At 50.8% G+C, this 57671-nt stretch carries 54 protein-coding genes (1 of these 54 running past the window's edge); 7 read left to right on the top strand and 47 right to left on the bottom strand.

The annotated features are described in order from the left end of the window. Nucleotides 1-485: 485 nt before the first annotated feature. Together JUF10_RS08185 and JUF10_RS08190 are read right to left on the bottom strand one after the other, a co-directional pair. Nucleotides 486-872: a CvfD/Ygs/GSP13 family RNA-binding post-transcriptional regulator gene (locus JUF10_RS08185; RefSeq protein WP_203641716.1), complete on the bottom strand. Its 387-nt coding sequence runs from the start codon at nt 870-872 to the stop codon at nt 486-488. A gap of 31 nt (nt 873-903) precedes the next feature. Then, nucleotides 904-1491, bottom strand: a complete 588-nt coding sequence (locus JUF10_RS08190) for a peptidylprolyl isomerase (RefSeq protein ID WP_203641717.1) — start codon at nt 1489-1491, stop codon at nt 904-906. Nucleotides 1492-1619: 128 nt separating this feature from the next. On the opposite strand from JUF10_RS08190, the gene JUF10_RS08195 reads away from it, so the two are divergent. Together JUF10_RS08195 and JUF10_RS08200 are read left to right on the top strand one after the other, a co-directional pair. Beyond that, nucleotides 1620-2129, top strand: coding sequence for a phosphatidylglycerophosphatase A family protein (locus tag JUF10_RS08195; RefSeq protein WP_203641718.1), 510 nt, complete (start codon nt 1620-1622; stop codon nt 2127-2129). A gap of 114 nt (nt 2130-2243) precedes the next feature. Then, entirely contained in the window at nt 2244-2912 is a 669-nt protein-coding gene (locus JUF10_RS08200; RefSeq protein WP_203641719.1) for a VTT domain-containing protein, read from the top strand. 62 nt (nt 2913-2974) lie between these two features. Here the strand turns inward: JUF10_RS08200 and JUF10_RS08205 are convergent, their stop codons facing one another. The 16 genes from JUF10_RS08205 to JUF10_RS08280 form a co-directional block, all read right to left on the bottom strand. Continuing rightward, nucleotides 2975-3604, bottom strand: coding sequence for a TIGR01906 family membrane protein (locus tag JUF10_RS08205; RefSeq protein ID WP_203641720.1), 630 nt, complete (start codon nt 3602-3604; stop codon nt 2975-2977). Continuing rightward, nucleotides 3597-4388, bottom strand: a complete 792-nt coding sequence (locus JUF10_RS08210; protein ID WP_203641721.1) for a TIGR01457 family HAD-type hydrolase — start codon at nt 4386-4388, stop codon at nt 3597-3599. Before JUF10_RS08210 ends, JUF10_RS08205 begins: the two co-directional genes overlap by 8 nt. Before the next feature lie 12 nt (nt 4389-4400). Beyond that, nucleotides 4401-5153 (bottom strand): YutD family protein, encoded by a 753-nt coding sequence (locus JUF10_RS08215; RefSeq protein WP_203641722.1) that lies wholly within the window; start codon nt 5151-5153, stop codon nt 4401-4403. A 5-nt stretch (nt 5154-5158) separates the two neighbouring features. Next, nucleotides 5159-6547 carry a bifunctional metallophosphatase/5'-nucleotidase gene (locus JUF10_RS08220; RefSeq protein WP_203641723.1) on the bottom strand — a complete coding sequence of 463 codons (1389 nt, stop codon included), beginning with the start codon at nt 6545-6547 and terminating at the stop codon, nt 5159-5161. 62 nt (nt 6548-6609) lie between these two features. After that, nucleotides 6610-7218, bottom strand: coding sequence for a metallophosphoesterase family protein (locus JUF10_RS08225; RefSeq protein WP_203641724.1), 609 nt, complete (start codon nt 7216-7218; stop codon nt 6610-6612). A gap of 12 nt (nt 7219-7230) precedes the next feature. Beyond that, nucleotides 7231-8079 carry an aldo/keto reductase gene (locus JUF10_RS08230; RefSeq protein ID WP_203641725.1) on the bottom strand — a complete coding sequence of 283 codons (849 nt, stop codon included), beginning with the start codon at nt 8077-8079 and terminating at the stop codon, nt 7231-7233. A gap of 454 nt (nt 8080-8533) precedes the next feature. Further along, nucleotides 8534-9937, bottom strand: coding sequence for an amino acid permease (locus tag JUF10_RS08235; RefSeq protein WP_203641726.1), 1404 nt, complete (start codon nt 9935-9937; stop codon nt 8534-8536). Between the two features lie 227 nt (nt 9938-10164). Further along, nucleotides 10165-11361: an acetate/propionate family kinase gene (locus JUF10_RS08240; RefSeq protein WP_203641727.1), complete on the bottom strand. Its 1197-nt coding sequence runs from the start codon at nt 11359-11361 to the stop codon at nt 10165-10167. 17 nt (nt 11362-11378) lie between these two features. Next, nucleotides 11379-12398: a class I SAM-dependent methyltransferase gene (locus JUF10_RS08245; RefSeq protein WP_203641818.1), complete on the bottom strand. Its 1020-nt coding sequence runs from the start codon at nt 12396-12398 to the stop codon at nt 11379-11381. Nucleotides 12399-12684: 286 nt separating this feature from the next. Further along, nucleotides 12685-13155: a type II secretion system protein gene (locus tag JUF10_RS08250; RefSeq protein ID WP_203641728.1), complete on the bottom strand. Its 471-nt coding sequence runs from the start codon at nt 13153-13155 to the stop codon at nt 12685-12687. After that, a complete protein-coding gene (locus tag JUF10_RS08255) occupies nt 13152-13358 on the bottom strand; it encodes a hypothetical protein (RefSeq protein ID WP_203641729.1) in 207 nt (68 codons plus the stop codon). Before JUF10_RS08255 ends, JUF10_RS08250 begins: the two co-directional genes overlap by 4 nt. After that, nucleotides 13309-13749, bottom strand: a complete 441-nt coding sequence (locus JUF10_RS08260; protein ID WP_236008193.1) for a type II secretion system protein — start codon at nt 13747-13749, stop codon at nt 13309-13311. The genes JUF10_RS08255 and JUF10_RS08260 overlap by 50 nt, the downstream gene beginning before the upstream one ends. 13 nt (nt 13750-13762) lie before the next feature. Continuing rightward, nucleotides 13763-14086 carry a prepilin-type N-terminal cleavage/methylation domain-containing protein gene (locus JUF10_RS08265; RefSeq protein WP_203641731.1) on the bottom strand — a complete coding sequence of 108 codons (324 nt, stop codon included), beginning with the start codon at nt 14084-14086 and terminating at the stop codon, nt 13763-13765. Further along, on the bottom strand, nt 14086-15135 hold the full coding sequence (locus JUF10_RS08270) for a type II secretion system F family protein (RefSeq protein WP_236008194.1): 1050 nt from the start codon (nt 15133-15135) through the stop codon (nt 14086-14088). The genes JUF10_RS08265 and JUF10_RS08270 overlap by 1 nt, the downstream gene beginning before the upstream one ends. Beyond that, nucleotides 15071-16039, bottom strand: coding sequence for a competence type IV pilus ATPase ComGA (gene comGA, locus JUF10_RS08275; RefSeq protein ID WP_203641732.1), 969 nt, complete (start codon nt 16037-16039; stop codon nt 15071-15073). Before comGA ends, JUF10_RS08270 begins: the two co-directional genes overlap by 65 nt. 120 nt (nt 16040-16159) lie before the next feature. Continuing rightward, nucleotides 16160-16897, bottom strand: a complete 738-nt coding sequence (locus JUF10_RS08280; protein WP_048732049.1) for a YebC/PmpR family DNA-binding transcriptional regulator — start codon at nt 16895-16897, stop codon at nt 16160-16162. 282 nt (nt 16898-17179) lie between these two features. Here JUF10_RS08280 and JUF10_RS08285 point away from each other — a divergent pair, with 282 nt between their 5' ends. Together JUF10_RS08285 and JUF10_RS08290 are read left to right on the top strand one after the other, a co-directional pair. After that, complete coding sequence (locus JUF10_RS08285; RefSeq protein ID WP_203641733.1) at nt 17180-18658, top strand: ABC transporter substrate-binding protein/permease; 1479 nt, start codon at nt 17180-17182, stop codon at nt 18656-18658. Beyond that, nucleotides 18651-19391, top strand: a complete 741-nt coding sequence (locus JUF10_RS08290) for an amino acid ABC transporter ATP-binding protein (protein WP_308440212.1) — start codon at nt 18651-18653, stop codon at nt 19389-19391. The genes JUF10_RS08285 and JUF10_RS08290 overlap by 8 nt, the downstream gene beginning before the upstream one ends. Nucleotides 19392-19487: 96 nt before the next feature. Here the strand turns inward: JUF10_RS08290 and JUF10_RS08295 are convergent, their stop codons facing one another. The 3 genes from JUF10_RS08295 to ccpA all read right to left on the bottom strand — a co-directional run bounded on the left by JUF10_RS08295 (nt 19488) and on the right by ccpA (nt 26017). Next, a complete protein-coding gene (locus JUF10_RS08295) occupies nt 19488-23417 on the bottom strand; it encodes a leucine-rich repeat protein (RefSeq protein WP_203641734.1) in 3930 nt (1309 codons plus the stop codon). A gap of 442 nt (nt 23418-23859) precedes the next feature. Continuing rightward, on the bottom strand, nt 23860-24681 hold the full coding sequence (locus JUF10_RS08300; protein ID WP_203641735.1) for a hypothetical protein: 822 nt from the start codon (nt 24679-24681) through the stop codon (nt 23860-23862). A gap of 334 nt (nt 24682-25015) precedes the next feature. Then, nucleotides 25016-26017 (bottom strand): catabolite control protein A, encoded by a 1002-nt coding sequence (gene ccpA, locus JUF10_RS08305; protein ID WP_048732055.1) that lies wholly within the window; start codon nt 26015-26017, stop codon nt 25016-25018. A gap of 430 nt (nt 26018-26447) precedes the next feature. Between ccpA and JUF10_RS08310 the strand changes: the two genes are divergently transcribed. After that, the gene (locus JUF10_RS08310) at nt 26448-27545 is read left to right on the top strand and encodes a M24 family metallopeptidase (RefSeq protein WP_203641736.1); all 1098 of its coding nucleotides are present in this window, start codon (nt 26448-26450) and stop codon (nt 27543-27545) included. Between the two features lie 361 nt (nt 27546-27906). Here JUF10_RS08310 and JUF10_RS08315 read toward each other — a convergent pair whose 3' ends face one another. After that, a complete protein-coding gene (locus tag JUF10_RS08315; protein WP_203641737.1) occupies nt 27907-28323 on the bottom strand; it encodes a hypothetical protein in 417 nt (138 codons plus the stop codon). Nucleotides 28324-28345: 22 nt separating this feature from the next. Continuing rightward, nucleotides 28346-28750, bottom strand: coding sequence for a DUF948 domain-containing protein (locus JUF10_RS08320; protein ID WP_048732058.1), 405 nt, complete (start codon nt 28748-28750; stop codon nt 28346-28348). Nucleotides 28751-28884: 134 nt separating this feature from the next. On the opposite strand from JUF10_RS08320, the gene JUF10_RS08325 reads away from it, so the two are divergent. Further along, on the top strand, nt 28885-29754 hold the full coding sequence (locus JUF10_RS08325; protein ID WP_203641738.1) for a mechanosensitive ion channel family protein: 870 nt from the start codon (nt 28885-28887) through the stop codon (nt 29752-29754). Nucleotides 29755-30398: 644 nt separating this feature from the next. Here JUF10_RS08325 and JUF10_RS08330 read toward each other — a convergent pair. From JUF10_RS08330 to murI, 5 genes are read right to left on the bottom strand one after another with little or no spacing between them, the layout of a single operon-like run. Beyond that, nucleotides 30399-30551 (bottom strand): hypothetical protein, encoded by a 153-nt coding sequence (locus tag JUF10_RS08330; RefSeq protein WP_158727579.1) that lies wholly within the window; start codon nt 30549-30551, stop codon nt 30399-30401. A gap of 45 nt (nt 30552-30596) precedes the next feature. Beyond that, nucleotides 30597-31088: a cyclic-di-AMP-binding protein CbpB gene (cbpB, locus tag JUF10_RS08335; protein ID WP_143463278.1), complete on the bottom strand. Its 492-nt coding sequence runs from the start codon at nt 31086-31088 to the stop codon at nt 30597-30599. Between the two features lie 23 nt (nt 31089-31111). Further along, nucleotides 31112-31627 carry a YfcE family phosphodiesterase gene (locus tag JUF10_RS08340; RefSeq protein ID WP_203641739.1) on the bottom strand — a complete coding sequence of 172 codons (516 nt, stop codon included), beginning with the start codon at nt 31625-31627 and terminating at the stop codon, nt 31112-31114. Nucleotides 31628-31630: 3 nt separating this feature from the next. Beyond that, the gene (locus tag JUF10_RS08345) at nt 31631-32230 is read right to left on the bottom strand and encodes an XTP/dITP diphosphatase (RefSeq protein WP_203641740.1); all 600 of its coding nucleotides are present in this window, start codon (nt 32228-32230) and stop codon (nt 31631-31633) included. Between the two features lie 2 nt (nt 32231-32232). Next, nucleotides 32233-33063, bottom strand: coding sequence for a glutamate racemase (murI, locus tag JUF10_RS08350; protein WP_203641741.1), 831 nt, complete (start codon nt 33061-33063; stop codon nt 32233-32235). Between the two features lie 188 nt (nt 33064-33251). Here murI and JUF10_RS08355 point away from each other — a divergent pair, with 188 nt between their 5' ends. After that, complete coding sequence (locus JUF10_RS08355) at nt 33252-33761, top strand: YslB family protein (protein WP_203641742.1); 510 nt, start codon at nt 33252-33254, stop codon at nt 33759-33761. 70 nt (nt 33762-33831) lie between these two features. Here JUF10_RS08355 and trxA read toward each other — a convergent pair whose 3' ends face one another. The 19 genes from trxA to rny form a co-directional block, all read right to left on the bottom strand. After that, complete coding sequence (gene trxA, locus JUF10_RS08360; RefSeq protein ID WP_048732071.1) at nt 33832-34152, bottom strand: thioredoxin; 321 nt, start codon at nt 34150-34152, stop codon at nt 33832-33834. 691 nt (nt 34153-34843) lie between these two features. After that, nucleotides 34844-37207 carry an endonuclease MutS2 gene (locus tag JUF10_RS08365; RefSeq protein ID WP_203641743.1) on the bottom strand — a complete coding sequence of 788 codons (2364 nt, stop codon included), beginning with the start codon at nt 37205-37207 and terminating at the stop codon, nt 34844-34846. Beyond that, nucleotides 37204-37779 carry a CvpA family protein gene (locus JUF10_RS08370; RefSeq protein ID WP_203641744.1) on the bottom strand — a complete coding sequence of 192 codons (576 nt, stop codon included), beginning with the start codon at nt 37777-37779 and terminating at the stop codon, nt 37204-37206. The genes JUF10_RS08365 and JUF10_RS08370 overlap by 4 nt, the downstream gene beginning before the upstream one ends. Nucleotide 37780: 1 nt before the next feature. After that, nucleotides 37781-38056 carry a cell division protein ZapA gene (locus JUF10_RS08375; RefSeq protein ID WP_203641745.1) on the bottom strand — a complete coding sequence of 92 codons (276 nt, stop codon included), beginning with the start codon at nt 38054-38056 and terminating at the stop codon, nt 37781-37783. 140 nt (nt 38057-38196) lie between these two features. Next, nucleotides 38197-38508: a DUF1292 domain-containing protein gene (locus JUF10_RS08380; protein ID WP_048732080.1), complete on the bottom strand. Its 312-nt coding sequence runs from the start codon at nt 38506-38508 to the stop codon at nt 38197-38199. 8 nt (nt 38509-38516) lie between these two features. Next, nucleotides 38517-38954, bottom strand: coding sequence for a Holliday junction resolvase RuvX (gene ruvX / locus JUF10_RS08385; RefSeq protein WP_203641746.1), 438 nt, complete (start codon nt 38952-38954; stop codon nt 38517-38519). Further along, nucleotides 38951-39223 carry an IreB family regulatory phosphoprotein gene (locus tag JUF10_RS08390; RefSeq protein ID WP_020088343.1) on the bottom strand — a complete coding sequence of 91 codons (273 nt, stop codon included), beginning with the start codon at nt 39221-39223 and terminating at the stop codon, nt 38951-38953. The genes ruvX and JUF10_RS08390 overlap by 4 nt, the downstream gene beginning before the upstream one ends. 751 nt (nt 39224-39974) lie before the next feature. After that, nucleotides 39975-42614, bottom strand: a complete 2640-nt coding sequence (gene alaS, locus JUF10_RS08395; RefSeq protein WP_203641747.1) for an alanine--tRNA ligase — start codon at nt 42612-42614, stop codon at nt 39975-39977. A 304-nt stretch (nt 42615-42918) separates the two neighbouring features. Beyond that, nucleotides 42919-44277: a DEAD/DEAH box helicase gene (locus tag JUF10_RS08400; protein WP_203641748.1), complete on the bottom strand. Its 1359-nt coding sequence runs from the start codon at nt 44275-44277 to the stop codon at nt 42919-42921. Next, nucleotides 44274-45239, bottom strand: coding sequence for a DHH family phosphoesterase (locus JUF10_RS08405; RefSeq protein ID WP_203641749.1), 966 nt, complete (start codon nt 45237-45239; stop codon nt 44274-44276). Before JUF10_RS08405 ends, JUF10_RS08400 begins: the two co-directional genes overlap by 4 nt. Nucleotides 45240-45610: 371 nt before the next feature. Then, the gene (locus JUF10_RS08410; protein WP_203641750.1) at nt 45611-46141 is read right to left on the bottom strand and encodes a hypothetical protein; all 531 of its coding nucleotides are present in this window, start codon (nt 46139-46141) and stop codon (nt 45611-45613) included. A gap of 192 nt (nt 46142-46333) precedes the next feature. Continuing rightward, nucleotides 46334-47437 (bottom strand): DNA polymerase IV, encoded by a 1104-nt coding sequence (gene dinB / locus JUF10_RS08415; RefSeq protein WP_203641751.1) that lies wholly within the window; start codon nt 47435-47437, stop codon nt 46334-46336. Nucleotides 47438-47733: 296 nt separating this feature from the next. Next, entirely contained in the window at nt 47734-48147 is a 414-nt protein-coding gene (gene yajC, locus JUF10_RS08420; protein ID WP_203641752.1) for a preprotein translocase subunit YajC, read from the bottom strand. 130 nt (nt 48148-48277) lie between these two features. Next, nucleotides 48278-49300 (bottom strand): Holliday junction branch migration DNA helicase RuvB, encoded by a 1023-nt coding sequence (ruvB, locus tag JUF10_RS08425; protein WP_048732094.1) that lies wholly within the window; start codon nt 49298-49300, stop codon nt 48278-48280. Between the two features lie 19 nt (nt 49301-49319). Continuing rightward, nucleotides 49320-49925 carry a Holliday junction branch migration protein RuvA gene (gene ruvA / locus JUF10_RS08430; RefSeq protein WP_203641753.1) on the bottom strand — a complete coding sequence of 202 codons (606 nt, stop codon included), beginning with the start codon at nt 49923-49925 and terminating at the stop codon, nt 49320-49322. A gap of 459 nt (nt 49926-50384) precedes the next feature. After that, a complete protein-coding gene (mutL, locus tag JUF10_RS08435; RefSeq protein ID WP_203641754.1) occupies nt 50385-52406 on the bottom strand; it encodes a DNA mismatch repair endonuclease MutL in 2022 nt (673 codons plus the stop codon). Between the two features lie 20 nt (nt 52407-52426). Further along, on the bottom strand, nt 52427-55135 hold the full coding sequence (gene mutS, locus JUF10_RS08440; protein ID WP_203641755.1) for a DNA mismatch repair protein MutS: 2709 nt from the start codon (nt 55133-55135) through the stop codon (nt 52427-52429). A 28-nt stretch (nt 55136-55163) separates the two neighbouring features. Continuing rightward, nucleotides 55164-55958 carry a TIGR00282 family metallophosphoesterase gene (locus tag JUF10_RS08445; RefSeq protein WP_203641756.1) on the bottom strand — a complete coding sequence of 265 codons (795 nt, stop codon included), beginning with the start codon at nt 55956-55958 and terminating at the stop codon, nt 55164-55166. Nucleotides 55959-56610: 652 nt separating this feature from the next. Next, nucleotides 56611-57671, bottom strand: partial view of a ribonuclease Y gene (gene rny / locus JUF10_RS08450; RefSeq protein ID WP_048732102.1) — the 3' portion only. The gene runs 499 nt beyond the window's last position; 1061 of the gene's 1560 nt are visible here — the last part of the coding sequence; its start codon lies off the right edge, out of view — the gene reads right to left on this strand; the stop codon is at nt 56611-56613.

Raw genomic sequence — 57671 nt, forward strand, 5'->3', positions numbered from 1 at the left:
GGTTTGATACCAAGTATCAAACCGCCCTACACATATTTGGTTTGTCGAAACAATGTTCAGTTTTCAAAGGTCTACCAAGTTGTCAGAGAAGCAATTGCTCCGTGACAACTTTTAAAGTATATCATGTCGTCAAAACCTTGTCAACAACTTTTTTAATTTCTTTTGAATATATATTCAATATTCAGGAAGCAATCAATTTCGTCGATGTCGGTAACAGACAACATAAATCATTGTATCAGTTGCTGTTTAGCTCGTCAAGCACAAATTTCAATTTGTATGGCTATCCATAAATCTAATTTTTATGCATTCGAGTTGTCGTAACGGCAACAGAGAATATCTTATCAATATTCCATGAACAGGTCAAGCAAAATCTGCAATAAAATTCACTAAAAATCAAAACTTGGTGTCACTGCTTATTAAAACGCCAATTTAACAGTATCCAGCCTCCCCTACCCGCGGCCATGACAAACAAAAAAGACACCCCATTAGGATGTCTCTGATTGCTCTAACTGTCGTAGTGCTTCAGCCTTCCAGCCTTCCAAGCGATCAGCAATTGGTTTGAACCCAATGTTGACCCGATGATTGGTCCAGTAATGCCGATGTTGATGTTCGCTCAACTCAGTGCCATGTTCCACGTGCTCTAAGCACCGAATCGACAAACTAATTTTCCCTGTATACTCATCAACGTCTAAAACAACGACATTGACCTCTTGATTAACCTTAAGGTAGTCATGAATATCTTTAACATAACCACAATGGCACTCTGAAATATGAATGAGACCTTGCCGGTGACCGCCTAAGCTCACAAATGCGCCGTATGGTTGAATCCCGGTAATACGTCCCGTGACCCGCTGGCCGATTGCAAATGCCATGCGTTCACCTTCCTTCTATAAAGAATCGTTCTTATTCAGTAACCGTAACTTTATCCATTGTAACTGGTGTTGCTGGTTGGTCGCTAGCATCAGTCTTCACCTTGGCAATGGCATCAACAATGTCCATCCCCTTGATGACTTGACCAAATACCGTGTGCCGGAAGTCCAGCCATGGTGTACCACCATCTTTGTAAGCATCAACGATTTCTTCGGGGAACCCGGCGTCCTTCATTTGTGCCTGCATTTGGTCGGTCATATCTTTGTCTTGGACGATAAAGAATTGACTACCATTTGTGTTAGGACCAGCGTTAGCCATCGAAACGGCCCCCCGCAGGTTGTATAACTCTTGCGAAAATTCATCCTCAAACGGTTGACCCCAGATGCTCTCGCCACCCATACCGGTACCGGTAGGATCGCCACCCTGAATCATAAAGTTTGGAATGACCCGGTGAAAGGTCAGGCCATCGTAGTAGCCTGCCTTTGCATGAGTCACAAAGTTTTCAACTGTCTTTGGTGCTTGCTCGGGGAAGAGCTGCAGCTGAATGGTTCCCATGGACGTTTCAATCGTTACTTGCGGACCCCTGGCGTTAGCCAAATCAATTTGTGGAAACTTTGTCATAATTATCCTCCATATCTTTTAAACACTTTCTGTCTCTACTATTATCACCGCCATTAAGAAAAAATGCAACTCACGGCATCGGTGCTATACTAGTAGATAACACTTATTTTTGATGGAGGAACCTATTTATGACTAAACCAACTACCGCCTTAAACGAACGGACCGTTGACCTGCTTAAGCAACGGGGCGTTTCCTTAGACGCCATCGCCGAACTCGTCATCTTCTTACAAAAAGACTATATTCACGACCTCACGTTAGCCGAGGCCGAAGACAGCGTCCAAAACGTCCTTCGGAAACGAGAAGTTCAGAATGCCATTATTACTGGTATTCAACTCGACATTGCCGCCGAAAGACACGAGCTACTTGAGCCACTGCAAACCATCGTCGAACGTGATGAAGGCCTCTATGGCGTAGATGAGACCATGGCGCTTTCCATCGTCGACATCTACGGTTCGATCGGTTTTACCAACTACGGCTACATCGACCGCGTCAAACCCGGCATCTTAGCCCACCTTAATGCCCATGAGCCTGGTATCATCCACACCTTCCTCGATGACCTAGTTGGTGCCGTGGCAGCCGCAGCAGCTGCCCGTCTCGCCCACGATGACCGCGGTGAACAGGACACGCCTTTCCAATAAACGTCATGTTTTTCTTAAGTTTCACTGTACCTGCTGACGGCGGGATAAAAACTTACTACAATGTGGGTACAGTCAGATTCGCTTAATTCAGTTTAATTTATAAGGAGTAACTTAATGGGATACCTAATCGATTTCGTCTTACACATCGATGATCACCTGGTCAACATCGTCAACACCTTTGGCAATTCGACCTACCTGATTCTCTTTGCCATCGTCTTCGTTGAGACGGGTGCTGTGATTCTACCGTTTCTACCCGGTGACTCACTACTGTTCGCTGCGGCCGCATTAGCCGCCAACCCGGCATACGGGCTGAACATTTGGATTTTTAGTGGTCTCTTCTTGTTTGCAGCCATTGCCGGCGACTCCTTGAACTTCTATTTGGGAGGAAAGGCTGGCGCGGCGTTATCTAACCATTCTTGGTTTGGTCGACTGATCAATAAGGATAAACTCGCCCAGTCCGAAAAATTCTTCCGTAAACACGGACCATTAGCCATCTTCTTAGGTCGTTTCATGCCCATCATTCGGACATTCGTTCCCTTTACCGCTGCGGGATCACAATTCCCCTACCGGCGTTTCATCGCTTACAACGCCAGCGCCGCGATCACTTGGGTCTTCATCTGCAGTGGCGGGGGCTACTTCTTCGGTAACATCCCCTTTGTCAAAGCCCACTTTTCCGCCGTTGTGCTGGGAATCATCGTCATTTCCTTGATTCCAGCCATCGTTGGTTGGTTAAAGGGCCGTCGTCATCCGCAAGCGCCTAACCGCGTCCCAGAAGATGACTAACTTCACCTCAGACATGTAAACAGGCAGCATCGTCAGTAATTTGCGACGATGCTGCCTATTTTTTATGCATTTTTAATGGCACGTTTGCCCCGCCAATACAGGATACCCACACCGATTTCAAATAGCGCAAAGGCTAAAATGAAACAGTGAAGGAAAAAGACGTCCGGTAATGCCGTAATGATCGGGTCTAAGTCCGGATCAAATAACCAATCGTTGTTCCGGAAAAGGACCTTGTGAAAGGCCACAAAGAAGCCGTTGAAGTTGACCGCCATCATCGCTGCCAGCACCAGCGGGACCACCGCAGCAATCTGTGCCGAGCGCATCAGGCGCCACTGCTCCGCACGCTGGTGGAGTTGACGCAGATACAGTCCAGCCGGAATCACCGTCACCAGTAAAACGACATTATTTAGTAGGAATAGGCGTTTCACGTCCGCAAAATGAATCATCCCCGTATATGACGTGGGAAAATCACTCATATTGAGGTTGGTGATCCATGGTAATTCGAGATAGCCCAACATCTGGTAATAATTATGCATGATGCGGTTGGGCGTCATCTGCACCAGATGCGTGATTCCTAGCCAATGGATGTCTAGCCGGTATAGCCAAACGGCATTGATGGTCAACGTGATACTCACGGTAATCAACGCTAACATCAGGACGGTCACCCCGCCCCAGCGATTTAACCTACTCACGCGGCCCCACCTCTAAGTCCCATTGATCCAGCGAAGGAATCGTATACGTTGGCTGAATCTTCTCTTGGGCGACCTGTTCGGGGGTGGAGACCCCGGTATAAACCAGCAAAGTATCCACACCAGCGTGAATTCCCGCAAGAATGTCCGTCTGGTAGTTATCCCCCACCATCAGCGCATTCTCTGGGGCAATTCCCAATTGGGTCAACGAGTTCTGTAAGATGATCGGTTCTGGCTTACCCACAAAGATCGGTGCGGTCTGTGTCGCGTAACGGACAAGGTCCACTAAGGCCCCGGCCCCCGGCATCAGTCCCCGGGCCTTCGGAATATTTGAATCCGAATTCGTCCCAATAAACGTTGACCCACTACGAATCGCCAGAATGGCCTTGGCAAACTTCTCATAGGTCACATCGCTATCCAAGCCCACGACCACGTAACGCGGATGTTCTTCGTCGACCGTAAATCCCTTGGCCGTCAACGCTTGTCGCAAGCCGATTTCACCGACAACGTAGACGGTGCGTTCGCCATCACCCGCGTGCTGGTCCAAGAAGTCGGCCGTCGCGAGCCCCGCCGTGTAGACATTATCGGTCGTCACATGAATGTCGTGATTATTCGCTAGATTAGCGACCACGTCTACGGGCAGCTTCGTCGTATTATTCGTCACAAATTTAAACGCCGTACCGGTTGCCTGGAGGCGTTCAATGAACCGTTTCGCTGCCGGGTAACGCTTCGATCCCGCGTAAACCGTTCCGTCCAAGTCAATCAAATAGGCCTGATAATCTTTCACCGCAAACTCTCCCTAATCTTCTTTTTTCTGCCGAATGGTAAAGTGACGCCGACCCTGACCACCGGAAGCAACCGTCACGGTCTTCGTGGTCTGTTGCGCTGGCTTCACCGTTGTTCGCCGTTCTTCGGTATACGGATGGCTCGTATTCCGGTGACGGGAACGCCGCCGACGTCGATGTTGACTGTTATTGTTATTATTGCTGTTGTTATTATTGCTGTTGTTAGTCGCATGCTGCGCTGTCTGTGGCGATTTTTCATGCGTAGCGGCGACTGGTGCTTTAGCGGTCGACTTGGCCCCTGTCGCCTTAGCGGTAACCGGTTGGGTCGTTGCCGCGTGTGACGCCACATTTTCTGCTGGCTTGCGCCGACGTCGACTCCGCCGAGGTTTCGGCGCCGTTTTGACGTCTAAATTGTGCAGGATAAAATAAGCACAACCAAAGTTACACGATTCATACAGATAATCCTGCACCGAATCAATCTGGTTTTGCTTAGCTCCCGCCCGGTCCTCCGCGTAAAATCCCTTGAGACGTAACTGTTCGAATCCCCAGTCACCCACAATGTAATCAAATTTACTTAAAATCGTACTGAAGCGCCGCGAAAATTCGGCAAAATCAAAGCCATCACGGACGTTCGTGACCACCTCATAGGGATGGCCATTGATGGTCAGATGCGTTTCATCCACCCGAACTACTTCGGCGGCTGGTTCTCGGTTTTCTCGTTGTTCAGCAACTAAGGCTTCTAAATCTTTGCGATCCACCGTCGTCATCCTTTCTACTTGTCAGCTAACGGATAGTGGCGTGCCAAATACTTGGCAAACACTTCCCGCAAGAGGTCTTGATATAAAATATGATTTTCTCCCACGATGGAGATGGTCGGGAAGAAGGGAATGAACAAATAATGGTCCAACACGGCCAACTTATACTGCCGGTTAGGTGAAAGTGGCTCACCCCGCCAAGTGACTTGATGCGTCTGGGCATCATAGGCAATGCCCAGATAGTTCAATTCCCCAAAGATCTTTCCCCGGAAGCCCATCCCCTTTTGCGGAAAGCGCCGCAAGAAGAGCCGCATGAGTTCGAACTCCTGGACCAACCGCCACAGGTCATAGCCGTTTAGGGTGACCGTCATGACGTGCATGTTGTGGGGTAAAAGGTCGTGTAATTGCCGCTGATTGACCACGCCACGAGGCAGGTCTTCGAGAAACAAGCCGGCGTTTAACACCGCGGCCTGGGTTCCCGCATACTCCGCAATGGCGTGCAAGCCCTCGCGTACCAACCGGGGTTGGCCGATGGGGTCCGCCTCCATTGCCACGGGAAGATCCGCTACCCGTTGTTCGGATAAGATGGATTCACCAAGTGTTTGCAGGCCATCGATTTCGGCCTGGTCTTCGGGTTGTTCCGGCAAGGTCGCCGTTTCCACAACACCAGCCGTGGCCGATTCGACAGTATGGTCCGCCGTCACGGTCAGTTCAATTTTTCCCACGTAACGCCCAAATTTTCCAGCGGCGGCCAGCAGACTGTGCTGGTCCTGCTCACCGTGGGGCAATAAATGGTGGGTGTGACTACCAATGATGACTGTCACCTGCGGAAACCGCTTAGCAATCTGCCGGTCAACGTCCAATCCCAAATGAGACAGCAGAACACAGGCGTCGGCTTCCTCGGCATACTTCGCTAGCAGGTCACTGAGCGCCTGATTCACGCCGATCGGTTCCCACCCTGCTAACGGATAGGTCAACTTGTACGGCGCGGTCAATCCTAGCACGAGCAATTTCGTCCCGGCCTTGGTCGTGAACAACTCGTGATCAAGTGCCCACTTAGGCTGCTCGCGAGTATCCTCGGTAAGAATATTCCCGACAATCACCGGAAAGTTGGCGTGGTCATACAGATGATCCAACTGGGCCCGCATAAAACCGAGGCCTTCATTATTACCGATAGTGACCGCATCATAACCGATCTGGTTCATCAACTCCACGTTTTTCTGCCCGTTCGTCGCTTCACTCACGGGATGGACCCGATCCACGTGGTCACCGAGGTCAAAGGTGAACACCGTGTGGCCCGCCGCCTGCGCTTGGGCCTTACTCGTCGCCAAATAACGCCGAATGCGCGGCCAATTCTCAAAGTGTGAGTGCAGGTCGTTCGTATGCAAGATGGTAATCCGTTCCATGTTCTCATTCTCCTCTTAACACTGATTTTAATCCTACGGCATCGGGGAGAAACGGTCAAGCGCTATTGCTTGTCGCGGAACTCTTGCGCCTTGCCGGTCACCATTTGTTCGATCTCACTGGTAGAAAATGGCGTACCAAATGGGACTTGTTCGTCCAAATACCGTTGTTCGGGCGTGTCGACACCGACATTAATATTTTCTTTGACCGGCACTGCATAGTGGTGAATATGACCGTGTAAGTTGATGATCTGGTTCACAATTCCCATCATCATTGGGTAATGCGTCATGTAATACTGCCGATGGTCGTACTTGATCAGCACGCCCACATCATGAAAGGCAAACTTCGGCTGACCGTGATCGATGGGGTTGTGGGCGGCTAGGTACTTAAAGAGTGCCCGACTGTCATGGTTACCTTTGATCAACTCCAAATGGCCGTTTAACTGGGACAAGACGTCGGCGACCGCCTCATCGGATTTCACGGCGGGCTTCGTAAAGTACAGTGCGATGTCACCCAGGTGATAGACGGTGTCGGTTGGCGCCACGCGAGCATTCCAGTTATCAATAATTGTTTGGTTCATTTCTTCCACATTAGCAAAGGGCCTTGGGGCAAAATCATTGTCCCCTAATAGGTCGGCGTGGAAAAAGTGTGTATCCGAGGTAAAGTATTGCATGTGAACTCCCCCTTAAAGGATATCGAGTGGTTGTTTACTTGTGGGGGCCGGGAACTCGGCGTCTAAGGCGGCCAACTCGGCAGCGCTCAACGTCAGGTCCGCAGCGGCCACATTTTGCTCCATGTGCGTCACGGAACTCGTCTGGGGAATCGCCAAGACTTGCGGGTTACGGATGACCCATGCCAGTAAGACTTGGTAGATGGTGGCATGATGCGCCTGCGCAATCTGCTGAACAATGGGGGTCGTGGTCAAATGATGGCCCCAGGAATCTCCCTGAGCAATTGGCGAGTACGCAATCAGTGGCAAGTCATGTTCCCGCTGCCAAGGTAAGACGGCATAATCTAAGCCCCGGCTACCCAAGTGGTAAAGGTCTTCGTTGGCAACGGCTTGGTCACCACCGGGTAAGGCCCAGAGTTCTTCTAAATCGGCAATGTCAAAATTAGAGATTCCCCAAGACCGAATCTTACCGGTCTTCTGTAAGCGCTGGAGCTCGGTGACCGTTTCGGCTAGTGGCACATTGCCCCGCCAGTGGTAGAGGTAAAGGTCGAGGTAGTCCGTTCGTAAGCGCTGGAGACTAGCATCCAGACTGGCTTCCATGCGCCGTTGCGAGGCATTTTCCGGTAAAACTTTAGAAATCAGAAAAATGTCGTCTCGCTTAAAGGGGGTCAACGCCTCGCCCACTAGGTTTTCGGATTTTCCGGAACCGTACATTTCGGCCGTATCCACGACCCGGGCACCAGCGGAAATGCCAGCTTGAATCGCGGCAATTTCGGTTTCTCTCTGGGCCGCCCGCTCGCCCATGTGCCAGGTGCCGATGCCCATAGCAGGGACCTGTTGACCAGCAATTTTAACTTGTTTCATCACTTAACACCCCGTTTGAATTAGTTACCTTTATCGTAGCACTTCCGCCCCGCTTTCGCTGTTATCACGTCATTTAGATCAAAGACAGTGAAAAATGGTCGCACTGCGACTGTGCTTTCTTTATAGCAAAGTGTGAAAACTAGTCTCACTCCCCAAATCTAGTCAGGCCTTTTGTAAATTCACTACGCATAACCCACTAAAACAATTTTGGGAAGTTTCACCCTTCCAGTAAGTTTTTGACTTAGCTAGCTGTAACTATCGCATACCGTTCAACCGACTAAAAAATAGACTGCCCAACTATACGTTCCACAATCAATACTAACGAATGGTCCCATAGAAAGCCCACCTGCCAACCTGGAACTATCGCTCAACTTCAAATTAGGGTCAAAAAAGAGGTGCCCATCAATAACTCATGTTACGTCACTGACCGACACCTCATTATTTTCAATTTAGACTAGCGCTGATTCTCGGAGCCGATGGCAGCTGCCGTGCGACGATCCTTCAAGTACTTGCCAGTGCTTAAAGCGATTAGCCATAGCACTGACCCAATCAAGGCAATCAGTGTGTCCACTCTAAACAGCAAGACTGCAGCCACCATGATCAAGAACAGTAGGATGGTGTAGTCACTCAGCGGGAAGAACGGCATGTGGAACCCGTGATCCGTGGCATCTGGTAACGTGGCCTGTTGGCGCTTGTATTTCAGGTGAGCAACCACAATCAAGCCCCAGATGAAAAGGAAGCAGGTCGTGGCCACACTGGAAACGAACGCGAACACATGACCCGGAATGATAAAGTTTAAGAAGACCGATACGGCAATGACCACCGTCGAGAAGCGCAATGCCGGAACGGGAACTTGAGCCCGGGATAATTTACCCATGTGCTTGGCGAATCGCCCTTCGCCCCCATAAGTTAGGGAGAACAGCATCCGTCCTGTGGTGAAAAGTGAGCTATTGCAGGCCGAGGCTGCCGCCGTCAAGACGACGAAATTGATCACAGCCGCCGCAGATTGAATGCCGACGTTCTTGAAGACCTGAACGAAGGGACTGCTGGTTGGTGAAATGGCCTGCCACGGGTAAATGCACATTAAGGCGAGCAAGGACCCCAGGTAAAATAGAATGATTCGCATAGGAATTTCGTTGATGGCCTTAGGAATCACCTTGTTAGGATCGGCCGTTTCGGATGCGGTCATCCCCACCATTTCGATCCCCACGAAACTAAAGAGAACCATCTGGAAGGACAGGAAGAACCCCTTGGCGCCGTTCGCAAAGAAACCACCACTTGCTAAGTTGGTCACGCTGGCATGTCCAGCCGGCGTTGGGAAGTGCACGACCACCATGTAGGCCCCCGCTAAAATCAAGGCAATGATGGCCAAAATTTTAATAATAGCAAACCAGAATTCGGTTTCCCCGAAGGCCTTGACCGTCACGGAGTTCAGTGTGAGCAGAATACCCAGCAGGACTAGTGCCGTGACCCATTGTGGCAACTGGGGGAACCAGAACTGCATGTATTGACCAGCCGCCGTGACTTCCGCCATGGCAATCGTGATCCAGCAGACCCAGTAGGTCCAGCCGGCAACGAAGCTCATGTTGTCGCCCAAGTACCGTTGAATAAACTCAATGTAAGAGTGAGCATTCAGGTCGGACAGTAATAGTTCGCCCAGTGCTCGCATAAGCAGGAAACACATGATGCCCGTAATTAGGTAAGCCAGTAAAATAGATGGGCCCGCTAAATGAATCGATTGGCCGGCACCTAAGAAGAGACCCGTCCCGATTGTACCCCCAAGCGCAATCAGCTGGACGTGGCGACTCTTCAACCCACGGGATAATTCTTGGTTGTTATTTGGTTGACTTTCTTTCATGTTAATCTCCCCTTTGTTGAAATTCATTATACTCGGCGTGTCCCGGAATGCTAGTTCCAACGCTGGTTAGTTCGCCAAACTAAGCAGCTTGAATCAGCGCGGTTGTCACATCTAATTCACCTATTAAAAAATAAGATGAAATATATTCAACTAAAGAATGCTCATAGTGACCGCAAAAAAGCAGTCCCCCGCTACTCGCGGCAGAGACTGCTTCAGCAAACGAATTTTTACTTGTCTTGACGTAACCGTTCGATGTCCCGAACAATCATTAACTCTTCGTCGGTAGGAATCAACAAGGTCTTGATCTTTGAGCCTTCAACACTCAAATCACGTTCAACCCCACGAATGTCGTTCTTTTCAGGATCGACACCGATACCGAAGTAAGACAGCTTGTCAGCAACTTCTTGACGAATCATAATGTCGTTTTCACCAACACCGGCAGTGAAGACGATGGCGTCAGCGCCACCCAATTCAGCCAGGTAAGAACCAACGTAACGAACGATCCGGTTGATGAACATGTCTCGTGCTAACTTAGCCCGTGGGTTCTTAGCTTGGACCTTTTCCAAGTCACGCATGTCAGCAGACACACCAGAAACCCCAATCAAACCGGACTTCTTGTTCAAGATGTTGATCATGTCATTAGGCTTGTCGATGTTAAGTTTTTCCATCAGGTAAGCGACCAATGACGCATCGATATCCCCAGAACGAGTGGCCATTTCGATACCAGCCAGTGGCGTGAAGCCCATTGACGTGTCAAATGATTTGCCGTCCTTGATAGCAGTAATCGACCCACCAGCACCCAAGTGCATCGTGATCAGCTTCAAGTCTTTCAATGGCTTGCCCAGCATAGCTGCGGCACGGCCAGCGACGTAACGGTGGCTGGTCCCATGGGCACCATACTTACGAGCACCATACTTTTCGTAGTATTCGTAAGGGATCGCGTACATGTAGTTTTCTTGTGGCATGGACGTGTGGAAGGAGGTGTCAAAGACCGCCACGCTCAACACGTTAGGCAAAATCTTCTTGAATGCTTCGATACCCAATGCAGCGGCTGGGTTGTGTAATGGCGCGTATTCGGATAAGTCCTTGATTTTTTGGAGAACTTCATCGTCAATGATAGCGGAGTCCTTAAATTCTTGACCCCCGGCAACGACCCGGTGACCGATACCAGTGATTTCATTGAAGTCCGTGATGATCTTCAACTCAGTCAATTGGTTCAACATCAATTGGATAGCGGCACTGTGATCATTAACGTCTTCATGCGTTTCGTACTTTTGGCCATTGTTATACTTGATTTCGACCAATGAGTTACCCAAACCGATTCGGTCAATGGCCCCTTCGGCGATAACCTCTTCTGCAGGCATTTGGAATAACTTGAACTTTAACGTAGAACTACCGGCGTTAATTGCTAATGATTTTCCCATGTGGTTTTTTTCTCCTTTTATGCACGGTCCGTCAGCAGGTTCTGTTCTTCCCACTGGACGATTTCCGCAACAAACTTTTGAAACGCTGATTGATTCTTAAATGAAGGGAACTCTCCCAACATCACTTGTTCAACTTGCTTAGCTCCCGCACCCGGCTTCTGTAAGATCAGAATGGCCTTTTGAGCGTTGGCATTCATGAAAAGCTCACTCGGTAAGTTCAACAAGCCCTGGAAATAGGCGTTGGTGGGCAACCACTTCAACAGGCCCTTCGCTTCTTCCGTTTGAAAGAGTTGTGAAGGTACCAAGAACACCCCAACACCACCGGGCGTCAGTTGGTTCATGGCTTGTTCCAGCAATAAGTGATGGACAAATGAATGACCACTAGCCGCACGAGTTTGATAGTTGGCCGCATTCTCGTCAACCGGGTAATACCCAATTGGCAGGTCCGCCACGATCAAATCACTCGCTGGCACCAATAACTGTTCCAAAGCATCTTGATGAATTAGCTCGATGGGGAGCCGCTGCAGATCACTTGACGTCTGGGCGATGGCTAACATCGTATCATCGTTATCCACCCCATACGCATCAATCTTACCAGCAACGACTTCCTTTAGTTGTGATAACACCGCCGTTAGCAAGTTCCCTGTCCCTACCGTGAGATCCAATAAGGTCAAATGGGACTTGCCCTTTTCCAGCCGCGTTACCAAGTAGCCCATGATGTAAGCAATCGTATCCGGTGTCAGCTGATGGTTCGCTTGAATCTCGTCGACCCGAATCGCTTTGAGCATCACTAATTGAACTGCTCGTCGCACCGTCTCGGCATCGAAACTTTGCCAATCGACTTGCGCATACAAATCGGTCAGTTGGGCCACGACCTTGTCGTCGGGACGACCATCTTCCACCTGGACCTGACCATTGAGCAAGTTATCTCCAGTCTCAATAAACGCATCTAGGTAAGATGTACTTAGCGCTGCTTGTAAGGTCGTTGTTGACTCATCTAAGACCTTAAATAGCGCTTCAGTCTGTTCTTGTGACAGCGCGCTTCGCCTCCTTGTGAAATTCCATGGTACTTGTATCCGCTATCTATACTACCGATTTTTATGGACTTATTCAAGCAACTTTATGGTTAATCCCCGGCCAATTCTAAGGGTAATCACCAACTAGACCATTTGTATCGCCCACGAATTTCTCTTTTGATCTGTCGCGTTGTGGCCCGATATTCGGTGGTCAATGCCGCTGTGGTCTCTTGTTGCCCGGCTTGTCCCACCAAAATCAAGGTCAATAAAAGACTCACGCTCGTCAGAAATAAAAGGGCCCATAAGGTCAAGAACCCTTGACGCCGCGTAAGTCGACTAGCGTTTCTCGCCATGGCAAATCCCCTTGTTTGAGCCTGAGTTTGACGACACCGTGACCCAGATTTCGCCAATGAATCGCGGTCACCTGCCTGAGTAGTGGGTAATAGCCCCGAATGTCAGCAGCCTCCTGTTCCGCATGGCTTCCTGGTATCGTCGCCGTCAATTTTAAAACGCCTTTCTTATCCAGTAGTACTTTCATTTCCCGCTGCTTTCCTTGCCGATCATGATCCTTAACAACTAAAACATCCCTCGCAGTCCTGACCAATTGATACTTGCCCGGCCGTTCCAATACCTGGACCGCCTGGAGCCACGCCAAAGAATCTTGCTGCACACCACGAATCAACGTTCGACTGGTCCCCGTTACCAGTAAAAACATCCCCGCTGTGATCATCAGCGCGAACAACGTCTCAATGAGCGTAAATCCTTGCCGCCTGGTCATTGCTGCTCTAACCAGCGTTCTAGTAGTCGGTCATGTTGTCGACGAGCGACCATTAGCGCGTGAGTTTGGCGCTGCGTTTGCGTCTGGGCTGTCATCACGACCTGCTGCACCATGATCACGGTCAGCGCCACAATGCTTAGGGCGATGAGTGCATCAGGGAGCGTCCACCCAGACCGGTCGTTGAAACGGTTCATCCTCAACATTGAAGATCACTCCCCCCATTTGAAATGTCTGATAGGTCCACCGCTTACTAATATGGCTATACCATTCCAGCGTTCGCCCCTGAGCGACACCCGCAGCATCAATATCACCACCCGTGCCGTTCATGCTAATTAGCTCCAATGACTGCGGAATCTCTAGGTATTTCAGCCGCTGATGCTTGTGGTATAGCGCCACAAAGTGTTGCTGAGCGTTAAGACTGACGTTGACCGTTGTATGATGGCTCATCGCCCACTGACGGCCAGCCGTCCACATCTGCTGCCAGACTGGCCAAAAGGTCCGTTCGGCAGTCAATCGCTGTTGCTGCGTCGATTTAAATCCCACTAGAACGGTCAATCCGGTCACCATCACTAGGACGAGCAGTGTCTCGTACAACGTAAATCCTCGCCTACTTCCCATCTTTGACCTGTCTCACCTCATTCTTATCGATGACTAGTCCCTCTGCTTTAGCGCTCTTGACCTGATCAGCGGTCAGATACTTCCCCGTCAACTTGGCGTAGGTCACCTCTGGCGTCTTGTGATTTTCAGCAACGTAATCGTCGATATACGCCGTGACCTGTCCCTGAACGACCGTGGTCATCGCCCCCCGATGAATCCCTTGGGCCCGTTGGCGTTGCCCATTCAAATTCGGCAAAATGATGAGCACGAGTAGTGAAATAATGAATAGAACGATTGTCATTTCGATCAACGTGAATCCCTGGCGTATACGCATTATGTGACCCCCTGTAGGTTTTGATACATCGGTAATAACAGACTTAAATAAGCCCCTACGATCAGTAGGGCAACGACCCCCAACAACACGGGCTGAACGATCGCCAGTCCCTGCTCACTGCGGCGGACCAACTCCCGATACTGCAAGTGACTATACGCCGTTAGTTCCCTGGCCAATTGCGTTGTGGTACTCCCCTTTTGCAAGAAAACAATGACCTGTGGGGGAATGTACGGTTGTCCTTGTAACCAACCAATTGGTGAATCACCCGCCGACAAGCGCTGAGTCAGCACCACCGCTAACTGATGCAGCAGCGCTTGCTCCGGCAACTGACCCAGCACCTGCAGCATCTGTTTTACGCTGAGCCCACTGTGGACCATCTGACTTAAATTGAGTGTTAGATAATACGCGTAGTAGGCCCGAAAAAGGTGCCCCACCACCGGCCAATGCAAGACCCATTTGGCGCGTAATAAACTCGATTGACGGTGCCACCAGCGCCATCCCAACGTGCCAATCAGCCCCATTAGTAGAGCGCCGCCGACCATGAGATAGGTCCGCCAGCCACTGGTCAGGCCGCCACCATGGCCCAGTTCTCGCTGTAGCTGTGGCAAGATCACCACCCGCAACGTCACAAATACCAACGCCATGCTGGCAAGCAGGCCCACCGGATACACTAGCAATTGGTGAAGGCGGCGCCGCTGGGTAGCCATCAACTGTAACAATGTCGCCGCTTGGTCGAGGGCCGGTGTTAATTCACCATATTTGGTCATCAGTTTCAGTTGAAAGTAGACGTTAGCCTGGAGATATGGTGCCATTAAGCCGACAAAGTCCGCCCCCGCAGCCAAATGGCGTTCCAAATCAACCACCTCATTTGGCAAACTGTTGCCTACGACACAAATAAAATGCACCGCCTGTTTCAACGAAAAACCGCTCTGGAGTTGATCCGCTAAGAGGCGGCAGAACTGGGCCTGTTGCGCCAAGGACCACCTATCCCGCCCGAAAAGACTGTCGCGTTGCTGCTGTAATCGTTCCCGCATGAACTGCTTGATCAAGAGTTTGTCGCCACCCTTCCGTTGTCTGACTGGCCGCGTCCCAAATCGTTTCTTCGGTTAAAATATCCAATAAGACGGCCGGTGGCTGCGCGACTCGTGGAATCAGTCGCTGATAGCAGGCCGCCGTGAGCACCTGCTGGAGCTGCTGCAGGGAAACGCCCAATTCTAGCAATCGTGCAACCGTTCCGGCGGCACTCCGCGCATGAACGGTCGTCAAGACTAAATGACCACTTAACGCCGCACGAATAGCCGCCTGAGCCGTCACCTGGTCGCGAATCTCGCCAATAATAAAGACGTCCGGCCGATGGCGTAACCCTACCTTGATCAAGTCGGCGTAAGTCATCCCCGCCGCCGGATTGACCTGCAGTTGAATGAACCGCGATTCTTTAATTTCGACCGGGTCTTCAATCGCCAAAACCAGAGCGGTTGTACTTAAGCGACTCGCCGTGGCGTACATGGTCGTGGTCTTGCCTGCTCCAGTGGGTCCCGCGAACACCATGAGGCCTCGTTGTCCTGCTAATTGGGTCAAGGTCACTGCCTGTTGTGGCACCAAATAGGCCGCCTGGGTCGCCGTATACGGATAGATCAGTCGAATCACCAAGGATTCTTGCCCGGCATAGTCGCCCACCGTGGAGAATCGTAGCTCCACTGGCAACTGCTCATGTGTCCAAGTCAATGCCCCCACCTGTGGCCGTCGGTTCTCACTAACGGCCATGTCCGCATGAAATTTAAAGTAGGTCATCACTTGCAGCCCCGTTGCCAGCGGGATTGTTTGCCAAACGGATACCACCTGCAATCGCCGAAAACGAATCTGATACCCCGCTTGGTGCGGAATCACATAAATGTCACTGACTTGCTGACCAATCGCCTGTGCTAATAATTTTTCAATAAATGGTTTAATCACCTTCGCTACCTCCCTCGTCGCTTTAAGTTAACTCCGTAAAAGAACGCCGGATATTTTATTTTTTCGAAAAAAATTGGCAAAAAAAAAGAAGACCCCCGGAGGAATCTTCTTTCGGAACTACTATTCAACGTTTTCAGGTAAAACGGCAGCTTCATAAATATCGGAAACGTCATCGTTGTCTTCAAGTTCTTCAATCAGACCTTGGTATTGAGAAGCCTTGGCTTCTGGCACCTCAGTCGTGTTTTGTGGGAACATCCGAACTTCAGCAGTATCTAACTTGTAACCCTTAGCTTGTAAGGCATCACGCGTACTGATCTCACTGGTTGAGTCCGTGTAGATTTTGAATTCGTCGTCCGTGGTTTCCATGTCGTCCGCCCCGGCGTCTAAAGCATCCATCAACATCGTATCTTCATCCGTATCCAAGCCATCACGTAAGATTACAATGTAACCCTTCCGATCAAACATGTAGGAAACGGAACCTGCTGCACCTAATGCGCCACCATGATGCGTGAAGGCAGAACGAACAGCCGCAGCCGTCCGGTTCTTGTTATCCGTTAAGGCAGCAACCATGATTGCTGTCCCGGCTGGACCGTAGCCTTCGTAGGTAATTTCTTCGAACTTGGCGCCACCAAGACCAGAAGCTTTATCTAAAGCCCGCTTGATGTTGTCTTTAGGCATGTTAGCTGCCCGCGCCTTGTCCATTTCCAAACGAAGTTGAGGGTTACCGTCGGGATCAGGACCACCTGCTTTTGCAGCTTGGTACAAATCACGTGAGATTTTTTGGAAGATTTTTCCACGTTTTGCATCCTGAGCATTTTTCCGGCCCTGGATGTTATGCCATTTAGAATGTCCTGACATCGTAACTCCTCTTTTCTAAAATTTTTTTAGATATCCGTATAAAACAGACACTATACATGTTAGCACTTACTTTCAATTCATTCAATTGGCTAGCTTGAAAATTCTGATATTCAGCATAAAATGTATATTAATTCTGTCGATTACCGGATACCAAGGGATTTAGCCATTGTTTAATCGAATATTTCATGTATAAAAGTCGTATTTTTAAAATAATCCTTGTATAAAAACACAATTGCCACTATAATCAAGGGCAACAACTTATATAGATAGAGGAGTCAGGATATGAAAAAGAGATTGGTATTATTCTTCGCGCTTGTGTTAGCGCTGGTCACCGGCTTTACCGCCATGACCGCCACGACGGCCAACGCCGCCACTGACACATCACTGTCGAAGGTTCAGAAGAAAGGGACGTTGGTCATGGGGACCTCGCCCGATTACCCCCCTTACGAATTCCAAGCGACGGTCCACGGCAAGACGAAGATCGTCGGCATGGACGTGGCCGTTGGGGAAAAAATCGCTAAGGACATGGGCGTTAAATTAGTCGTTAAATCCATGTCTTTTGATTCCCTGCTGGTTGCCCTGCAAACGGGTAAGGTCGACATGGTCATCTCCGGAATGAACCCAACGCCGGCCCGGAGAAAGAACGTTGATTTCACCCATACCTACTATCAAGGTGGGTACAGCATTGTCATCAACAAGAGTGACAAGGGTATTTATAAGAACAAAGATTCCTTCGTGAACAAGACCATCGGGGCACAGACCGGGTCGACGATGTACAACGAATCCAAGAAACAGACGAGTGGCACAACCGTTAAGGGCATGACCTCCGTGTCCGACCTGATTCTGGCCCTCCAGAGTCACAAGATTCAAGGGGTCGCCATGGAAAAGCCTTCCGCCCAAGCCTACGTGGCCAACAATAAGGAATTGGCTGCCATCCCTAGTGACTTTAACCTGAGTGCTTCCGACACTAGTGCTTCTGTGGCCTTCAAGAAGGGTTCCACTGCTCTGGTTGCCGCAGCTAACAAGTCCGTTGACCAAATCAAAAAGCAAAACTTGGTCAACAAGACCTACCTCCCCGCTGCTGGGAAATACCTTAAGACCAACACGGTCAACACCAGCATGTTCCACTACTGGAAAGCCTTCCTGACTGGGATTGAATACACGTTGATCATTACCGTTTGCTCCGTCTTCTTCGGGTTCATCATCGGGGTCATCCTGGCCCTCGCGCGGATGGGCCAGGGCGGTGCCATCAAGACTGGTTTCCGTTGGTTAGCCACCGCCTACGTTGAATTTATCCGGGGCACGCCAATGATGGTTCAAGTCATGTTCGTCTACTTCGGTTTAGGCTTGATCGTCAACCTCCCCGCATTAACATCCGGGATCATTGCGATTTCGCTGAACTCTGGGGCCTACGTTGCCGAATACATCCGTGGTGGGATCAACTCCGTGGATGATGGTCAAACAGAAGCTGCTAGAAGTTTGGGGATGTCCAGTGGGAAGACCATGCGTTTCGTTGTTTTACCACAAGCCCTCAAGAACATCTGGCCATCACTTGGGAATGAATTTATTACCTTAATTAAGGACAGTTCCATCGTCTCCATCATTGGGGTCTCCGAATTGATCTTCCAAAGCAACATCGTTCGTTCCGACACTTACCGAGGCGTGGCTCCTATCGCCGTCATCATGGTGCTCTACTTCATCTTGACGTTTACCGCTTCTCGGATCCTGAACTACTTCGAAAGGAGAATGCAACATGACTAAACCAATCATCGAGGTTAAAAATCTCGCGAAAAGCTTCGGCAAAAATGAAGTGTTAAAAGATATCACCGAACAAGTCGACCCTGGGCAAGTCATCGTTGTCATTGGCCCTTCCGGTGGTGGGAAAAGTACATTCTTACGTTGCCTCAACCTCCTAGAAACCCCAACGAGCGGCGAGGTTGACTTTGACGGTGAAAATTTGACCACTCTAGACACTAAGCGGGTCAACGAACTTAGAGAAGAAATGGGCATGGTGTTCCAAGGCTTCAACCTCTTCCCGAACATGACCGTGCTGGAAAACATCAAATTGGCGCCAATGAAGGTCAAGGGGATCGACGATGCAGCTGCTACTAAGCGGGCCCACGAACTCCTAAAGCAGGTCAACCTAGATGACCATGCCGACGCCTTCCCTAGCAGCCTCTCCGGTGGTCAAGCACAACGGGTCGCCATTGCCCGTGCCTTAGCAATGGATCCCAAGGTCATGCTGTTTGACGAACCCACTTCTGCTCTTGACCCCGAAATGGTCGGTGAAGTGCTGAACGTTATGCAAGAACTGGCCAACCAAGGAATGACGATGGTCGTGGTCACTCATGAAATGGGCTTTGCCAAGTCCGTTGCTGACCGCGTCTGGTTCATGGCCGATGGTTACATTCAAGAAAACAATACACCCGAAGCCTTCTTCGGCAATCCCCAAACGGAACGGGCGCAAGACTTCCTTTCCAAGATTCTCATGTAACAACTGAACTTAATCCCAATCTCAAAAGGCATCACCCGTGAGTCCTCAATTGGACCTGCTGGGTGATGCCTTTTTATCATTCTCACTCAATTCGCTCTAATCACGACGGCGACGACCCCCTAGCACGGTCAGTAACCCTAATAAAGCACCTACGATTGACCAACTGGCTGTCGGTTTTTCGCCCGTCTGTGGCAAATCGGCCTGGCCGACAAACTGGGGTGAAAGCTGTTTCCTCGTTGTTTGCACAACCGATGCCTTTAACTGAACAGCTTTATTCTCAGGTTGCGTTTCTTTTGCCGCCAAGTCCTTTGCGCTCGCCTGTCGTTTAGTCGACGGCTTCTTGCCGATGACGCGGTCTACCGCTACGTTCAGCGTTCCTGGTTGCCCGGACTTTTGGGCAGTCGCGGGCACGGCAACATCCCCCGTTACCGTGTGAGTCTCACCGGTACGGTCGGGCGTGTTGGAACTGGCTGGCGCCACCGCACTATCCGCTGCGCTACCCGGCTGGACCACCCCCGCTGGTGCCGAATCACCCGTTGCCGATGATGCTCCGCTTGTAGTGGCCGAGCTAGAAGCGGAATTTTCCGCTGTTGACGCTGCACTAGAAACTGATGTTGGGGCAGTCGTTGCGGGACTAGCTACGGAACTTGGCTTTGTGGCTGTCGCTGAGTTTGAGGTTGTCGCAGCACTTGACGCTGGGGCTGACGAACTCGTTGCAGTATTAGCCGCTGAACTCGGGTTTGTGGCCGTTGCTGAGCTTGAGGTTGCCGCAGCACTTGACGCTGGGGCTGACGAACTCGTTGCAGTATTAGCCGCTGAACTTGGTTTTGTAGCTGTTGCTGAGCTTGTTACCGCCATGCTTGATGCTGGAAATGCAGCACTTGTCGCAGTACTAGTCGCTGAACTTGGCTTAGCTGTTGCTGATGAACTCGTTGCCACACTTGATGCTGAGCTTGTTGCTACTGCCTCACTAGACGCTGACGATGCGGTACTTGTTGCAGTGCTAGTCGCCGAACTCGGCTGAGTAGCGACTGATGAACTTGGCGCTGGCGCTGATGAACTCGTTGCCATACTAGTCGCTGAGCTTGGTTTTGTGGCTACTACTGAGCTTGAGCTCGCCACACTTGATGCTGGTGCCGCCGTACTCGTTGCCACACTTGACGCTGAGCTCTGATTAGTGACTGCTACCGAACTTGAGGTCGCCGTCAAACCTGACGCTGGCGCTGCCGAACTCGTTGCCACACTTGACGATGAACTCGGATTAGTGGTTGCTACCGAATTTGAGGTTGCCGCCGTACTTGACGCTGGCGCCGCCGTACTCGTTGCCACGCTTGATGCCGAGCTCGGATTTGTGGCTGCTACCGAACTTGAGACCCCCGCCGCGCTTGACGCTGAACTTGGATTAGTGACTGATGCAGAACTCGATGCCATTGGCCCATTAGCCATCGATGACTGGTTCGAAGCCGTTGACTGGGATGGTGTTGTCACTGGGGTGACCGGAACTGCCGTAATGGTTAACGCACCATTAACCAGGGTCACCGTATAGTTGGGATTAGCTCCTAAGACTACCGTAATAGGGTATGTCCCGGCCGTTTCTCCAGCCACCCGCTGGACCGTATAGTTTAGCGGCACGCCGTCAACTGGGAGACCGCTTACATTGACACTCGGGATTGGTTCCGTGGCCCCAGCCACCTTGGTCTCATTGCCAACAGTAATCGTGACCGGCGCCGGAGCGACCTGTAAGCTTCCCTGGCCGCCCAATGTCCAGTCATAGATATTTGACTCGGGTAGGGCTTGCAAATGAGCGATTCCAGCCGGCGTCAATGTTACTGGGTAGGTTCCCACTGAAGCCGCAGCGGTCGTGGTTAAATCACCCGGTTGTGGCGTATAGGTCTGACCGTCAGGCAAAATAACCTGATAATCCGTCGGTACCAACGTTGGTTGTTGGCCGGTGTAAATGACTTGTGGCGCCCCAACCAGTTGATACGTTCCCGCCCGTTTCGTGACCGTCACTGTGATTGTGCTACTAGCATCCTGATAGCTATAGGTAATCGGATACGTCCCCACCACGGTCGAATCCACGGTTCCTGTCACCGTCACCGCACTCAGGGGCACTGACGAATGGTCGGGCGCAGTGGCACTGACAAAGTTATCCGCTGGTTGCCAAGCGCTTCCCGCCAGCAGCGTCGAATTGACGGCCTTGATTGCCGGATTGCTTAAATCTACCGTTGCCTGTCCAGCGTAGACTATTGCCCCATCAGCATTTACCAACGACCAACTGAAAGTAAAGTTCGACTGTCCCGAAGCTACCGTGAACTGGCCATTCTGATACGTGGCATTAGTGACGCCTGAAACCGTCACATCGGCCGGCGTCAATTGTCCCAATTTCACAGTCAAGAGATCGGCCAACGTTAACTCATGAGGATCGGCGAAGATCGTCACAAATTGATTCTGTGCTATCCCTGGCAGTGCCGGTCCGGTAATCTGAGCCAACTGGTTACTGCCAAAGACATCGTGACCCAAGCTCTGTAAGGCATTATCCAAATTCAGCGTGGTCACGTGATTGCCGGCAAACGCCAAATCACCCAACGTCTGCACATTAGCTGGCAACGTCAGTGTTCCTGTAATGCCGGCATACTCAAACGCCCCATCCCCGATTGCAGCCAGTTGCGTGGCCTGGCTCAAATCCAACGTGGTCAGCCCGCCATCGTAGGTAAAGGCATTGACGCCAATAGTTAACACGCCATTCCCTAAAGTGACCGCCTGTAGACTCTGATTGGAGAGAAAGGATTGGGCGCCAATCGCCTGCACACTATCAGGCAAGACCAATGACTGCAGCGCCGTGTCATACATGAACGCTGAATCGCCAATCGTCACCAACTGACTAGCTGGCGCAAAATTTATGGTCGTCAACTGCTGGTCCGTCATAAACGCTCCCGTGCCAATGTCCTGGACCGTGGCCGGAATAGTCACCATCGTCAGGCCATCCCCGGCGAAGGCTTCATTGCCAATCGTCGTCAGGGAAGTTGCCGGTGTGAGGTCGACCGTGGTTAAATCAGGATTTTCTGAAAAGGCCCCCGTGCCCAAACTAACTAAATCTGCTGGCAACTGGACGTTTGTGACCCCATTAACGTATTTAAAAGCCTCACTGCCGATTGTTGTCACGCTATTTGGCAACGTGATCTGTGTCAACCCGGTGCCAACAAACGCCTGGCTACCCACCGTTGTCAAAGCCTGATCAGCCGTAAAATCGGCCGTTTTTAAATTATCTAAGTAAGCAAACGCCGAATCGCCAATTGTTTGTAACCCATTGTTAAAGACGACTCCCGTCAGTCCTGTTGTGAATCCCGTCTGCGCCGCGAATGCCCCGGCACCAATCGACGTGACTTGATAGGTCTTACCATTCGCCACATACGTTGATGGCAGGCGCAGTGTTCCACTGACAGCCTGATTGACCCCCGTAATAGTCGCCGTTGTCGTCGCCTCGTCCGTCTGCCAGTTAAATACCGTATCGGTCGTTGCTGGCGCGGCTGATACTGGCGTTGCCGCCGACGTCACTGGCGATATTGCCGCTGAACTAGCGATGGATGATTGTCCGTTAGTGGCGGATGACGCCCCAGTGACCGCAGCCTTCTGAGTACCTGCCACTGATGAAGACGTGGCATCAGCCGTGGATGCCACACTGGCAACAGAACTGACGGTACTAGCCGTCGAAGCCGCTGAATTGGCTGGTGTCGCCGCTTGACTAGCCGCAGACACCCCAGACGATGCCGCTACTAACTGACTCGCTTGTGCCGCAGACGTGGCCGTTGCCGCACTGGCTACCGTTATCCCGCTTGATGCTAGAGACGTTGTTGCTGTACTGCTAGCCGAACTCGTTGTACTCGCTGACGGAATCGTTGCGGCCTGTGCCCCCTCTATCGGCCCAGTAGCAAGCGCTCCAATCCCAATTGCCGCCGTGGCGAGCGCCAATGCCGCCCACTGCCGCTCATTTCTATGTGTACCGGTTGTCTTTTTTTTTCGCATAATCTCTGACTCCCCCTCAAATACTGCCACAAGAACTGTGCTTACCGCATGTAAATCACCATTCTTGTTTTGCACAACACACTGTTTTAATCGTGAAAAAAATTCAACCTTAGAACATTCACTTCGCACGTATTTTAGTCCCGTAGTCACCCAACACCACGAATTCCTAACTGGGGATTGGGAGTTAGGCCCTTAACATTACCATCGGGAATCAACCTTGAAACAAGACCATCATTGGTAGTTGCACGCCATGAACCCCCTTGAACAACGCCAAAAAGGGACCCCTGGTTAGCAACCAGCGATCCCCGTTCCAATTTTCAGTTTACAAGACTAAACGTCAAAGTTTCTTAAGCAGCGATTCTATTTAGCCCGACAACCATCTTGACCCTGAGTAGATACAAAAATGACATTCAACATTCACTGCCAACAATCGTCCTACCGTTTAGCTTTTCCGAAATGTTCGGTGGCCCAGTAAGACAACCAGACCGATGATAAACTCAGCCGCACCGGCAAAGATGACAACGCCCAAACCGCTACGGATCACCGATGTCACGAGACTCGTAAGCTTGGTGGTCGTGGCCGTCACCACGGCCGGGGCCACCAAGAAACCGACAACCCCAACGATGGCGGCCATGATACCGCCCAGCGTCAGTCCTGGTCCTAAGCTCCCAAAGAAGTGGTGCACCCCAAAGGCATAGATGGTGGTGACCACCAGCAGGAGCAGCGTTGCCACCAGCAGCCAAAAATCAAGCCGCTGGGCGCGTTGAATCTTCCAGCCGACTGTCTGCATGGTCGGCGTCTGAAAGGCCGCTACCGCCCTTTTTTCGGCCTGATTAGCGACCTTGCCTACCAGCGTGGCACTAGCCGTTATACCTAACGTCTGTGCCTGGGTCGTAATGGCGCTCGACAGGGCCGAACTATCCGGCGTCGTCGTGCTTTGTCCATATAATTGCGCGATCCCCTGTTCCAGGTAAGGCTGGATGACCGCTGCCGTGACCGGATCACCAGACACACCTAAATCATCCAGGTCACTGTTCACATTGGCCATGACCTTTTCCCCCGTTGTGGAGCGAGAAACAACACCAGCAACATAGTTAGGGTTAAAAAGCGTCAGTCGTAGGCCAACTGCCACCGTCAGCAACAAGACCAGAAAAGCGGCCCACCGACCTAAAGCCGGCCGCCGTTGATAATTGGTTGGGCGCGGCTGCTGTGGTTCTTCAGGTTCCGCTGAATGGTACCGTTCCATTCGACTAGTCGTACGCACAAAACCACCTCCGTTACCCGTCATCCGCGACTACTCAGCTTTTATCGGTCAACTAGCCCCATCCGACGTCTATTATTGTTTTTTATTTTAGCACATCTAAAAACCAGATGGGTTAAGCCCAGCTTAAGTTAATGGTCTAGGTCAAAAATCGAAAGATAAAATAGACTACGCTGACTATGCTCCGCCTGCCTAAAATCTACAGACCAACGTCTAATTTTACCAAATTGAAACATAACTTAGTCACTTTTCAACTAAGCCAGCCCACAATCATTGTAAACGAAAAGAAGGCTCCGAAATCCCAATTGACCTCGTGAACCTTCTCATTTAAGCAAACTTATTTCGTTGAACTCCGCTTCATCAACCCGTAAGGCAAGATCACGGTGTTTTCATCAACGGTTTCATTGTTCATCAGCTTGGTGAGCAACCGCATGGCCACGGCACCAATATCGTACAGTGGTTGGGTGATCGAACTCATCTTTGGCCGTACCAATTCGGTCAGCTTCGTGTCGTTGCTGGTAATCACTTCGAATTCACCAGGAACGTCGACACCGGCATCGGTCAACCCGTTCATGACACCGGCGGCCAATTCATCGTCACCAACGAAGGCAGCCGTTGCGCCAGCAGCCGTTAAAGCTGGTTCGAGTGATTGACCAGCCTTGTAAGTGTAATCCGTTTCAAAGACTAACTTGTCATCGTAACTGATACCAGCGTCTTTCAAGGCTTTCTTGTACCCTTTCAACCGGTAATCATGGTTGATGGCTTGGTCCATTGAGCCGGAAACAAAAGCAATCTTCTGGTTACCATGGTCGATCAAGTTCTTCACCGCTTCAGCAACGGCAGCAACGTAATCGATGTTGACGCTCGGTTGGGCCTTTTCAGCATCAACTGAACCTGCTAAGACAACTGGGGCCTTAGAACGCTTGAATTCTTCACGTAACTCGTCAGTGACTTGGTTCCCCATGAAAATGATACCATCAACTTGCTTGGCCATTAAGGTGTTCAATACTTGAACTTCCTTGCCCCCGTTTTCATCGGAGTTGGTCAGGATGATGTTGTACTTATACATCATGGCGATATCATCGATCCCCCGTGCTAATGAGGAGAAGTAAGCGTTCGTAACATCGGGGATGATAACCCCAACCGTCGTGGTCTTCTTACTTGCTAACCCCCGTGCAACGGCGTTTGGTCGGTAATCTAACCGGTCAATGACCTCTAAAACTTTCTTACGTGTCGCTGGTTTTACGTTTGGATTCCCGTTAACCACCCGAGAAACGGTGGCCATCGAGACCGCCGCCTCACGCGCCACATCATAAATCGTTACTGTTTGTTTTTCCATAGCGATAGCCCTTTCTTCCTTGTTTTGGTTTGTTTTCATTCGTTTTCAAGCAACTTGACCAGTATACAGAAAGTCAATCATTCGCGCAACATTGAAAACGCTTTCAAGTCAAAGAATACCGTAATTTCATTTAATTTTCAAGGCACATCTCTCTATAGAGGAGAATTTTCGAGGTTGATATGATTTACTATAAGTCTCGTTAACGGCGTTGTTAAGCTGTTTACAGAAACATTTTCTACTTAGCGCGTGATAAAAAAATTTATCCGGACGTCTTGAATTTTTTTGACGTGAACATCTCATTCACCAGTCACGATTGATATTTTCTATAATGATTTCACAATTTGCGCCTTCTCCCTAACTAAATCATCTGGCGACTAAAACGGCCATGAACTTATGCTATAATAAACTCATCTTTTGAAGGGGTGATTGAATGACTAAACTTGAACAAATCCAGCAATGGACCGCAGAACAACACGCTAGCATGACGTACCTGAGTAATCCCAAAACTATCCAGTATCTCACTGGTTTTGGTAGCGACCCCATCGAACGGGTCCTTGCCCTAGTTGTTTTCCCAGACCAAGATCCATTTATCTTCGCACCAGCCTTAGAGGTTGAAGTCATCAAGTCAACTGGCTGGAAATTCCCAGTTATCGGCTACTTGGACCACGAAAACCCATGGGCCATGATTGCCGACCAAGTCAAGCAACGTCACGTCAATCCCGACCACGTCGCACTGGAAAAGGGTCAACTCCCAGTTGCGCGGATGGAAGCCTTGGCTGCCCAATTCAGCAACCCCCACTTCGACTTAGACATCACGAGTTTCATCGAACGGATGCGTCTGATCAAGTCCGCCGAAGAAATTAAGAAGCTAGAAATCGCCGGTAAATGGGACGACTTCGCCTTTGAACATGGTTTCGCAACCGTTAAAGCCGGCAAGACGGAACAATCTGCCGTGGCCGAATTACAGTACGCTCTGATGAAGGAAGGCATTATGGAAATGTCCTTCGGGAGTCTGGTTCAAGCCGGCGCGCACGCCGCCGAACCACACGGTGCCACGAACGATACCAAATTTGAAAACAACGAACTGGTCTTATTTGACCTCGGAACCGTCTATGACGGCTACATTTCCGATGCTTCCCGGACGGTTGCCTTAGGAACCCCAACGGCGAAGGAAAAGGAAATCTACGATGTTTGTTTGGAAGCGCAATTGACTGCTCAGACTGCCGTTAAGCCTGGGATGACCGCTGCTGAACTGGACAAGATTGCCCGGGACATCATCACCAAGGCCGGCTACGGCGAATACTTCATTCACCGTCTCGGCCATGGGATGGGCATGAGTGACCATGAATTCCCATCCATCATGGAAGGCAACGACCTGGTTCTCGAACCCGGCATGTGCTTCTCCATCGAACCTGGGATCTACATTCCAGGCGTCGCCGGTGTCCGGATCGAAGACTGTGTTCACGTGACGGCCGATGGCAGCTTGCCATTCACGCACACGTCTAAGGAACTCACTTACGTTGGCTAAATAGATCCTGCTTCGATAGTCCTTGCCAGGTTGGCAAGGACTATTTTTGTGGACTTTAAATGCAAAGTTGACTGTCAATTGCCGCACTCCGGCTCACGTTTAATCTATCCCACAACCAACGTTAAACCAAAAGATTCGTTCTGAATCTCAAAATAAGCTCGCGACAATTCTAGAAATAGTATTCATGCCCAATTATGGCTAACTTATCAGGAGAAGTGAGCTCCAATGTGGTTTTAGCAACTAGTGGGTACAACGAGTACTATTATAGTCTCTATATGGTCGCCCATTATCCCGACACTACACATTACCCCAAATTAAAAAGCCCCGGCAATTAACCGTGGCTTCCTCTTTAAGCTTTAAATTAGTCTTCAGCCGGAGCGTCATCAGCGGGCTTTTCGTCAGCCTTGTCTGCATCGTCTTCTGCTGGCGCATCCGTAGTTGGTTCTACAGCTGCAGCACTGGCTTCTTCGTCCGGTAAATCGTTGACTTCATCGCTACTTAAAACGATATCGTCATCTTCATCATCGGCTGTATCTTCGCCATCTTTCCAAGCTGGTGCGTCGGTCTTGCCGGCTAACCGGTCGTCCAAGGCTTCCTTGAAGTCATCCGCAGCATCTGCAGCATAGAAGGCGTAATCCACAGCGCGGTCCTTGAATGCGTTGTAACGGTCGCGTGCAGCACCCTTTAAGGCTTCACGTTGTTCCAAGTCAAGTGCGTGGTAGGCTGCATAGGCAGCGCCACCCAATAACAATCCTGCTAATAACTTGTGTTTTGCCATACTCGTGACTCCCTTTCCGTGATTAATCCTTGTTTTTATGGTTCCGGTATAAATCAAACGCGGTCTTGCCGACCCGGGTCGCTAACGACGCCTTAGCCGTTTGTTTAGCCGTATCACCCACGCGTTCGGTGAGATTGCGGGTCGCCGTGTTTAGGTCAGAAACGCTTTCGCCTAAATCAGCGGCGGCTTGGAAGACGGGATCGATGGTCGCCACCTTCTTGTTGACATCCTCTAACAACTCGTTAGCATTTGCCATGATGTTTTCGGCCTGGTGACTGATTACGTCAACATCCGAAGTCATCGTTTTCATTGAATGATTGAGTTCACCCAACGTTTTGTTCATCTTTACTAAGAACATGCCAATGAAGAGGACCAAGATTAAAAACGCAATTGCTGCGATCAGGCCCGCTACTTGTCCACCGGTCATGACAACCCCTCCTTGTACTCGTTACTTACCAATAGAATAGCATTCTCAGCGCTTACACGCAATTAAAACCCCGAATCAGATTAAAATCTGCTACACTAGAAGATAAACTCAGATAGTAAAGGAGGCCCATCGCCTTGATGGCCCTAGTTACCACGACCGCCACCTCTTCCAAGTGGCTCCAAAATTATTTTAAATCTTTCGACTGGGACAGTTTCGTCCATCTCATTGCCAGTCGTTTCGTCACGCTCCTCTTCTTGACCCTGCTCTTTCTGGTGATCAACTGGATCGGTAAATTCATCTTACGCCGAAGTTTCAAACGTTACCTGAAACCTAGCGCCGAGGGTAGTAACCGGCTCCAGACCATTAGCATGCTGACGATGAACATTTTCCACTATACGATTCTGTTCTTCTGGATCTACGCGATTCTGTCCACACTAGGCGTTCCCGTTGGCACCCTAGTTGCTGGTGCCGGAATCTTCAGTTTGGCTTTAGGCCTCGGTGCTCAAGGATTCGTCAGCGATTTGGTCACTGGAATTTCCATTCTGCTTGAACAACAATTCGATGTCGGTGATACAGTTAAAATTGGATTGATCGAAGGGACCGTATCGGCAATCGGTCTGCGAACCACGCAGGTCACTAGTGCCGATGGGACCGTTAACTTCATTCCCAATCGCAATATTACCATCGTTTCCAATCGATCACGTAACGATATGCACGCGACCGTTAACATTCCGATTGCCTCGACCACCCCGGTGGAAAAGTTTCCCGCCATTATTCAGGCCACGAATGACCGATTAATTCCGGAACATCCAAGTATCATTGGTGACCCCACCGTCATGGGTGTTGTCACCCTCCCCACCGGCGAACTGGTTTATCAAATCATCATCGTCGCCAAGAGTGGCAGTCAGTTCCAGTTGCAGGCCACCTTCCTCACGGCCTATCTCAAGGCCATTCGGGAGGCCAACATCACGTTGCCGACCCACGCAACGATACCAACTAAATAAGTGATTCTTCATTGATCTGTGACTTCGGTCATGGCTCTTTTTTTGACTGGGAACCTTTTTGACTGGCAACACAGTGGTCCTTTCGCCTTACCGGCCGCCAGATATGGGCTGGAACGGTGCGGACACAACTTGAAGCCTCGAAAACCTCGAGTCTACAAGATTGGTCTTCTGCTAAGCCGGCATGAAACGCCGACCAAGCAGAATGACGCGCCTGAGCCCATATCTGGCGACCTCTCGGCTTACACTGGTGTCTACAATGATGCTGAATTATGATTGGAAAATTGCTATGCGTTCTGTTTGGCAAAATCGTGCAGACTGGTTAGCCAACTAGTTTATACGGCATGGACTTTTATGATTCAACGCCTACTCATAGATGAAAACCGTGTAAGCCGAAGGGGGCCAGGGATGTAGCCAGCCGTGATAATATTGGTGGCTGGCCGCTGGCTAGCTACCAATATGGGCGACTTTGAAGACACGCGTTCTTCGTGGCTTCAAAGCGAGCGAGAGGACCGCTTCCCAGTCCGAAGCGTCCCCATGGCAGGCGGAATCCCTAGCAACCGCAGTGCGACCACCCTCCACAAATTTAGATTATAAAAAAGGACCGTAACCGAAGTCACAGTCCTTCCGAATACAACATATACCAGTTACAGCCGCCACCAGTCGATTGTACTGAAAATTGCCAGCACGAAAAGAATGACAAACGACGAATAACTGCCAGTGCCTGTAGCGGCCATGATGGCTAAGCCAATCGTGAACAACCACAGGATGGCAATCAAAATACCTAATCCGATTTTCACGGCGGTCCCTCCCTCACGAAATACAGTTTCTTGGTTCAAGACCCCTTATTTATCCGCTTGCCCTGCCTTATCGGTCAACGGTGTCACTTCATAATAATTATTCAAATTATGCGCTAAGTAGTTAATTCGTTTTAAAATCTCACGGCGCGTAATGATGCCCTGAAAGACGTTATCCGCATCGACTAATGGGATAAACGGTTCATCAATCAGGTAGTTTAAAATCGTCTCTAATTTAGTGGGGTCATCTACCCAGTGATCGACCGGCAGCATGGCGTCGGCGACGGTGTAGTTGCTGAGCTGATCCACCGCAGCACCCGGAACCTGTAAGAGTTGGTTGGTAATTGCCGCCAGGGAGATCATCCCCTGCAAGTGATCATCCGCGTCCAGAACGGGAATCCGACTGTAACCTACCTTGGATAGGACCATGATGGCATGCTCCAAGGTGTTGGTTGCCGTGACATTGGCAACGACGTCCGCGGGAATCACATAACTTTTCTTTTCCTTGCGCAACAGTTGCTCGACGGCTGCGTCAATCATACGTGAACTCATCCTTTCTGAAACTAACGGTCAAATGTAAATTTTAAATCGGCTACCGGTTGGGCGTCTCTGGTGAAGTACTGCACGACCCACTGCGCCGGCGTGACTGTAATGACCGCGCAAGTTCCTCCTAGTTGACGAAACTCGCCTCTAGGCTGACTAATGCTGCCCGGATTGACGAAAACGTGGCCCCCGACCTCTTCGGCAGCCAATTCGTGCGTGTGACCGAAGAAAACCAAATCGGCCTGTTCTTGATCGGCGTGGAGCTTCAACTTGGTCAGATCCCAGTGAACGGCGTCATAGTGGCCGTGCGTCAAAAGGACCTTACAACCATCTACGGTCGGTGTCTCCACCAACGGCAGCTGCCCATCATGATCCATATTACCTTGCACAACGTAAACGTCCTTGAACCAAGGGTCCGTGGCATCCATTTCGGAATCGCCACAGTGAAAAATCGTGTCCGGTTGCAACGCCTGCTTCAACGTGACCAAGATATCCCGGTCACCATGATTATCACTCACGACTAACCAACGTTTCATGGTTTATTCCTCCCACCATTGATCGAACTGCGGTAACATCGCCGCCGTGGCCTTTGCCCGGTGGCTGTGCTGATTCTTCTGAGTTAACCCCATCTCAGCGAAGGTCTGGTGCTCCGCTGGCACGTAAAATAACGGATCGTAACCAAAGCCATCTTGGCCCCGCGGTGCCGTTAAAATTTCACCGCGAACTTCCCCGGTCGTCACGAGTTCCTTGCCATTCGGCTTAACCAGTACCAGTGACGTATGAAAAGCCGCCGTGCGCTTGGCTTGCGGTACACCCTCTAGATTGGCTAACAATTTCTCATTGTTCTTCGCGTCATCGTGGTCACCCGCATAACGGGCCGAGTAGATGCCCGGTTCCCCGTTCAACGCGTCGACCATCAAGCCAGAGTCGTCTGCTAAGACGGGAAGTTGCGTTTGTTCTGCCACAGCGGTCGCCTTTAATTTAGCATTCTCCGTAAACGTCTTGCCGGTCTCTTGGACCTGCTTTAAGTCAGGAAAATCGGCCAACGTCTTCACCGTCAGTCCCTTAGGCTCAAAAATAGCGCGAAACTCGCGGGCTTTGCCGGGATTGTTCGTTGCAATTACAATCGTATTTGCCATCACTAAACCTCCGTTGCGGTCATTTCCAGCGTCTTAACCGGTAGATGGGCCACCTTAACTGGTGCAATATCGAGCCATTGACTGGCTAATTCATTAAACTGAGAAACATCTCCCGTGGTGTAATAGTCCGCCGTCCCTGGGGTGCTCGTTGGGTCCAACAACTGATCTTGTGCCAACATCTGGCGGGCGACTTCAGCGGTTGCTGCCCCCGGATCGACCAATAAAACGTCCGGTCCGATGGCCTTTTGAATCGCCACTTTTAGCAGTGGAAAATGGGTGCAGCCTAAGATGAGGGTATCGATGTTTTGCCCCTTAAACGGTGCTAGACTAGCATCGACCACACTCTGAGCGTGAGCCGATGTTAAATCATTGGCCTCTGCCAAGGTCACCAGATCCGGACAAGCCACACTGATGACCGTATTTTTCGCATCGGCCGCCAAAATCTTTTGCCGGTACTGGTCACTCTTGACCGTCCCCGCCGTGGCAATGACGCCGATTCGATGATTCTTGGTGACCTTGACTGCCGCTTGGGCGCCCGGGGTGATCACCCCGACGACTGGCACGGGCAGTTCTGCCTGCATCGTCGTTAAGGCCGCTGCTGTAGCTGTGTTACAAGCAATCACCAGCATCTTAATGTTTGCTTGTTGTCTTAAGTACGCCGCAATCTGCCGCGTAAAGGTCGTGACTTCTGCCACCGACCGTGGTCCGTAAGGGAGTCGTGCTTGATCCCCTAAAAACACCGTGTTTTCGGTTGGTAATAACCGTTGCACTTCTTTTAATACCGTTAAGCCGCCGACTCCTGAGTCCATTAGTCCAATTGGATCACTAGGCATGAATCAACGCCTCCTCTCAATTACTTGAAACTATATTATCGCCTTTTTATGAACCGGTTTCAAGTTTCGTGGTAAGCAAAATGACCAATCCATCTAAAAAAACACTTAAATTTAACGTGAAAGTAACCTCATAGAAAAATTAAGGTATAATAAAATTAGAATATATACGGATGAAGGAGCCAACCATTGTGAAAAACTTATACCAAACTGTCATGGGCGATGCTGAGGGTGCCGCCTACCTCCCACAATTAATTCTCCGCGATGCTTTGTTACCAGAGTTACTGGGTGACGATCACGGGGCAATTAACTATTGGGCTGGAAAATCCCTTGCCCGTCGTTTTCCACTGGGAAACCCCAAGGATGCCAGTATCTTCTTCGAACAAGCCGGTTTTGGTACCTTAACTTTGCTCAAACAGACCGACCGCGTCTCCGAATGGCAGTTAAGCGGCGAACCCGTTAAGCTTCGCAAACGCCTGAATGCCGAGGAAGGCTTTACGCTTGAGGCTGGTTTCCTAGCAGAAATGATGGCCCAACAGCTCGGTGTCGCCACGGAATCCGAGTTGACCGATGCCCCTCGCAAATTACGCGATCAGGCAGTCGTCTTCAACGTCTACACGGACCCCAGCGACATCATTCCGGACTACGATGCGCCAGAACCTTTAAAGCTTGTGCGTCCAGACGATTCCGACCAAAACTAACCACTTCTATTTTACCCTAAAAAAAAGCGACTGCCAAAATTTGGTAGTCGCTTTTAATGACGTCAAAAACCTAAGCTTCAACGTACTGGTCTAAAATCTTCTTTAATTGGTCTTTGGAGTGGTAGCCCACGATTGAATCGACGACTTGGCCATCCTTCTTCACGAGTAGCGTTGGGATACTCATGATACCAAATGATTGTGGCGTGTTCGGATTGGCATCAACATCCATCTTATTAAAGGTGACGTTGTCCATCTCACCCGCTAATTGTTCAACAACTGGTGATTGCATCCGGCAAGGACCACACCAAGTTGCCCAAAAGTCGGTCAGAGTTACCCCTTTAGCTGTGTCTTGTTCGAAGGTCTTATCCGTTGTTTCTGCTACTGCTGCCATTCCTAATTACCTCCTAAATTCTCATTAATAATCTCAGTCTACCAGAATCTCTTCCAATCACCAACTAAGTTGCTTACAATTTAATAGTATTGTTCGGTTGGTTGTGATTGCTGACGGGATTATGTGTGGATTACCGCACTGCGGCGGCCAGGGATTCCGCCTGCCATGGGGAACGCCTCCAGCCTGAAGTACGGGCTTCCAGCTCGCCTGAAAGCCACGAAAACCACGTGTCTCCCAGGTCGTCCCACGATGTAACCCGGGAAAGAACCCCGGCTAACATCGTCGACACGGCTGGCTACATCCCTGGCCGCCTCCGGCTCACACTGACCTCTTCCAGCAATAACCTGAAGCATGCTATTTTTCAAGCAACTTGGCTAGCAACTCTGTGGGTCCATAATTACTGGACAGCTTATTTTATGGCATTCCACAGCAAACATCTGACTATAACCTTGGACAATTGTGCTAATCACCACGAATAGCAACTGTCCAACTATAATCCAACGTTGTCACAAACCGCCAGTGTAAGCCGAGAGGCCGGTAGATATGGGCTCAGGCGCGTCGTTCTACTTAGTTGGCGTTGTCTGCCAGCTTAGTAGAAAACCAATCTTGGAGACTCGTGTCTTCCGAGGCTTCAAGTTGCATTCGCACCGTTCCAGCCCATATCTGCCGGCCGGTAAGGCGAAAGAACACGCTATTTAAACCGGACAACCGTTGAGCCGTCGCCACCCGCGTTGGCTGGTGAGAAGCCGAAACTCTTGATCCGACTGTTGCTTTGCAGGTATTCCGTGACCCCTTTACGCAGGGCCCCGGTCCCCTTACCGTGAATAATCGTGACGGAAGGATAGCCGGCCAAGAGTGCAGAATCAATGTAACGGTCCACCTCAGCCATGGCCTCTTCGTAACGGTGACCCCGTAAGTCCAGCGTTGGTGACATGCCGTTTGACCCGGTTCGCTTGATGCTGGCCTTCGGTTGTTTCTTCGACTTGGCAGGGTCCTTAGCCTTTTCCAAATCAGTATTGGCAATCTTCATTTTTAAGATTCCCAGTTGAACTTCCCAATGATTGTCATCGAGTTGTTCCATGAGAACCCCAATTTGGCCGTATGACTTCACCAGAACACTGTCGCCCTTGTGGAAGTCCAGCTTGGCCTTTTCCCGCCGCAGGACCCGGTTCTTTTTGAGCTTGGTATCCTGTTGTAGCGCGTTCAAGGCACCCTGTGCGGCAATCAATTCGTCTTCCTTGACCACACTTTGACCAGCCGCCAACTGCTTCTTTCGCAAGTCAGAGATAATCTGGTTGGCGCGCTTCCGGGATTCATCGACCAACCGGTTCGCGTCACGTTTGGCATCCAGCATCAATTGGTCCTTCTGGTGCTGGTACCCGTCAAATTGCTTCTGCAACTCAGCGTGTAACTCGTCCGCCTCGGCCAATTGGGTGTGCAGACTTTCGGCGTCGGCATCGACCCGGCGTTTCTGTTCGGTCAGATCGGAAATCATGGCGTTCAAGTCCTGACTATCCTGATCAGTCAACCCACGTGCGGCGGCGACCACCTGACTTGGCATGCCCAACCGTGCAGCAATGTCTAAGGCATTACTACGGCCGGGAATCCCAATCAGCAAGTGATACGTTGGCTGCAGCGTTTCGCCGTTGAACTCCATGCTGGCGTTGATCGTATCTGGCCGATTGTAGCCATACGCCTTCAGTTCTGGATAGTGGGTCGACGCCATGACATAACTGCCCAGCGTCCCGATTTCATCCAAAATGGCGATGGCGAGTGCGGCCCCTTCCTGTGGGTCGGTCCCGGCACCTAATTCATCGACCACAATCAAACTCTTTTCGTCGGCTTGTTTGAGAATTGCGACAATGTTTTCCATGTGACCGGAGAACGTACTCAAACTCTGCTCAATCGATTGTTCATCCCCGATATCCGCAAAGATATCATCGAAGACGCCGATCACACTGTTTTCATTGGCCGGAATAAATAAGCCAGATTGGCCCATCAACTGAACCAATGCCAACGTCTTAAGTGTAATCGTCTTCCCACCAGTGTTCGGCCCGGTCACGATAATGGCCTTGTAGTCCTTACCGATCGTAATGTCGTTGGCAACGACCTTCTTTTGGTCGATCAACGGATGGCGCGCTTGGCGCAGACTGACCTGATTGTCCAAGGACAGTTTGGGCTCCGTGGCCTTCAAATGGTGCGCGTACTTCGCCTTAGCGTTGATGAAGTCAAAGTGACCCAATAGCTCGGCATTTCGTAAAATTTCATCTTGATAAGGGTCCAGCAACGCCGTCAGTTCTGCCAGAATGCGTTGTTCTTCATGACGTTCGTCGATCTGATTTTGCCGCAACTGATTGTTTAAGCCTACAACTGCTTGGGGCTCGATGAACAGCGTCTGCCCACTGGCACTTTGGTCATGGACGATGCCGCCGAAGCGTTGCTTGTATTCTGCCCGGACGGGAATCACGTAGCGGTCATCCCGAATCGTCACGATGGTCTCACTCAGGTACTTGGCATCCTTGCCCCGCGTGTATTGGTCCATGGTGCTCCGAATGGCCGCTTCCGTTTGGGTAATGTGCTGACGAATCTGCTTAAGGGCTGGTGAGGCTTCGTCGGTGATGTGACCGTCGCCCTCTAGTGACGTCCGCAAGCGCCGGGTCACGTCGGGTAACGTAACCAGTTCCTTAACCACGCGGTCTAATCGCCGTAAAGTGACCTCCTTGTCGGCCAAGTCACGGAAAAACTTCACGACCGACCCAGTGGTCCACAGTACCCGACTGATTTGTGCCAATTCCACCCCGTTCAAGACGGCTTCCATGGCTAACCGGTGTAAATGGGGCCGAATGTCATCCAACTTGGGTAACGGAATCCCATTTTCCAGTCGGTAAATATCCGCGCCATCCCGCGTTTCGTCTAGCCAAGTTTGTAATTTTTTTGCATTGTTTGTGGGGGTCAGCTCGTTTAATTCGTGTTGCCCCGCAGCGGAGACCAAATAAGCCCGTAATGCCTGTTTGATGCGCTCATATTCCATAATTTTTAACGTTTTTTGATTCATAGGACACCTCTCTCTCCCGAACCAGTAGCACTTGTCTTCTGTTTCTGCTCCGTCAGCCACCAGTTAAACACGCGCTTGGATAAGACCGGCGTCTGCTTAACGATCCACTGGGCCACCGATGAAGACTGGTAACTACTCTGAAATCCCGAAATGGGAACTAATATCAATAAATTTAAGGTCAAAAAAATCACCACGTAACGGATGACCAAATTGATCAGGCCGCCCGCTAGTGAATTGACCTGATGGATCACGGGTAACCACGTCACCTTGTTCAAGGCATAAGCCACCCGGTGGACAATAAAATACCCCACCGTGAGGATTGCGGAGAACGCCAGACCGTTGAGAAAAAAACTGCTGCTCTGACTGGCAGCCACGGCACTGACCGAGCTGTCCAGTGACAGGTTACCAACGAATTGGCCAATACCGGTAGCCAGTGGCTTCGCACCAAATCGGGCGACGATCCACACAACCAGGTAGCCAATCGTGGTCAAAATTTGTAAAACTAACCCCCGCCGATAACCCCGGCGAAAGCCAAAAATCAGAATCGCTAAGATAATCAGACTTAACAGCAAATTAGTCCTCCGTTTTCGTTTCAGCCGGCTTGTTCTCAGCGGTCGTTGCCGCTTGATCACTGGCCGCCGCTAATTTAAGCTGGTCAGAAACCGCGTTGAACGCCATCAAAATGGCCGCATCTTCTTTACTCATGTTGGGTGCCAGTTGCTTGAGCTGCGTCAATTGTTCATTTAAGACGTCGGTTACCGCCCGCATGTGCTCATCCGTTGCCTGACCCACAATTGTATAGGATTTGCCCGCAATCATGGCCTTGAAGCGGTGTGTATCTTCAGTCATTTTAGATTCCTCCTGTTTAGCATAACGTCTTATTTTACCATTAATCTGGTCGCTAAGACACGTTTTGCGTCCCATCCCACAGACAATTGATCATAACAAAAAAGACCCGAGACGTCCGTCCCAGGCCCTTTGCGCAATGACTAGCCTTGCTTACCGGCATTAGGGTCAATCGTACCGTCTGCCAAGAAGGTGTTCAGTACAGATTCAACCATATCCCATTCTTCGTCGGACTCGATCAATTGCAAGTCGCCGCCAGAAGGATTTGCTGGATCATCGTCAGCTGGTAAAGCGTACGCTTGGATGTCAACTTCTTCGTCGTCGCTCTTACCTGAAGGGTAAATCAAAATGTAAGACTTACCAAAGTCGTCAGATTCAAAAGTAAACAGGACATCGTATAACTCTTCGTTACCATTTTCATCAACTAATGTGATTTGTTCTTGGTCTTCGTTCATGGGAAACCTCACTTTTCTCGGGTTAATTTTCCGTGCCGATCTAAATAGTTCTGCAGGATTAACCCGGCTGCTAATTTATCAATCACTTTTTTTCGCTTACGGCGTGACGTATCAGCTTGTTCCACTAACATACGCTCCGCTTCAACGGTTGTCAACCGCTCGTCTTCAAAGTCGACGGGCAGGCCAAATTGGTCGGTCAACATCTCACCATAATGCTGGGATGCTGCCGCCCGGGGCCCCAACGAATTGTTCATGTTCTTCGGTAGGCCCACGACAAACCCTTGCACGTCATGTGATTCGACGAGCTCGGCCACGCGGTCCAACCCAAAGACCTTTTCCTCTTCGTTGATGGGAATAATCTCAATCCCCTGAGCCGTCCAGCCCAGAGCATCACTAATCGCGATCCCTACGGTACGAGATCCTACATCTAAACCCATTAATTTCATGACGGTTTCACCGGTCCATTCTGGTTCAAGTAAACGCGAACTAGTTCCTCGATGATCTCGTCACGCTCATGCTTGCGAATTAAGTTCCGCGCATCATTGATACGTGGAATATACGCAGGATCGCCCGATAGTAGGTACCCGACAATCTGATTAATTGGGTTATAACCCTTTTCCTCTAGTGCTTGATAAACCGTTACCAGTGTATCGTGAACATCCTTTGGTTGGTTAGCCCCAAAGTCAAAATACATCGTTTTGTCTAATGAACTCACTATAAAACACCCCCGCACTTCCTCACTTAGCCTTAATTTTACTCGATTGACGGATAAACTACAACGCACGACCCCCAATGTAATCTATTCGTAATACTGCGACCCCTGTGCCAGGTAGCCACCGGTTGAAAATGGGCTAGTGATTTCTCAATTTCAGTTTAAGCCCTAAGCACCATCCGCGGCAACTAAATAGGCGCTGCACGGTCCTGATCAACTTACATCAGTCCAGTCGCAACGCCTATCTTCATTCTATTTTTAAGATTTGCTAATCTTGGACGCACTGCGGCTGCCAGGAATTCCGTCTGCTGTGGGGACGCTTCAGACTGGAAGAGCGCCAGTCTTCTCGCTCGATTTGAAGCCGCGAAACTCCCGCGTCTACAAATCGCCCATTGTGTAGGCTAGCAAGGAACGCCAGCCAACACAATTACCACGGCTGGCTCCATCCCTGGCCTCCTCCGGCTCAGACTGGCCACCTCAATAATACTAATCAGCAATCAACAGACACCAACGATAAATAAACAAGGATTAGGCCCATGTTGCCATCGGACTGCCATTTAAGCCGAGAGGCCGCCAGATATGGGCTCAGGCGCGTCGTTCTGCTTAGTTGGCGTTCTTTGCCAGCTTAGCAGAAAACCAAGCTTGAAGACTCGGAATTTTCGAGGCTTCAAGTTGCGTTCGCACCGTTCCAGTCCATATCTGGTGGCCGGTAAGGCGACTGGCAGCCGCAGTGCGGCCAGCTCAGACAAACAGCTTAGTCTTGTTCCTTCAACCAGTCGACTGCGGCAGCCATGGCGTCTGGTAAGCCCGCTGGGTTCTTCCCACCGGCTTGGGCCAGGTTGGGCCGCCCACCGCCACCACCGTTGATCTTTGGTGAGATGGCTTTGATCAGGTCGCCGGCTTTGACTTGCTTTTGCTTGTCAGCGCTAACGGCAACAATCAGGTTGGCCTTGCCATTGACTTCGGCACCTAAGACCAGCACATCGGATAAGGCTTGTTCCCGCCAAGTATCGGCTAAGGCTCGCAGTTGGTCCATCTTGGAGACTTGAACGGTCCCGTTGATCAGCTTGTAGTTACCAGCTTCAGTGACGTTGTCAAAGACAGCGCTGGCTTCTTGACTAGCCAATTTGCCTTCTAAGGCTGCTTGCTTTTGTTCTAAGCTCTTTACCTGTGCTTGTAAGGCAGATACCTTTGATGCCACTTCACTCACCTGAGTGACCTTTAAATCGGTCGCTACGGCGTGCAGAATATCATCGTGGTCGTGCAGGTAGCGATAAGCGGCACCTGAGGTCACGGCTTCGATCCGCCGAACACCGGCACCCACACCGGATTCAGAGGTAATCTTGAAGAGACCAATTTCATTGGTGTTCTTCACGTGGTTCCCCCCACAGAATTCAGTGACAAAGTCGCCAGCACTAACAACCCGAACCAGCTTGCCGTACTTTTCGCTGAATAAGGCAATCGCGCCCATCTTCTTAGCGGATTCGATATCCGTTTCAACCGTCGTGACGGGAAGTTCTGCGAAGATCTTCTCGTTAACAATGGCTTCGGCCTTGGCTAAATCAGCGGGATCGACCTGACCAAAGTGGGTAAAGTCAAAGCGCAGGTAGTCGCCCTCGACCAGCGAGCCAGCTTGTTGGGTATGTTCGCCAAAGACTTCACGTAAAGCCTTGTCCAACAAGTGGGTCGCGGTATGGTTCTTTTCAACCTTGCTGTGGAAGACCGTGTCAACCTTCAACTGGTAGGTAGCACCCTTCTTCAGCGGTGCAACGACCGTTAAGGTGTGTAAGTTCTGACCGTTAGGCGCGTGTTGAACGTCGGCAACGTGGGCAACCACGTGACCGTCTTCGTCCAAGATGTCCCCTTTGTCAGCGACTTGACCACCCATTTCAGCGTAGAACGGCGTGGTATCGAACATCGCTTCAACGGTGCCAGTCGTGGCTTCATCGGCCAACTGGTCGTCGACAACGAGTTCCGTCAGCTTGCTGGTCGTGGCCAACTGCGTGTAGCCCACGTATTTACTTGGCGTCTTGACGTTGATCAAGAGGTCATGTTGCAGGCCCATCGCCGTTTGCTTCCCACGGGCGTTACGGGCACGATCCTTTTGCTTCTGCATTTCGGCCTTGAAGCCGTCAACATCGACCGTGATGCCCTCGTCATCCGCATATTCTTCGGTGAGTTCAACTGGGAACCCGTACGTATCGTAAAGTTTGAAGGCGTCGGCCCCATCAATTTGGGTACCACCCTGCTTCTTCAAGTCGGCAATCAAGCTGTTCAGCAGCGTTAGTCCTCCGTCCAGCGTTTCGCCAAAGCGGTCTTCTTCGGAACGGACGACCTTAGCGATGTAGTCTGCTTGCTTTAAAACGTCTGGGTAGTAAGATTGCATGATTTGACCAACAACCGGTACCAATTGGTCCAAGAAGGCCCCCTTGATGCCCAGCTTTTGACCATTGACGATGGCCCGGCGAATCAGCCGGCGGATAACGTATCCACGACCTTCGTTGCTAGGCAAAGCGCTGTCACCGATAGCAAAGGTAATTGCCCGTGCATGGTCGGCAATCACCTTAAAGGACACATCGTCTTCCTTGTTGGCACCGTAAGTCTTGCCGTCGCTCAATTCAGCGGTCTTTTCGATGATTGGCATGAACAGGTCGGTTTCAAAGTTCGTCCGGGCGTTTTGGAAAATCGAAACGACCCGTTCAAGACCCATCCCCGTATCAATGTTCTTCCGTGGGAGTGGCTTGTAGCTGCCATCTGGCTCATGGTTGAATTGAGAGAACACGATGTTCCAGACTTCAAGGTAACGTTCGTTTTCGCCACCAGGGTAGTTTTCAGGATCGTCGTCGGCTAAGTTGTTAAAGGCTTCGCCACGGTCGTAGAAAATTTCGGAGTCAGGACCAGAAGGACCCTCACCAATATCCCAGAAATTATCTTCAACCGGAATGATGTGGTCTGGCGCAACGCCAGCAGCTTCCCAGTCGGCCTTGGCATCGGTATCCTTAGGGTAAACCGTCATGTACAGCTTCTCTGGATCCCAGCCGAACCAATCTGGCGATGTGAGCAGTTCCCACGCCCAGGTGATGGCTTCCTTCTTGAAGTAATCCCCAACGGAGAAGTTCCCCAGCATTTCAAATAACGTGTGGTGCCGAGCAGTCTTCCCAACGTTTTCAATATCGTTGGTCCGAATACTCTTCTGTGAGCTGGTCAGCCGTGGGTTCTCAGGCACAACTTGTCCAGAGAAGTACTTCTTCATCGTGGCAACCCCAGAGTTGATCCACAGTAAAGATGGGTCGTCCTTAGGGACAAGTGACGCACTTGGTTCGATGGTGTGGCCCTTCGACTTAAAAAAGTCGAGGTACATTTGACGAATTTGACTACTTGTTAGCTCTTTCATCTCTCAATAACCTCCAAAAAAATGTCAAAAACACCGTTGCCTGCAGAGACGCCGAAGCGCGGTACCACTCTACTTGCAACGATGTTTTAATCGTTAACCTCTTAAACTCATAACGCTGAGTCGCGATGAAACTGAGGGAGCACCACTTGAATCCTGACTCGTTTTTCACAGCGACCAAAACGTTTCTGAAAATCACGACTCAAGGGTATGTCCTCGAAGTTATATTTAATTGTCCACTTGAAATTATAGGTGGCGGGTGCCGGCTTGTCAATCAGGCTGGCGCCCTTTTCATAAGTTCGGCCGTTTATTGGTAACGGTCTGACTCACGCTTCCGCCGCTTCCGCTCGTTACGGGCATCTTGACGTTGGGCAATCCGCCGTTCTTGGTCTTTCTTCCGGTGAATTTCTTGCTTGATTTGGTGCTTGTAACCAGGTTTGATTTTCCGCTTCTTCTTCATGACGAAACCAATCAGCGTTGGATCAAGCTTTTCAGTACTCTTCCGCCGTTGTGTCCGTCGGTTCCGGTCATAGGAGTCAACGATTTCATTGTTGCTGATCCGCTTAGGCTGGAATTTGATGCCCATCGCTTCGATCTCAGCAACCTTGGCTTCTTCACCTGGTGAGTACAGGGTGATGGCCGTCCCAGGCATCCCTTGACGACCCGTCCGCCCAACACGGTGGACGAAGAAGTCGAGATCTTCTGGAATGTCATCGTTAATGACGTGAGAGACCCCTTCGATATCGATTCCCCGGGCCGCCAAATCGGTCGCCACGACAAATTGGTACTGTAGGTTCTTCACTTCACGCATGACCCGCTTCCGTTCACGCGGCTTGATGCCCCCATGAATCATAGCGACCTTCATACCTTGTGCCTGCAGGAAGTCGTGGATCTGTTCGACCCGTGTCTTGGTGTTGGCAAAGATCAGGACCAGGTATGGTTCGCCCATCGTGATCAATTGGTAGATCAACTGGTTCTTATTTTGGCCCTTGGTTGAAATCAACCAGTTATCAATGGTGTCCGAAATGATCGTTGCGGACGGGATTTCTTCGATAACGGGATGGTTCATGTACTTTTTCAAGAATGGATCGAGCCGTTGTGGAATCGTTGCGGAGAAGACCATCATTTGGAGGTCCTTAGGCATCCGCCCAGCAATCTTATCGACCTGATCTAAGAACCCTAAGTCCAAGGTCATATCGGCTTCATCGACCACGAACTGCCGGGTGGTGTGCACGTCCAGCGCTTGTGATTGGATCAAGTCCAAGACCCGACCTGGTGTCCCAATGATCAATTGTGGTTGGAAATGGTGCAGCTTGTTAATTTGGCGCTGCTTGTCGGTTCCCCCAACATAGTTTCCAATCCGGATCTCAAATGGAGATTCCGCGGCCAACTGTTCAGCGGCAGCGTGAATCTGGTAAGCCAGTTCCCGGCTCGGCGTGGTGATAACGGCCTGGACCTGGTTTTCTGACGTTAACTGGTTAAAGATGGGTAGCAAGAACGTATGCGTCTTCCCACTCCCAGTTTGGGATTGGCCGACAACATTCTTCCCCGCAGCAATCACGGGAATCAATTTTTCCTGAACCTTGGTGGGTGTTGTGAACCCAATCTTGTGCAGAGCCGTCATTAAGTACGGTTGCAACTTAAACTCTTTAAAATCTGCGGTCATTCATTTTCTCCTTTATCGTTAGCCACGAGTTCATCGAGTTCGTGGATAACCTGGTCAATTTCAGCCTGATCGTGGGCAGTGGCACCACTGGCGAGCGCGTGACCGCCCCCACCATGGTTCTTGGCTAGTTCGTTGATGGAAGGCCCTTTGGACCGCAAGCGAATGCGGAACGTCTTGTCCTTAGCTTCAACGAAGATGGCCCAAGCAACGACCGACGTGATCTTACCGGGTAATGGCACCACGGCAGAGGTCGAATCACTGGCGGCGAGGCCGAATGATTCAACGATTTCGTCGGTCAGCTTCAAGTAAGCCGCCCCACTAGGTGAAATTTCTAAGTTCTGGTAAACGTAAGCGGACAGCCGCGCCATGGCTGGTGAAATCTCATCTTCGGCTTGATTAACAGCCGTCATTGAGAAGTCATAACCGAGCAACTTACTGGCAACGGCAAAGGTGTTCGCAGAGGTGGCCGGGTACATAAAACGCCCGGTATCCCCGATAATGCCCGCGTAAAGTAACCGCGCGGCATCGTCAGGCATCTTCAATTCCGATTCATTCTTAGCGAACCAATCGTAAATGATCTCAGAGGTGCTGGATGCTTGATCCAAGACCCACTGCAGGTCACCAAAGGCATCGTCATTGGGATGGTGGTCGATTTTGATGACGGCAGCCCCCGTGGACCACCGTTCATCGTCTACCCGTGGTTGGTTAGCCGTGTCCACAACGATCACTAACGCCCCGTGATAAACTTCATCCGCCACGTCTTGGTCGGCTTGACCCATCCAGTCAAAGCCCGGGTAATGTTTCCCGACGGCTAGGACCTTCTTGTCCGGAAAACTTGCTTGTAAAATGTCCCGTAAGGCTAGCTGAGCCCCGATACAGTCGGGGTCAGGCCGTTGGTGACGGTGAATAATAATTGTTTGATACTTTTTAATTTCTTCTAAAATGGCAGCTTCAATGGCCATATAGTTCACCCGTTTTCTATCCGATTTGTCGACCAAGACGCGTCGATACCGCGTTTCAGTATACAAGTTTTGGCGGGTAATTTCAAAGAAAGTCTGCGCTTATATGAAAAAGAGTGTAACTAAGGGCGGTTAGCTGGCGAGCATTAAGGCTGATAAACCAATAATCCCGGGCTTGGATTGTTGGTTTATCAGGTTTAAGTGGAACCGGCTGCCCTTGGTTACACGTTTCGGCCATGTCGTTGAAAAAATTAGTAAGTTTGCTGGCCCCGATTGCACTCTACACTCTACTATGATGAAACCAACTAAATTAAAAGCCACACGCTCTTTCCATCTTAGAAGGTAGCGTATGACTCTGACAGTCCATTTCAATTTTATTCTCGACGCCGATGTCTTCTACGGTCACGGTGACGTTCGGCTTGTAGCGCCGCATTGGCACGCATTTCCGTTGGGTACTTCCGACTAGCTAGCCACCAAACACAGCCTCGTTGGACCAGCAAGGTAATCCCTAAATAAAGCAATAACGTGACCGAGCTCCCGGTCCATAACCGATCAACCCCCAAGTGACCGGCAATACCGACGACCCACCAGACCAGCGTTAACCAATTTCCTTGGCGCATCACCAGCCCATTATTGTCGACCCAGAAACGATAGGACCAAGCCCGTAACAGTGCGAAAATAACCGCACTAGCCAAGCTTAAGCCGCCAAAGATAATGGCCTGTGAAATACTGATTTGTAGATGTTGTTTGTTGAAGGCATCCCCAATCGAAGCGACTCCCAACAACGCCACCAGCACGAAAAATTCCAGTTTAAACCGGACTACTTTGGGAGCCAACTGCCGTTTAATCACAACAAACAGTAGCCAAGCACCCAACACCAAATTGGTTAAATCTAGATTTTGCATAACCGAACTCCTTTAAACCGTTTAAAAAGTTTATTTGAGATGTCCTATCATACACCTTTCAACCAACTTTGGGCTATTCGAAATCTAAAAAATTCGTTAATCATTAAATTGATTTACTTAATCTGCTAAATAGGCTATTTCGAAAAAGGAACGGTACCAGCTGCCACCGTTCCCCCTTAATCATATTTAACTCTAGTTCTGGCCGAACAACGGCAGTCGAACATTTTCAAACGTCTGCGCAGCCAAGCCAGTAATCGTGATGCCCAACAAGCGAACCTGCTCATCGTCGGCCGCCACGCTGTGGTAGAGCTCCAAGGCCAAATCGTAATAGACTTGCGGGTCATTTGTCAGGAAGTCCGCCTGGGTCACGCGCTTGGTAATCGTATTGAACTCGCTATCCCGTAGCTTTAAAACCAGTGTCTTGCCGTGCCGTTGCTTCTGTTTGACCGTCACGGCCACCATTTCTGCCAGCTTCTGCAATTGGTTTTCAACCTCGCCGACCGTCTGTAGTGGCGGGCCATACGTGCGTTCCTTCCCGATCGACTTGCGTTCGCGTTGATACTCGACGGGCCGGTCGTCGATGCCGCGTACTCGCTGATAGAGGATATAGCCGAACTTGCCGAAGTCGTGAATCAACTCCAACTGCGACCGTTGATAAAGGTCGGCGCCGTTATGAATTCCCAAGTCATGCATTTTGGGCACGGTCTTTTTTCCCACACCACGAAAACGTTCAATCGGCAAACGCATCAAGAAGTCATGCGCATCTTCCGGCAAAATCACGCAGACCCCCACTGGCTTGCGAAAATCGGAGGCCTCCTTGGCTAAAAATTTGCTATAAGAGATTCCCGTCGAACACGTGAGGTGCGTCTTGTCATAAATTTCAGCTTGGATGGCGTGGGCTACTTGCACCGCCGAATGAATGTGGTGCTTGTTCTCCGTGACGTCTAAGTAGGCTTCATCAAACGCCACTGGCTCGATCTTATCCGTGTATTCATGAAAAATAGCATGAATCTGATCAGAGATCTGTCGGTATAAGGGAAAATTAGGTTCCTGGAAAATGGCGTTGGGGCTTAACTTCAACGCTTCATTGGCGTTCATCGCCGAGTGCACCCCAGCCTGCCGAGCCACATAGTTCGCCGTGGTCACGACGCCCCGGCCCCCAGTCTTCCGGGGGTCACGGGCAATGATCAGCGGATGGCGTTTAAACGCCGGATGGTCCCGCTCCTCAATGGATGCATAAAAGGCATCCATGTCCACGTGAATAATTTTTCGCTGCGTAAATTGTTCTGGAACCATCCGGCTCACCTCCTTATTGGTTAATTATATGGCTTGTTCCATTGGCAACTGTAGTGGTTCTTGCGCCTTACCGGCCGGCAAATATGGGCTGGAGCGGTGCCGCAAATCATTCAGATGCGTACGCCTCAAAATTTATTGTGACAACCACAATCTAAACTGGAGGCAGCCAGCTCACACCAATTCTCATTACTATTTAAATTATAATCGAACACGCGTTTGTTCTCAATCAAAAGGTCACCCAAATTTTGGCCGAAAAAAAAGCGGTCGCCCGTAATGGGAACCACTCTCTCATAAGCTTATTTAGTTGCTTCGGAATCGTCTGCGTCATCGGCAGCAGCTTCACTAGCTGGTTCTGCGGCAGCGCTGTCAGCACTGGCGTCGTCAGCTGGTTCTTCCTTAGTAGCGGCTTCGCTAGCAGCAACCGGTGCGGTAACAGCGGCTGGGGCTTGTGAGGTCACATTAGAAATGGCACGCAGGTCAAAGACCAAGTAGATGCCATCGCAATCCAACGTTACCGTCTTGTCGGCTTGGTTGATTTCGTCGATCACACCGTGTAAGCGACCGATAGTAACCACGTGGTCACCCTTCTTCAAATCGCTCATCATGTCCCGGTGCTTCTTTTGTTGCTTTTGTTGTGGCCGTAACATTAAGAAATACATTAAACCTAAGAAGACCACTAAAATAATTAAAGTTGAGTATTGTCCACCCATATGTCTTACACTCCTTCGTATCCTATCTATTGGACAACTTTACCAGAATCCAAGGAATCCGTCCAATTATTTCTAAAAATTCTTCAGATGTTCGGCATTATCGTCCTTTATTTTGAAAATGACGCACCCCTTACCCGCGATTATCTTCCGGCAAGGTCCGACCGAGATGCTTGTAACCAGCGGCAGTGACCACCCGGCCCCGGGCCGTCCGTTTCAAATACCCGCGTTGCAGCAGATACGGTTCGTACATGGCGGCCACGGTCTCCGTCTCCTCACCCACGTTAGCGGCAAGGGTGTTCAGGCCAACTGGTCCCCCATCATAATAGTCGATCATGGTTTCCAGCAGCTTGATGTCGGTCGAATCCAGCCCGGCCGAATCAACCCGCAACAGGGACAACGCGTGGTCGACAATTTCGACGTCGATCATCGAGTGATCCGGCGAAACTTCCGCAAAATCTCGGATTCGTTTCAACAACCGGTTCGCGATTCGCGGCGTCCCGCGAGACCGCAATGCAATCTCGTGCGCCCCCTCAGTCGCAATCGTCGTGTCAAAGATGTCCGCAGAACGGAGGACGATTTCCTGAAGGTCATTGGTTTGGTAGTATGCCATGTGTTCGACGATGCCAAACCGATCCCGCAGTGGCGATGACAGCAGACCCGCCCGCGTTGTCGCCCCAATCAGGGTGAACGGCGGTAATGGGAAATGGACGGGATGGGCAGTTGGCCCCTGCCCGACCACGATGTCGATGTAAAAGTCTTCCATCGCCGAGTACAGCATTTCCTCAACGATTTTCGGTAAGCGGTGAATTTCATCAATAAAGAGAATGTCGCCCGGTTGTAATTCGTTGAGTAACGCGACCAGGTCGCCCGGCTTTTCAATGGCCGGGCCACTGGTCGTCCGGATGTGCACACCCATTTCGTTGGCAATCACCATCGCCAGTGTCGTTTTCCCTAAGCCGGGTGGCCCGTACAACAGCACATGGTCCAAGGACTCCTCACGCTGTTTAGCCGCTTGAATGTAGACGCGCAGTTCGTGTTTGATGGGCTCTTGGCCAATGTACTGGGCCAACGTCTGCGGCCGGAGCGACTTTTCAATTGAATCTTCGTTCTCATCCTCTGGTTCGGGTGAGACGAGACGGTCATCATCGGCCATTAAAATTCCTCCCTTCGCGTTACTTGGTTAACAGTTTCAAGCCGGCGCTCAGATAATCATTCGTGGTCTGACTCGCCGTCTGCTTGAGTTGTGGCAAAATCTTTTTAACGGCGGTTTCCTTATACCCGAGCGCGTTCAAGGCCGCAATGGCGTCATCCAACTTCGGATTATCGCCGGTGCTCCCAGCCACTTCTGGGGTGAAGAGCTCATTGTTGTCGGCTGGGTCCAAATCATCTAGCTTGCCTTGCAAGTCCAAGACGATTTGTCCAGCGGTCTTCTTCCCCACGCCAGGAAATTTCGTCAAAAAGCTGACGTCATTGGTCTTAATGGCCAACATCAGCCCCTGATGGTCCGGATTGGCCAAGATTGCCAAGGCACTCTTCGGACCGATTCCGTTAACGTTGATCAATTTTAAAAAGAGTTGTTTTTCTGCGTAATCTACGAACCCGTACAGCGTCTGTGCAGAGTCACTGACCGCTTGGTAAACGTAGATGGTAATTGGGTCGTCATTGACCGCATAACGGTAGGGATTGGCCGTGTTGACCAGGTAACCCACGCCGTTCACGTCAATTACCACGTGGTCCGGGTAAACGGCCGCCACCGTCCCGTGAAGGTATTCGTACATGCCAGTTAATCTCCTTTAAGAAAACATATGTTTGCTCTTCAAATTGTACCACACTAGGCGGTCAAACTGACAGCTGAACGTTGAAAGTTCCTGTTGGTTATGGGAAACATGGTGGTTCCTTCGCCTTACCAGCCACCAGATATGGGCTGGAACGATGATTTATGGCAACAGTGAAAATAACTACAACATTCACTATCATATCTAGGCCACAACAACGTAGAGTACACAAGCCCCAAACAATTGTCGTGACAGCACACATTCAGAGCCGAAGGCGGCCAGGGATGGCGCCAGCTGTGTCGACGATGTTAGCCGAGGTTCCTTCCCGGGTTACATCGTGGGACGACCTTGGAGACACGTGACTTTTGCGTGGTTTCAAGGCGAGCTGGAAGCCCGCTTCACAGGCTGGAGGCGTTCCCCCATAGCAGGCAAAATCCCTGGCCACCGGAGTGCGGAAACAATTTACTCTCCCCAGTCATCCCCACTGTGATGTGGATCCTGAATCCGTTTGAACAATTTCTCGAGATCCTGGTCCGTCAAATGAACCAGCACGGGCCGGCCATGAGGACAGTTAAACGGATTCTCGGCCGTTGCCAGCTTCTTCAGTAAGGCCCGTGCCTGCTGGTCGTCCAAGTGATGGTTGGCCTTGATGGCGCGTTTACAGCTCATCATAATGGCCGTCTTTTCACGGAACGCCGCGACGGAAATCTTCCCGTCCTTCAGAACCCAATCAATCATTTCTTTGATCGTATCGGTCTCCTGGCCGGCCTTAAACCAGGTCGGGTGTTCGTGGACGATGAGGCTATTCGGCCCAAACGATTCCAAATGGATACCGACCGTCGCCAGCGTTTCCAAATGGTTCGTGAGTTCCAAAATGTCCGTGGTCGGGTAATCCAAGACGATGGGTACCAGTAATTTCTGCTCGTCGTCACTGACCTCGCCGATAGCCTGCCGGTAGAACTCGTAGTTAACCCGTTCCTGAGCAGCGTGTTGGTCGATCAAATACAGCCCATCATCGGCCTCGGCCAACAGATACGTCCCGTGGACCTGGCCTAGATACCGTAGTTGTGGAAACCGTTGTGCCGGGATTGGATGATTCAAAGACGCCGTAGTGACTTCCGGTACTGGTTCCTGCTTAACTGCAGAACCGCCCAAAGGCGCAGCAACTCGCTCCGTCCGGTATTTAGCATCAAACGCTTGCGCAGCCGGTTGATTGAAATCCGCGCGGTCATGAATGACGACTGGGTCGACTGGAACCTCTTCCGGCGTTTGTAGCGGTTGGGGTCCTGCAGCCACTGCCGGTTGCGGCGTGGCTGCGGCAGATTCTTCCGGCGCAGGAGCCGCCATCTGTGGCGTTGGCGCCATCGTTGCCGGTGACGGTGCTGACGTGGTCGACATGTCGTATTTGGCGGACACATCATTCAACGCCATTGTCAGTTGATCCGTGGTCGACGCTTCCCGCTTATTTTGCGGCATGTCATTAAAGACATCCGGAATCAAATTTTCCTGGGATAACCGTTTGAACACGGTCTCCTGAATCAACTTGGTCAGCTCTGGTTCCTGACTGATACGGACTTCCTGCTTCGTTGGGTGAACGTTCACGTCGACCAGCAGCGGATCCATGGTGATATCCAGAACGGCCACTGGGTAACGACCGACCATGAGTTTTGACCCATACCCCGCCACCAACGCTTTACTGAGCTGGAAATTGTGGATGTAACGCCCATTTAGCAAGAGTGAAATATACTGCCGACTGGCCCGGGTCAGTTCAGGTAAGCTGACATACCCTTTGACTTGAAAGTCCGGACTCTGGCCGTTGATGGCCACCATTTTCCGGGCATTCTGAACGCCATAAATACCGGCAATCACCTGTTGCAAATCCCCCCGGCCGGCCGTTCGCGTCAACTCGCGACCATTGTGGACCAGGGAAAAGGCAATATTGGGATAGCTCAAGGCTAGCCGGTTCACGATGTCCGTGATTCGCGCCAGCTCCGTTGCCGGTGACTTCAAATACTTCAGTCGGGCGGGCACATTACCAAAGAGATCGTTGACCGTCACGGTCGTCCCCTTGCGTGCCTCTGCCGCGGTATGTTCCTTGATGATACCACCAACGTTGTGAATCAACGTGCCCACCCCACCCGTGGACGTTGTGAGCGTGACATCAGCAACGGACGCGATACTGGGCAACGCTTCACCCCGGAACCCGAGTGACTTAATGCGAAAGAGGTCCCGGCGGTCGGTGATTTTGCTGGTGGCATGGCGCTTGAAGGCCATCTCGGTATCCTCATCGGCAATGCCATCCCCGTCATCGACCACACTAATGCGCTGCAGACCGGCCTCTTCGACCGTAATGTCGATCTGGGTGCTGTGGGCATCGACCGCATTTTCGACCAATTCCTTGACGACGGAAGCGGGTCGTTCAACCACTTCACCCGCCGCAATCTGGTCGGCTAACACCGACGCTAGTTCATGGATTTTAGCCATAACGCCCCTTCCTTTCTACACTACTTCAACAATTTTTGTTGCCATTGATAAACTTGATTCATAATGGCCATCGGCGTCATCCCCATTAGGTTGAGGTCCTTTAGCTGGGCCAAAACCTTGGCTTGGGCCGGATTCAACTCTGGCTCGTCCGTAAATAAGGACAGTTGTTGATCTGTCGCCACTGTTGGGGTTTCTGCTTCTGCCGGTTGTTCAGTTGCCGATGTTGGCTCAACTGCCGCCGATTCTGGCTTGGCGACAGTTGTGGCCGGCTCTGCGACTGGTTCAACCGCCACTTCTGGCTCCTCAACAGGAGTAGCCGCTGTGACCGCCGCCACCGCTGGTTTTTCCTTAGCTTCCTGTTCCAAGCCCCGTAAAATCACGTCGGCTCGTTGCAAGAGACTGTCGGGCATCCCAGCTAATTTAGCCACGTGAATCCCGTATGACTTGTCGGCGGGACCCGGTTGCATTTGGTGTAAGAAGACCAGGTCACCGTCACGTTCAACCGCGCCAACGTGGACGTTGCGGAGTTGCTTCAGGGAAGTCTCCAGCGCCGTCAATTCGTGATAATGCGTGGAAAACAGTGTCTTCGCGTGCACGCGATTGTGAACGTATTCGATGATGGCTTGAGCCAGCGCCATCCCATCGTAAGTCGCAGTTCCCCGGCCGATTTCATCAAATAAAATCAGACTGTTGGCCGTGGCTTGACTCAGGGCGTGGTTGGCTTCTTGCATTTCGACCATGAAGGTACTCTGACCGGAAATTAAGTCATCCGCCGCACCGATTCGCGTGAAGATCTGGTCGAAAATCGGCATTTCCGCGGTCTCAGCCGGTACGAAACACCCCATCTGGGCCATGATGACCGTCAGTGCGAGTTGCCGCATGTAGGTACTCTTCCCGGACATGTTGGGCCCGGTGATCAGTAGAATATTGGTCTGGTCATCCATTGTGACGTCGTTCGGCACGTAGGATTGGCGACCTAAGACCTTTTCAACGACCGGATGCCGGCCCTGTTTGATCTTTAATTGGTGGCCCTTGACCAGAGTAGGCTTGACGAAATGGTAGTCTTCACTAACCACGGCAAAGCTCTGCAACACGTCAAGACTGGCAATCGTTGCCGCCAACTTCTGGAGGCGGGTGATGGCCTTTTTGACCTGTTCACGTAGGTCGACAAACAGCTGATACTCCAGGGCAACCGATTTTTCTTCGGCCTCCAAGATCAACTGTTCCTTTTCCTTCAATTCCGGCGTTGAGAAACGTTCGGCGTTAGCCAGCGTCTGCTTCCGCTCGTACCGGTCAGCCGGTAATTTGTCGAGATTGACCTTCGTCACCTCGATGTAGTAGCCAAAGACGTGGTTGTAGCCAATTTTCAAGTTATTAATGCCGGTGACTTCACGTTCGTGGGCTTCCATTTCCGCCAGCCAGGTCTTCCCGTTGCGCATGGCATCACGGTACTCGTCCAGTTGGGCGTTAAAGCCATCCCGAATGACACCACCATCCGCAACGGACAGCGGTGGTTCGGGAACGATGGCCTCACGAATCGCATCGGCCACGTCACTCACGGGATCGAGGTTGTTGAGCATACTATCAAAGACCGCATCCCCCAGCTCCTCAATCGTGTGCTGAATCTGGGGCACCTGTTCCAGCGACGTTTGCAGTTGAATCAGGTCTCGCCCATTGACGCTCCCAAATGCCACCCGGCCGGCGAGTCGTTCCAGGTCATAGACCTTGACGAGCTCGGCCTGTAAGCTGTTGCGTTCAAAGTAGTGGTCGAGTAAGGTCCCAACCTTGGCTTGGCGGTCTTCGATCTGTTGGCGATTGATCAGCGGCCGGTCAAGCCATTGCTTAAGCAGCCGTCCCCCCATCGCCGTTTTCGTTTCATCCAATAGCCACAATAGGGTTCCGGACTTTTTCTTGGTGCGCAGGTTCTGCGTGATTTCCAAGTTGGTCTGTGATGAATGGTCCATCTTCAAGAACGCCGTGGGCTGGTAGGCCACTGCCCGCTGTAAATGCGCCAGACTACGTTTCTGTGTCACCGTCACGTAGGTCACCAGCAACCCCACGACCTGTTTCAACGTAGCCGTGGTCAAGTCTTGCTCCACGTAACTTAATTCCGAACTGGTCTGAACCTCCAGTTGCTTAGAGATCATGACGCTCAGTTGTTTCATCGTCGTCTGCAAGTCTTCGGCAACGGTATCATCGATAACGACTTCTTTGGTCTGGAGGCTCATGAGCTCATTGAGGACGGCTTCGCGACCATTAATTTCAGCGGCTTTGAGTTCCCCGGTCGACAGGTCGGTGTACGCAAACCCATATTGGTCGGGCGCCACCATCGTCAACGCGGTCAAATAGTTGTTGCGTTTGGCCCCCGCAGCGCCGGTATCGGTCTGGGTTCCGGGGGTGACCAGTTGAATGACCTCGCGCTTGACCATCCCTTTGGCCAGCTTAGGGTCTTCCATCTGCTCACAAATAGCGACCTTGTAGCCTTGGTCGACCAAAATATCAATGTAACTTTGTACAGCCTTGTGGGGCACCCCACACATTGGGATGGGATTTTTCGCGCTGTGACTCCGCGTCGTCAACGTTAATTCCAGGAGTTGGGACCCCTTGACGGCGTCTTCATTAAACATTTCATAGAAATCGCCGAGACGGTAGAATAAAAAGGCATCGGGGTACTGGTCCTTAATCTTTTGGTACTGCACCATCATGGGCGTTGTGTTCGTTTTCGTCATGAAAAATGGTTCATCCTTCCGTTAGAGCTTAGCTTTGATACGGGTGTTGTGGGCTGATCAAGATTGGCTTGATGCTCGTCGCGTGCCCCGTCTTATCGTTGAGATCAATGACGGCTCCGGATAACAGTCCGGGACCGACTTCCTGGACCGTGTAGCGGGTCGGCCGTTGGTTTTCAAACCGTTCGATGACACTATCTGACTTCATTCCCAAGACACTGTCGGCGGGACCGGTCATTCCGGCTTCGGTCATAAAGGCCGTACCCCCCTGTAAAACTTGGGCATCACTGGTCTGCACGTGGGTGTGGGTGCCGACGACCGCGGAGAGTTGGCCATCGTAACGCATGGCAAAGGCCCGCTTTTCACTGGTCGTCTCGGCGTGGAAGTCGACGAAGACAAAGTCCGTGTCTAGTTCGGGCAGTAAGGTCTTCATCTTCGCAAAGGGATCGTCCATGGGATTCATGAAGACTCGACCTTGCATGTTGACGACGGCCAAGGTCTGTTGGTTCACTTTTACTTTCGTCCAGCCCTGTCCGGGGGTGTCCCCAGGAAAGTTAGCGGGTCGCACGAGGCGGTTGGCACCACCGATGAAATCATAGAGTTCGGCGTTATCCCACGTATGGTTTCCCATCGTGACAACGTCCGCGCCGTCCTTTAGGATCTGCTTGTAAATGCTCTGGCTGATTCCACGACCAACGGGGGTTGAATTCTCCCCGTTAACGATGGTCACTTGGGGCTTGAGGTCCCGCTTTAACTGTGGCAAGTACTCATGAATCATAGCGACACCAATATTTCCAACAACGTCACCAACAAACAAAATTCGCATCTTCGTTCCCCTATCTAGACCCCACCGGGCCCATCTGGTCTTTAACCAGGTCTATGTGCACTATTTATAATTTTAACTGAAGATTAAAAGCGCCTAAATACCAACAATACTTAGTATACAAACTAGACAACCTAGTGCTCATTTCGCCTTACCGGCCGGCAGATATGGGCTGGAACGGTGCGAACACAACTTGAAGCCTCGAAAAACATGAGTCTCCAAGTTTTGTTTTCTGCTAAGCCAGCTAAGAACGCTGACTAAGCAGAACGACGCGCCTGAGCCCATATCTGCCGACCTCTCGGCTAACGCTTAGAGAATGACCATTTAAATCGTTATCCATCAGGTCAAAAAGCTCACAGTACATGGTGCCTTAATCGTAACAATCAGAAACGGAACGCCACTAATTGTCTTGATTGACAGACTAGTCCTCTACTAAATACTAAAATGCCGCGTTATAGGCCATCATTCAATCCTCAGTTTTTACATAAGCTGGGTTACATCGTGGTTTACCCACAATCTACCAAGCGGCAATAACCTATATTTTACCATGAATTCTTAGCTTTCGGCTCATGAGGTGTTCAATCGCCGCAAAACGCCAAAATCAGTTGGATTGACGTAAAAAAGCTAGGACCAAAATTGGCCTAGCTTCTCTGACTTATTTCGCATATTCAACTGACCGGACTTCCCGGATAACGGAAACTTTGACGTGGCCTGGGTAATCCAGGTCCTCTTCAATTTGTTTCTTAATGTCTCGTGCCAAGACAACGGCATCCGTATCGGAAATCTTCTCGGGCCGCACAATGACTCTCACTTCACGTCCAGCTTGGATGGCAAAACTATGGTCAACGCCATCAAAGGCATTGGCAATCGTCTCTAGCTTGTCCAAACGATGGATGTAACTTTCGAGAGAATCGGAACGTGCGCCTGGTCGGGTGGCTGAAATCATATCAGCGGTGCCAACCAGTTCCGCAATAACGGATTGCGGTGCCGTTTGATCTGCCTGAGCAGCGATGGCATTTACCACAACAGAACTTTCCCGGTATTTCTTTGCCAGTTCAGTTCCAGTCGTAATGTAAGAATTGTCATCTTCATGCTCTGCAGCGCGGCCAATATCATGTAATAATCCTGCACGTTTTGCTAACGTAACATCCTCACCTAGTTCAGCTGCTAAGACCCCAGTGATCTTGGCAACCTCAATTGAATGGGCCAACGCGTTTTGCCCGTGGGAAATTCGGAAATTCAAACGACCAACGAGCTTAACCAATTCGGGATGCATGGAATGAATCCCGAGATCAAAGGTTGCTTGCTCGCCAAGCTCCCGGACGTGTTCGTCCAGTTCTTTTTTGGCCTTTGCTACCATTTCCTCAATCCGTGCCGGATGAATCCGGCCGTCTTGAATCAACTTCTCCAAGGCAATTTTGGCAACTTCACGCCGTAACGGGTCGAAGCCACTCAAAACGACGGCTTCAGGCGTATCATCGATGATCAGGTCAATCCCGGTCAACGTCTCCAACGTCCGAATATTCCGCCCTTCACGACCAATAATTCGGCCTTTCATGTCGTCGTTAGGCAACGTCACAACGGAAATCGTTGTTTCAGTCACCATATCGGCAGCACTTCTTTGAATAGCAGACACAATCAAGTCCTTGGCATTTGCCTGGGCCGTCTTGCGTGCCGTCTCTTCGCTTTCCTTAATCATTTTGGCACGTTCACCCG

Origin of the sequence: Levilactobacillus andaensis (assembly GCF_016861695.1) — a bacterium.
Classification (GTDB): Bacteria; Bacillota; Bacilli; order Lactobacillales; family Lactobacillaceae; genus Levilactobacillus; species Levilactobacillus andaensis.

Excerpts from the sequence above, each read along its gene's own strand:
- JUF10_RS08185 (WP_203641716.1), bottom strand. The coding sequence starts at position 872 with ATGGCATTTGCAATCGGCCAGCGGGTCACGGGACGTATTACCGGGATT.
- JUF10_RS08190 (WP_203641717.1), bottom strand. The coding sequence starts at position 1,491 with ATGACAAAGTTTCCACAAATTGATTTGGCTAACGCCAGGGGTCCGCAA.
- JUF10_RS08195 (WP_203641718.1), top strand. The coding sequence starts at position 1,620 with ATGACTAAACCAACTACCGCCTTAAACGAACGGACCGTTGACCTGCTT.
- JUF10_RS08200 (WP_203641719.1), top strand. The coding sequence starts at position 2,244 with ATGGGATACCTAATCGATTTCGTCTTACACATCGATGATCACCTGGTC.
- JUF10_RS08215 (WP_203641722.1), bottom strand. The coding sequence starts at position 5,153 with ATGACGACGGTGGATCGCAAAGATTTAGAAGCCTTAGTTGCTGAACAA.
- JUF10_RS08220 (WP_203641723.1), bottom strand. The coding sequence starts at position 6,547 with ATGGAACGGATTACCATCTTGCATACGAACGACCTGCACTCACACTTT.
- JUF10_RS08225 (WP_203641724.1), bottom strand. The coding sequence starts at position 7,218 with ATGCAATACTTTACCTCGGATACACACTTTTTCCACGCCGACCTATTA.
- JUF10_RS08230 (WP_203641725.1), bottom strand. The coding sequence starts at position 8,079 with ATGAAACAAGTTAAAATTGCTGGTCAACAGGTCCCTGCTATGGGCATC.
- JUF10_RS08235 (WP_203641726.1), bottom strand. The coding sequence starts at position 9,937 with ATGAAAGAAAGTCAACCAAATAACAACCAAGAATTATCCCGTGGGTTG.
- JUF10_RS08240 (WP_203641727.1), bottom strand. The coding sequence starts at position 11,361 with ATGGGAAAATCATTAGCAATTAACGCCGGTAGTTCTACGTTAAAGTTC.
- JUF10_RS08250 (WP_203641728.1), bottom strand. The coding sequence starts at position 13,155 with ATGACCAGGCGGCAAGGATTTACGCTCATTGAGACGTTGTTCGCGCTG.
- JUF10_RS08255 (WP_203641729.1), bottom strand. The coding sequence starts at position 13,358 with ATGTTGAGGATGAACCGTTTCAACGACCGGTCTGGGTGGACGCTCCCT.
- JUF10_RS08265 (WP_203641731.1), bottom strand. The coding sequence starts at position 14,086 with ATGCGTATACGCCAGGGATTCACGTTGATCGAAATGACAATCGTTCTA.
- JUF10_RS08280 (WP_048732049.1), bottom strand. The coding sequence starts at position 16,897 with ATGTCAGGACATTCTAAATGGCATAACATCCAGGGCCGGAAAAATGCT.
- JUF10_RS08285 (WP_203641733.1), top strand. The coding sequence starts at position 17,180 with ATGAAAAAGAGATTGGTATTATTCTTCGCGCTTGTGTTAGCGCTGGTC.
- JUF10_RS08290 (WP_308440212.1), top strand. The coding sequence starts at position 18,651 with ATGACTAAACCAATCATCGAGGTTAAAAATCTCGCGAAAAGCTTCGGC.
- JUF10_RS08295 (WP_203641734.1), bottom strand. The coding sequence starts at position 23,417 with ATGCGAAAAAAAAAGACAACCGGTACACATAGAAATGAGCGGCAGTGG.
- ccpA (WP_048732055.1), bottom strand. The coding sequence starts at position 26,017 with ATGGAAAAACAAACAGTAACGATTTATGATGTGGCGCGTGAGGCGGCG.
- JUF10_RS08310 (WP_203641736.1), top strand. The coding sequence starts at position 26,448 with ATGACTAAACTTGAACAAATCCAGCAATGGACCGCAGAACAACACGCT.
- JUF10_RS08315 (WP_203641737.1), bottom strand. The coding sequence starts at position 28,323 with ATGGCAAAACACAAGTTATTAGCAGGATTGTTATTGGGTGGCGCTGCC.
- JUF10_RS08320 (WP_048732058.1), bottom strand. The coding sequence starts at position 28,750 with ATGACCGGTGGACAAGTAGCGGGCCTGATCGCAGCAATTGCGTTTTTA.
- cbpB (WP_143463278.1), bottom strand. The coding sequence starts at position 31,088 with ATGATTGACGCAGCCGTCGAGCAACTGTTGCGCAAGGAAAAGAAAAGT.
- JUF10_RS08340 (WP_203641739.1), bottom strand. The coding sequence starts at position 31,627 with ATGAAACGTTGGTTAGTCGTGAGTGATAATCATGGTGACCGGGATATC.
- JUF10_RS08345 (WP_203641740.1), bottom strand. The coding sequence starts at position 32,230 with ATGGCAAATACGATTGTAATTGCAACGAACAATCCCGGCAAAGCCCGC.
- murI (WP_203641741.1), bottom strand. The coding sequence starts at position 33,063 with ATGCCTAGTGATCCAATTGGACTAATGGACTCAGGAGTCGGCGGCTTA.
- trxA (WP_048732071.1), bottom strand. The coding sequence starts at position 34,152 with ATGGCAGCAGTAGCAGAAACAACGGATAAGACCTTCGAACAAGACACA.
- JUF10_RS08365 (WP_203641743.1), bottom strand. The coding sequence starts at position 37,207 with ATGAATCAAAAAACGTTAAAAATTATGGAATATGAGCGCATCAAACAG.
- JUF10_RS08375 (WP_203641745.1), bottom strand. The coding sequence starts at position 38,056 with ATGACTGAAGATACACACCGCTTCAAGGCCATGATTGCGGGCAAATCC.
- JUF10_RS08380 (WP_048732080.1), bottom strand. The coding sequence starts at position 38,508 with ATGAACGAAGACCAAGAACAAATCACATTAGTTGATGAAAATGGTAAC.
- ruvX (WP_203641746.1), bottom strand. The coding sequence starts at position 38,954 with ATGAAATTAATGGGTTTAGATGTAGGATCTCGTACCGTAGGGATCGCG.
- alaS (WP_203641747.1), bottom strand. The coding sequence starts at position 42,614 with ATGAAAGAGCTAACAAGTAGTCAAATTCGTCAAATGTACCTCGACTTT.
- JUF10_RS08400 (WP_203641748.1), bottom strand. The coding sequence starts at position 44,277 with ATGACCGCAGATTTTAAAGAGTTTAAGTTGCAACCGTACTTAATGACG.
- JUF10_RS08405 (WP_203641749.1), bottom strand. The coding sequence starts at position 45,239 with ATGGCCATTGAAGCTGCCATTTTAGAAGAAATTAAAAAGTATCAAACA.
- JUF10_RS08410 (WP_203641750.1), bottom strand. The coding sequence starts at position 46,141 with ATGCAAAATCTAGATTTAACCAATTTGGTGTTGGGTGCTTGGCTACTG.
- dinB (WP_203641751.1), bottom strand. The coding sequence starts at position 47,437 with ATGGTTCCAGAACAATTTACGCAGCGAAAAATTATTCACGTGGACATG.
- yajC (WP_203641752.1), bottom strand. The coding sequence starts at position 48,147 with ATGGGTGGACAATACTCAACTTTAATTATTTTAGTGGTCTTCTTAGGT.
- ruvB (WP_048732094.1), bottom strand. The coding sequence starts at position 49,300 with ATGGCCGATGATGACCGTCTCGTCTCACCCGAACCAGAGGATGAGAAC.
- ruvA (WP_203641753.1), bottom strand. The coding sequence starts at position 49,925 with ATGTACGAATACCTTCACGGGACGGTGGCGGCCGTTTACCCGGACCAC.
- mutL (WP_203641754.1), bottom strand. The coding sequence starts at position 52,406 with ATGGCTAAAATCCATGAACTAGCGTCGGTGTTAGCCGACCAGATTGCG.
- mutS (WP_203641755.1), bottom strand. The coding sequence starts at position 55,135 with ATGACGAAAACGAACACAACGCCCATGATGGTGCAGTACCAAAAGATT.
- JUF10_RS08445 (WP_203641756.1), bottom strand. The coding sequence starts at position 55,958 with ATGCGAATTTTGTTTGTTGGTGACGTTGTTGGAAATATTGGTGTCGCT.